The sequence below is a fragment of the Noviherbaspirillum sp. UKPF54 genome (genome assembly GCF_007874125.1).
GTDB lineage: Bacteria > Pseudomonadota > Gammaproteobacteria > Burkholderiales > Burkholderiaceae_D > Noviherbaspirillum.
In genome coordinates this window covers 115,193-172,863 of the sequence record NZ_CP040128.1, presented here as the reverse complement: position 1 = coordinate 172,863, position 57,671 = coordinate 115,193, and the positions used below count along the sequence as shown (strand labels likewise).

The following is a 57,671-nucleotide window of genomic DNA, read 5'->3' as shown; positions in this document are numbered from 1 at the left end:
TGCATCACCAAAATTGCAGTAGAAAAGGCAATGATCGAAGGCGCGCTTGGCCCGCTCATAGTTCACGCAGTCGATGACGACCAGCGTCACATTGGGTAGCTCCAGTTTCTTTACCTTGCCGAACAAGGGAAAGCCAAATTTGAAAATCTTCTTGCGGATTTTTTGCCGTAGCCAGGCGAGCATGTTAGTTACTGTAAATTGACGAAATGTGTCTATCAGTTGCCGCGGCCATTGCTTCAGACCGAAGCCCCGGAGGAAGCGAGCAATCTCTCGCGCTGATAAACGTGGGTAAACAAAATGGCCATGAATATAGTATAAAAATTGTCGCTTGCGCCCCACATGAACATCACGTCCGTCAGCCCAAAGATCAGATAGCCGGTGCAAAGCATCAAGCCCATCGCTGCCGTGGCCTGCAGTTCCTTGTCTTTGTGCCTCAGTTTCCTCGCAAAAAACACTCCTGGTACGAAATACAGTGCCAGCAAGCCGATGAGGCCAAAGCTCCCCAAGGTCGCCATATTGTAGAAAATCTCATTGTGAGAATGAATCTGGCGCGCGATGACCGGGGAGATTTTTCCTTCTTGCCCCAAATGCTGCAAAGTAGGTCGAAAGTTCTGTCTTCCAACGCCAATCAATGGATGTTCGACGAACAGTTCGATGGAGGTCTTCCACAGGCCTAAGCGCGTTCCGACCGATGTGTCGGACGCGGTGTCCTTTGAGTAGATGGTGACGTCTTGCTGCGCGGCCTGGATACGGTTCTGGACTCTCGGACTCAGGAAAAACAGCCCAATCAGCAAAGCGACGGCGAGCAAAGCAACCAGAATCTTCTTCTTGAGTTCGAAACGATCGAATAGGACGATGACCGCGATAGCGGTTAGAAACGGGATCGCCAGCCATGTTCCACGCGTGTCCGAGATGTAAGCTGCGTAAAGCGCCCCGACACTGGCCAGGATCTTGACCGCATTGCCGACCCATCGCACCCGTGCGGTCCCGCTTTCGTATTTGACCGACAGTAGGGAAAAGAAACCCAGCAGCAGCGTCATGTCGGCCAATTCGATGATCGGCATGAAATCCACATATGCCGCTCGGGTAGTCCCTCCGTCGGTGATGATGTACATCTTGATGGTAGCCAGGAGTGCGCCAAGCACATAACTCCATTGAAACCATTTGAACATCTCTGCGGTACACATCAGGCTAGCCCACGCAACCAGGATGAACAGAGCCATACGTGACGGAAGGTCCAATGAATGCGCGTCAAAGTCCTGCGAGATAAGTTGGTTCAGCAGGATGGCGATGAACATTCCGGCCATAGCCAAGTGAAATTTCCAGAACTTGCGTACGAAGACGGGAAAACTGGTCCCGCCATGCTCAATGTGGAAGATGAGGGAAACCAATGCGATGAGGAACAGGTGATAGAACCCAAGGTTGCCGACCTTGCGGACGATCAGTAGCAGGCTCGACGAGGAAAAAAGAATAAGAAATACGAGCCAGCGAAAAGCCAAAATTGGATTCTTCATTTTCGACACCCAGCTCAAAAGGAGTTGAGCGTCTGCTTTCCACCGCTATCCGACGACATGTCGCGTCTCGCTCTGGAAAAATCCATTTTCGCCAGCACAGCCATTACGTCGTCCACGGTGATTTTATCCACCCAGTCATCGCGGTTTCGCACAGTAATCACGGTACTGTTAGCCTGATCGATTGGCGCCCACTCCGGATTTTTCTGGCGCATCAACGCGATCACGGGAACGTGTACCGCGTTTGCCAAATGCATAACAGCTGTTTCGACGGAAACGATCAGGTCACACAGGCTTAATATCGCCGGCAGCTGGAAAAAATTGTCTTCGGCACTGAACAGATGGACCCGAGCCAATGCGTGCCGTGCAAACAGCTTTCTGGCCCTCTCCAGTTCTTCCGGCACGACATTCACGATGAACCCCGTCTCGCGCCATTCGCCATGCCGGCGCAGCGCCTGGACCAGTTCGATCACCCGCTCAAGCGGCCAGCTGCGCTCGAGCGATTTGGAAAATGCGTTGAGAAAGACCGCTTTCCCGGCTTGCCGGCCCGTACCGTCATTCGACGCAAAGCCCCACGCAGCGAACTGCTGCTGCGCGTAGCGCATCCATTTTTCCGGAATATGCACAAACGGGAAACGCGACGCCGGGGGAATCTCAATACCGAACAACTGCGTGAACCAGCCAGCGTAGATGTCGCTGATATGTTGATCAGCATGGGTAGTCGCCGTATACGCTGGGATGAAGGCATCAAGCTTGCGATAGATGAGATGCTTGGGAATATCGTAGGGACGGACACGTTTTTTCTGGCCGACGACAAAACCGCGCGGGCTGATCTTGCGTGCCAGAATCGCGTACTTATGTCTTTCCAGGACACCGAGCGATACGACGATCGGATAATCCTGTTGCTGCGCCTCGTGGATCGATTGCTTGAAAAGTGCAGGGCTGTAAGTCTGGTTGTAGACCTTCTCGATGTACGGGCACTCCGCCAGCCAGTCGTACAGCGAGTACTTCTTCAAATGCTCCCATTCGGAAGCGCGGCTGGTGCGCCTGCGCTCGTCCACCCACAAGTGGATTCTGATATGTGGAAAAGCCCGCGCGAATGCCTGGAAGCAGTTTTGCAAATAGGTGAAGTCTCCCAATGCAAGATGTGCGACAAACAGGATCTTGTTTGACTTTTCAAGCAAATCCGGGGCAATCAACGGTATAGACATGAGTGGCGTGAAGAAAAATTTCCAGCATTGTAACAAGCGTCAAAAACGGAACTTCGCACGCATGTAGTTCCAGTACCACCAAAGACTTGCCGCGACCTCCCTTCGCCTCAAAAGGAAACGAGAGTGCATTCTCATCTCCTTGTAGTTCTTCGGCACTTCGTCCATCGGCATGTCGGCCCAAGGCGACATCGCATGGAATCTAGAAAACAAGTTACGTGAATCGTGCAGCGTCCAGTTGCCCCATGGCTTGACGGCGCCGGCGAAATGAATGAATACCGCGTCGCCCTCCAATTGCAATTTCCTTTGGTCGCGTTCGAGGTCACCAACCAGGCCATACAAGTAATTCCACTTCTTGTCGATGAAGCGGGCGCGCCCTTCCAGCACCACATTCAAGGCGTCCTGATCCGGAAACCGGAATTGATTACCCTGGGTGAGCAAGGCATCGATCGTTCTCTCGGTGATCTTGTTTGCCATCCAAAGATCGACGTTCATGTACATCACGCCGGAGTTGAAGTACTGCTGCTGTTTAAGCTGCAGCTCGGCGCATCGCCTTCTGGTCGTTGCCTCTGCATCGGGAACGACGGCGGCAATCGTGTCGCCGATATCCATCGCCATCAGTTCGGCAATGCTACCAACGCATAGGATGTCGGCATCCAGATAAAGCACGCGATTTGTCTCCTGCCGCACCATGGCTGGAATCAGAAGTCGACTGAAAATGGATGGCGAATAATAGGATGACTGCGTAAAGCGGGAAAATTCCTGGAAAACTGCCGGATCGACAATATGGATTTTCGTGTTGACGCCAAATTTCTCCTCGAGTTCGCGCAGCCGGTGCCGGTGTTCGTCTGCGACAGAAAAAGCGAATATATGGAAGACAAAATGGACATCGCGATTATTCGCAATGAGCGACGTGATGGTCGCTCCCATGCTCCGGAAATAATGGTTATCGACGCAAAAAGCCACATGGAATGAAGGCTTCGCGCTTACCCCGCGCCTTGCAGCGTCATCATCAAGAAGAATGCTCATCGATCGTTCTTATGCCTGTTTATAGGCCGTTATTTGTCTTTCTATCCCTGCCAATGCGGCCCCTCGAAAATTCTCTATGTCGCCGTGCGCGAAGGCTGCCGGTTTCACAGCAACCGCCTTGCACAGTTCGGCACATGGACGAATTTTCAGCTTAAAGCGTCCCCATGACCTGTTCCACCGTAATAGCCTTGACCCAGTCCCTGCGCCTGTTCGTCGTGATTACCGTGCTGTTGTCGCGATCAATCGGTACCCATTCCGGATTTTTCTGGCGCATCAATGCGATTACCGGTACATGCACTGCGTTGGCAAGATGCATGACTGCGGTCTCCACCGAGATGATCAGGTCGCACTCGCTCAATATCGCCGGCAACTGAAAAAAATTATCGCCGGCGCTGAACATGCGCGTGCGCGGCAACGCATACCTGTCGAAGACCTGTTGCGCGGTCGCGACTTCATGCGGCATCGCGTTAATGATGAAGCAGGAGTCTCGCCACTCGGGGCGTGCCGCCATGGCCATAATCAGCTCCGCCACGTGTTCGAGCGGCCAGCAGCGCTTTTTGGTTTTGGCGTAAGGATTGATGAACACGAGCTTCCCGCCACGCCGGTCGAAGCCCCAGTCATGCAAGGTGCGCTGCGCATATTCGTTCCACTGCCGGGGGATCTGAACGAAAGGGAAGCGATCCTGAGACGGAACACGCATACCGAACAACTGGCCGAACCAGTCAGCGTACACGTCGCTGATGTGCTGCGTATTCTCGCGCGATACAGTATAGGGCGCTATCGTTGCATTCAGGCGGCGATATGCGGCAACGCGATGCAGCTTCCAGATGCTCATGCGCTCCTTCATGCCCACCACGAATCCGTGCGGGCTGATCTCTCGCGCCAGACGCGCATACTGATGCGGGCGCAAGGTCGCCAGCGATACAACAACCGGATAATTTTCCTGCTGCGCCTCATGTATCGACTGCTGGAATAGCTCTGGGCTATACGTGCGACTGTACACCTTGCGAAAGAACGGGCATGCCGCCAGCCAGTCATACAGCGAATATTTACTCAGATGCTCCCATTGCGACGAATCGGAAGTGCGCCGCACTTCGTCCACCCACAGGTGAATTTCGATATGCGGGTATGCCTCCGAAAAAGCCTTGAAGCAGTTCTGCAAGTAGGTATAGTCGCCCAACGCCAGATGCGCGACAAACAGAATCTTTTCCGACTTTTTCAACAGGTCGGCGGGAACTAATTGCATTGGCATGAATAGTTCTTTTTATTTCAAAAATAGATGATTTGGACTGCTAAGCTGGAGCCTGTGCCGGTTCGCCCCCTGCCTCCTGAGAAAACTGGAGGCGATACAGATTGGCGTATACGCCTTGCTTTTGAAGCAATTCATTGTGCGTGCCGATTTCGACGATACTGCCGCCGGACAGTACCACGATCCGGCTTGCACGCTCAATGGTGGACAGCCGGTGGGCAATGACGAAGGTGGTACGCCCTTGCATCAGCTGATCCAGCGCGGCTTGCACCGCGCGCTCCGACTCGGTGTCGAGCGCAGAGGTCGCTTCGTCCAGGATCAGCAGCGGCGCGTCCTTGTATATCGCGCGTGCGATCGCTAGGCGCTGGCGCTGGCCGCCCGACAGGCGTGAGCCGTTGTCTCCGATCCTGGTGTTGAAGCCTTCCGGCAAGTTGGCAATCACGTCGCCGAGATGCGCAGCGTGTGCCGCCGCTTCGATTCGCCGGAAATCGGGAGCCTTGTCGCCATAAGCGATATTGGCAGCGATGGTGTCGTCGAACAGTACTACGTTCTGGCTGACCATCGCGATCTGCGCGCGCAGGCTGGCAAGGGAAATTTCTTCGATCGGCTGGCCATCCAGCAGAATCCGGCCGCTGCTTGCCGAATAAAAGCCGGGGATCAGATTGACCAGCGTGGATTTGCCACCGCCTGACATCCCGACGAATGCGATCGTTTCGCCCGGTTGCACATGAAGATTGATGCCACTTAGCGCAAGATGCTGATGGCCGGGATAGGAAAAACCTACATCGACAAAATCGACCCGTCCCGTTGCCCTTCCGCCAAGCTGCTTGCCACCGGTGCGCTCGATCGGCGCATCGATCAAATTGAACACTGCCTCGGCTGCGGCCATCCCGCGCTGCAATGGCCCATTGACCTCAGCAAGCTGCTTGAGCGGCGCCAGCAACATCAGCATCGCGGTCAGGAAGGAAACGAAACCGCCCACCGTGATCTCGCCATGCTCGGACAACACTAGGGCCAGCACGACAACCACTGCCACCGCGCACGCGGTCATCAGCTGGGTAATCGGTACTGTCGCCGCAAACGTGCTCGTCATGCGCATCGTGTAGCGCCGCAGGTTGTCTGCCCGCTCCTCGAAGCGTGTCTTCTCGTAGTCCTGGCCACCGAAAATCTTGATGACCTGCTGCGCCCGCGTGGTTTCCTCGATCACTTGCGTCAGCTGTGCATTGACGGTCAACGACTGCTGGTTCAGCTTCTTCAGGCGCTTGCCTGTAGCGCGCACCACGAGCGTAACGAGAGGCAGCAGCACCAGGGTGACGATCGTCAGCTTCCAGTTCAGATAGAGCAACCAGGCGAGCAAGCCGACCACGGTCAAGGCCGATCGCACGATCGAGGTAAACACTTTCGTGATCATCTCGATAATCTGCTGCACCTCGAACATCATTGAGTTGATAACACGACCAAGCGAATGGGTAGCGTAAAACCCGACAGGCACATCCAGCATCCGGCTGAACATCTGGCGCCGCAATTCGTTCAACAGGCGCGACGACACCCAAGTCATCATATAGGTACTGAGAAAAGTCGAACTGCCGCGAACGACAAAGATGCCGACCACGGCAAGCGGCACCAGCCAGTACGAGAAATTGGCTTTTCCGGTAAAGCCCTTATCCAGCAGGGTCTGGAATATGTAGGGAACAACCGGTTCAGTCGCCGCGGTGACGATCATCCCGAGGAAAGCGAGCGCAAGACGATTCATGTAGGGCCGATGCATCTGGCCCAGTCGTTTGAAGTAGGGTGATATTTTCATGCTTGAGCTGGGCGGAGTCATGCGAGGCCGCCCCATTCCGGGAAATACTATCGTTTTGTCATCCCACGCGTATCAGTTCGGACAAATGCGTGAAATAGCCGCCTATTTTACCGCGCTTATGTTGACGTCTCTCAATGAGATTCTTCGGGCGAACGCACTACTCCTGCGCATCGAGACTGGCGAACAACGCAAGTGGCGCATGTGCACACATGATCTGAAATGAAAATAGGGCAGGTTTGGCCTGCCCTATTTTCATATTCCCGGAATGTTAAAACTTACTTCTTCGCCTTATCCGCCTTCGCTTCAGCTTTGTCTGCCTTGGCATCCGCTGCGGCTGCCGCCTTGTCGGCATTCGCTTCAGCCTTTTCCTTGCTGGCTTCGGACTCGGCCTTCACCTTCTTCTTGCTGGCTTTCGCTTCTGCCTTGGCGGCTTTCTTGTCGGCTTTCGCAGCCTTCTTTTCAGCCTTCGCTTCGGCCTTTTGTTCCTTGCTGTCGGCCTTGTCCGTCACGGTTGCGGTGGATGCCTTGTCGTCATGCGCCGCCGCGGTGGTGCTTGCCGCAAATGCGGAGGAAGCGAAAACGCCGGCGATCAGCATTGCAATCAGTTTCTTCATTTCAGTACCCTTTCTTGAGTGAAAAACGAAACACGATGCGTCTACGTGTATGGTTAGAACGGTTACAGAACGACAAAGCTGACAGATGATAAGAATGGTTACATCTTTAACTATTCGAGACACTCTTAGTATTATTTGGAAACCATAGAGCCGGTTCCAAGAAAATATGCAGGAGTGGTTCCATCAGATCGAGGATGGATTCCCCTGCGAAATATTTATTCGGCAATTGATCGACGCCGGCAAGGTCTGTCCGTGCCGCTCAATACTCCACCATCGCCCCCTGCACGCCCAGCTTCTCGGCCAGCGTCTGCTTCAAGCCGTCGGCCGGCGCCACCCGCCAGTCGTCCGCGAGCCGGATTTCGCAATAGCCGACGCCCTGCTGCAGGTAGCGCATCGTGAGCGGCAAGCCGGTCTCCGAACGATAGGGGGCGAGCACATTCTTCATCTGCAGCGCGTCGAGGCGCGCCTCCAGCGAAAACGCGAACTGCTTGCCGAACGCCACGCGCGCCATCGCGATATCCATCACCTTCTCGGCGCTCACGCGCAGGCCACCGGAAAAGCGGTCCTCCGAGACCTTGCCCTGCACCGCGAGGAATTCGTCTTCCTTGAAGAGATGCCGGTTCGGATCGTACAGCTCGTTGAACACCGTCACGTCGACCGTGGCGGTATTATCGTCCAGCGTCACCACCACCATCTTGCCGCGCTGGGTCATCTGCACCCGCACGGCGGTGATGATCCCCGCCATCAGGCGCGCGTCGCGCGACGGCTCCAGGTTTGCCAGCTTGGTCTTGACGAACTTGCGCACCTCGTCCGCATACGAATTGAAGAGGTGGCCGGACAGGTAAAAGCCGAGCGCGGTCTTTTCTTCGGTCAGGCGCTGCTTGTCGCTCCAAGGCGGCACCTTCAGGTATTCCGGCGGCGTTTCCAGGTCGCTGGCGTCGCCGCCGAACAGGCTGACCTGGTTGGCCGACGCATGCGCCTGTTCCGCGCACTCCATCGCGAAGTTGACCGACGCCAGCAGGATGCCGCGATCGACCTTGAAGCAGTCCATCGCGCCGGCACGGATCAGCGCCTCGATCGTGCGGCGGTTGATCTGGCGCTTGTCGACGCGCTTGACGAAGTCGAACAGGTCCGTAAACGGCCCGCCGGTCTCGCGGGCGGCAATGATCGCCTCGATCGCATTCTGCCCGCTGCCCTTGACGGCACCCAGGCCGTAGCGGATCTGCGTGGCCTTCTTGCCCGGCTCGCCCACCGGCATGAAGCGGTAGTGCGACAGGTTGATATCCGGCGGCAGAATCTGCAATTTGCAGATATCGATCGAGTCCTCGACGAGGATCTTGATCTTGTCGGTGTCATCCATGGCCAGCGACATGTTGGCTGCCATGAACGCGGCGGGATGATGCGCCTTCAGGTAGGCGGTGTGATACGACAGCAATGCATAGGCGGCGGCGTGCGACTTGTTGAAGCCGTAGCCCGCGAACTTCTCCATCAAGTCGAAGATCTCGTCGGCCTTCTCCTGCGTCAGCCCGTTCTTGGCCGCGCCTTCGCGGAAGATCTGGCGATGTTCGGCCATTTCTTCCGCCTTCTTCTTGCCCATCGCGCGGCGCAGCAAGTCTGCGCCGCCGAGCGAGTAGCCGCCGATCACCTGCGCCATCTGCATCACCTGCTCCTGATACACCATGATGCCGTAGGTTTCGGACAGGATGCCCTCGGTACGCGGATCGGGATAGTCGAACTTCTCGCCGTGCTTACGCTTGCAGAAATCCGGAATCAGGTCCATCGGGCCCGGACGGTACAACGCCACCAGCGCGATAATGTCTTCGAAACGGTCGGGACGCGCGTCTTTGAGCATGCCCTGCATGCCGCGGCTTTCAAGCTGGAACACGGCGACCGTTTTGGCCTTGGTGAGCAGCTCGTAGGATGCCCTGTCGTTCAGCGGCAGCTTGGCCAGATCGAAGTCCGCCATCGACGGGTCGAGCATCTTGATGTAGTTCACCGCCCGGTCGAGGATAGTCAGCGTGGTCAGGCCCAGGAAGTCGAACTTCACGAGACCCACCGCTTCCACATCGTCCTTGTCGTACTGCGACACCACGCCGGCGTCGCCGCCCTGCGTGTAGAGCGGACAGAAATCGGTCAGCTTGCCGGGCGCGATCAGCACGCCGCCGGCGTGCATGCCGATTGAGCGCGTGATGCCTTCGACCTGCTGGGCCAAGTCGAGGATCTGCTTGACCTCCTCTTCCTTTTCCATGCGCTCCTTCAGCAGCGGCTCTTCCTCGATCGCGTCGGCAATGGTCACCAGCTTGCCCGGCTTGAACGGGATCAGTTTCGAGATACCGTCGCAGAAGTTGTAGCCCATGTCGAGCACGCGGCCCACGTCGCGCACCGCGCCCTTCGCAGCCATGGTGCCGAAGGTCGCGATCTGCGACACCGCGTCGCGCCCGTAGCGGTCCTTCACGTACTGGATCACGCGGTCGCGGTTTTCCTGGCAAAAGTCGATATCGAAGTCAGGCATCGATACGCGTTCAGGATTCAGGAAACGCTCGAACAGCAGGTTGTAGGCGAGCGGATCGAGGTCGGTGATCTTCAGCGCGTACGCCACCAGCGAACCTGCGCCGGAGCCGCGGCCCGGTCCGACCGGCACACCGTTGTTCTTGCCCCACTGGATGAAGTCCGCCACGATCAGGAAGTAGCCGGGAAACTTCATCTTGATGATGGTGTCGTTCTCGAACTTCAGGCGCTCCTCGTAGCGCGCGCGGTTCGCTTCGCGCTTAGCCTCGTCGGGGAACAATTGGACCAGACGCTCTTCCAGCCCGATCTTGGTCTGCTGCACCAGGAAATCGTCGAGCGACATGCCGTCCGGCGTCGGAAACAGCGGCAGCTTCGGCTTGCCTAGTTCGAGCTGCAGGTTGCAGCGCTTGGCGATCTCGATCGAGTTTTGCAGCGCCGCCGGCAGGTCGGCGAACAGCTCGGCCATCTCGGCCTGGGTCTTGAAGCACTGCTGCTCGTTGAAGCGCTTGACGCGGCGCTGGTTGGCGAGGATTTCGCCCTCCGCGATACAGGTGCGCGCCTCGTGCGCGATGAATTCCTCCGGCGTCAGGAACTGGATCGGATGGGTCGCCACCACCGGCAGCTTCAGGCGCGACGCCAGCGCCACCGCTTGCCGCACATGGTTGTCCATGTTGGGCTGGCCGTAGCGCTGGATCTCGACGTAGAAGCGATTCGGAAAAATGTCCGACCAGCGCTCGGCGCAGCGCTCGGCCACCGCGATGTTGCCGTTGTCGATCGCCATCCCGACATCTCCGGAATGCGCGCCCGATAGCGCGATCAATTCGCTGGACGCGCCGTTTTCCAGCCACTCGGTCCGGATCTCCGCGCGTCCGCGATGCACGTTGGTCAGCCAGGCCTTGCTCAGCAATTCACACAATTGCAAATAGCCGGTGCGATTCTTTACCAGCAACAAAAGACGCGACGGCTTGTCGCGGTCGGCATCGTTGGTGATCCAGACGTCACAGCCGGCGACCGGCTTGACGCCCTTGCCGCGCGCAGCCTTGTAGAACTTGACCATGCCAAACAGATTGGCCAGATCGGAGATCGCGAGCGCCGGCTGGCTGTCTTTTGCTGCGGCTTTGACAACATCGTCGATGCGCACGAGGCCGTCGACGATCGAGTATTCGGAATGGAGGCGAAGATGGATGAATTGCGGTGTGGTCATCGCGCTATTTTACCTCGGCACCTCACTTCCGCTGAGCAATTGCAGCAACCCCGACCGGATGAATTGCAACACCCGGAAACGAATGAAATAGCATTGCCGATACATGTTTATAATGGCTTCAAATCAAAGACTTATCTTCATTTTCCGATGCAGCCCAGCCCTATTTACGTCAACATTGCCGCCTACAAATTCATCACCTTCGACGACACCGTCGAAAAACGTCCGCAATTCCTCGCCCGGTGCGAAGAACTGGGCCTGAAAGGCACCATCCTGCTCAGCCCGGAAGGGATCAACCTGTTCCTTGCCGGATTGCGCGAATCGATCGACGCCTTTCTCGCGTGGCTGCGCGCCGATTCCCGCTTCGCCGACCTGGAAGTCAAGGAAAGCCACTCCGACCGCCAGCCGTTTACCAAGATGCTGGTCAAGCTCAAGCGCGAAATCATCACGATGAAAAATCCGCTGATCAAGCCGGAGGAAGGCCGCGCCCCTGCGGTGGATGCGCAAACCTTGAAGCGCTGGCTCGACCGCGGCCATGACGACGCCGGCAAGCCGGTGGTGATGCTCGACACCCGCAACGCGTTCGAAGTCGATGTCGGCACCTTCGACAACACCGTCGACTATCGCATCGAGAAATTCAGCGAGTTCCCCGAAGTCGTCGCACGGCACAAGGACGATTTCAACGGCAAGACCGTCGTCACCTTTTGCACCGGCGGCATCCGCTGCGAGAAGGCGGCGATCCACATACAGAACGTCGGATTCGACAGCGTGTATCAGCTGGAAGGCGGCATCCTGAAATATTTCGAGGAAGTCGGCGGCGCGCATTACACGGGCGACTGCTTCGTGTTCGATTACCGCACGGCGCTCAATCCGAAACTGGAGGCGACGGACACCAAGCAATGCTTTGCCTGCCGGGCAGTGGTGACGCCGCACGAGCAGTTGTCGCCGTATTACATTCCAGGCAAGTCTTGTCCGCATTGCAGGAAAGAAGCCGCGCCGCAACCGGCCACGACCTGAGCCGGCAAATCACGGCAAATTACGCCAGATCGAACAGCAACACCTCTGCCTCCCGCCCCTCGGCCAACACAACCCGCGGCTCGTCGACCAGCTTGAGCGCGTCGCCCGCCTTCAGGGCAACGCCATTGGCGACGATCTCCCCGCGCGCCACATGCAAGTAGGCGCGGCGCCCAGGCGCAACCGGCAATTCCGCATGCTCGCCATCGCCGAACAGGCCGGCATACAGCTTCATATCCTGGTGCACGACGACCGTGCCATCCTGCCCGTCGCGGCTCGCGATCAGACACAGGCGGCCGCGTTTTTGCGCCTCGTCGAAGCGCTTTTCCTCGTAGCCGGGCGCAAGGCCGAACGTGGCGGGTTCGATCCATATCTGCAGGAAATGCGTGCTGCAGTCCTGCGCATGGTTGTATTCCGAATGCATGACGCCGGTTCCCGCGCTCATGCGCTGCACGTCCCCCGGCCGGATCACGCTGCCGTTGCCCATGTTGTCCTGGTGCGCCAGTTCGCCGTCGAGCACATAACTGATGATTTCCATGTTGCGATGCCCGTGCGCGCCGAAACCGGCGCCGGGCGCGACGCGGTCCTCATTGATCACGCGCAGCGCGCCGAACCCCATGTGCTGGGGATCATAGTAATCGGCGAAGGAAAAACTGTGCCAGGAATCGAACCAGCCGTGATTGGCGTGCCCTCGCGCTTCGCTCTTGCGTACCTCGACCATTGTTCGCCCTTCAGGTAAATTCAACGGTTTCGACTTGAACAACTGCATAGAGTTTTCAGCCCGCCTGCATCGGGCCTGATTTTGGACAAGGCTATCAAGATTTCCTGGAACGACATGAATCCATCGTATATCGGCCGCTTCGCGCCCTCGCCTTCGGGCCCCTTGCACCGTGGATCGCTGGTCGCGGCCCTGGCCAGCTATCTCGACGCCAGGGCGCATGACGGTCAATGGCTGGTGCGCATCGAGGATGTCGACGAGGCGCGCACCGTGCCGGGCGCGGCCGAGGCCATCCTGCAGTGCCTTGGCGCATTCGGGATGCGGTGGGACGGCGAAGTGGTTTGGCAAAGCCGGCGCAAGGCCTTGTACGAAGCGGCGTTCGCGCGCCTGGGCTCGCATGCGTATGCGTGCGGCTGCACCCGACGCGAAATCGCCGACTCCCGCATCGGCATCGCCAGCGACGGCGCGGCCGTATATCCCGGCACCTGCCGGCTGGGACTGGCTGCGGGAAAAACGGCACGCGCCTGGCGGTTGCGCGTTCCGGAACATGCCGATGCCCGTGTGGCATTCGAAGATCGCTGGATGGGAACGGTGGAACAAAACCTGGCGAGCGAAGTCGGTGATTTCGTGCTCAAGCGCGCCGACGGCTTCTGGGCATATCAGCTGGCCGTGGTGGTCGACGACGCGGATCAGGGTGTTACCGACGTGGTGCGCGGCGCGGATTTGCTGGATTCGACGCCGCGCCAGATTTACCTGCAGCGCCTGCTTGGCGTGCCGACGCCGCGCTACCTGCACGTGCCGGTCGTGACCAATGCCCAGGGAGAAAAGCTGTCGAAGCAGACCGGCGCGCTGGCGCTGGATTGGAAGAAGCCGCTGGAGGAGTTGATTGCGGCGGCGCGCTTCCTGCAATTGCCGGTTGAAGGGGTGCGCTCGCTGGAGGAATTCTGGCGCGAGGCGGTCGCGGGGTGGGCGCGGCGGTTCAAGTGACGCCCCTTTCCCGCCCGAGAGAGAGGGAAAACCTCTCTTCGGATTCGCGGCTTACCGCTTCGGCATCCCGCCCAGCAGCGCCGCCACCTTGGCCTTCTGCTTGGCCGCGCCGGGTTGAGCCGCCTTACCCTCTTCCTTCGGCTCGCTTTGCGGCGCCGGCTCGTACGGCTTGAGGAACCAGGGGTCGACCTTTTCCTTGCGCGGCGCATAGTTGCTGCGTCCGTACGAGGAACGCGCCGCGCCGTGGCGCTCCTGGCGCTCTTCGCTGTCTTCATGACGCACGCGGCGGTCGGCCGAACGCGGAGGCACGAAACCGGTCAGCTGCAGGCGCGAGATGGTGTGCTTGATCAGCTTTTCGATGTCGGCGAGCTGCCGCGCATCCTTGTCGGTAAACAGCGAGATCGCGTCGCCGGAAGCGCCGGCGCGGCCGGTACGTCCAATGCGGTGCACGTAGTCCTCGGCGTTGTACGGCAAGTCGAAATTGATCACGCACGGCAGTTCGGCGATATCCAGGCCGCGCGCGGCCACGTCGGTGGCGACCAGCACTTCGATGCCGCCCTGCTTGAAGGCTTCGAGCGCGGCCATCCGTTCGCCCTGGGTCTTGTCGCCATGGATCGCCGCCGCCTTGACGCCTTCCTTTTCCAGATGGCGCGACAGGCGCGATGCGCCGATCTTGGTATTAGAAAAAACGATCACCTGCTTCAGGCCGCGCTCGCGGATGATGTGCGCCACCGCGTCGCGCTTGGCTTCCTCGTCGACCTTGTACAGCACCTGCGTGACGTTGTCGGCGGTAGCGTTGGAGCGCGCCACTTCGATCGTCACCGGGTTCTTCAGGAAGCTGTTCGCCAGCTTCTTGATCTCCGGCGAGAAGGTCGCGGAAAACATCAGGTTCTGGCGCTCTTTCGGCAGCAGGTTGATGATGCGCTGCAGGTCGGGCAAGAAGCCCATGTCGAGCATGCGGTCGGCTTCGTCCATCACCAGGATCTGGGTCTGCGACAGGTTCACGGTCTTTTGCTGCACATGGTCGAGCAGGCGTCCCGGCGTGGCGATCACGATCTCGACGCCGGCGCGCAAGGCAGCGGTCTGCGGCGCCATATCGACGCCGCCGAACACCACGACGGAGCGCAGCGGCGTATGGCGCGAATACGCCTTGACGTTGTCGGCCACCTGGTCGGCCAGTTCCCGCGTCGGCGTCAGGATCAGCGCGCGCACCGGATGGCGCGCGGGCGACGCGCTGGCATTCGCATGCGCGAGCAGCAACTGGATGATGGGCAAGGAGAAACCGGCCGTTTTTCCGGTGCCGGTCTGCGCCGCGCCCATGACGTCGCGGCCTTGCAGGACAACGGGGATCGCCTCGGCCTGGATCGGCGTCGGATGTACATAACCTTGGTCGGCGAGCGCGCGCAAAATGTCGGCGGACAGTCCGAAGTCTTCGAAGCGGACAGCCGGTGCGCCGGTTTGCGGGGTTGCTAACGGGGTGTGGGACATAGGTGATTTCAATAAGCCTGCTGCCAGGCTACGTTAAGCGCGACGTCAATGAACTGTGCCGAAAAACGCCGCCTATTCGGTTACAGATTCCACGCAACGTGACGGTAGTCGACCGCAGCATCGTTACGTAAAACAACCTTTCATTATACGCCTGCACGGAAGCACCGTTCATGATCCGTCGGGCCAGTGGGCCGTGAACGACTGTGGGGCGCTTCGCACGGCGCGCCTATCCTGTGACAGTGGCGATAGGCAAAGATTGCAGGCAAGCGCCGGACAATGCCTCAAAAGCCGCCAATTTCCGAAAATTCCCTGCGATCATTGCGAAATTGTGTAAATAAAGTCCATAAATAGAAATTCAATTGATTAATGTCCATATATAGACTAAAGTATTTACAATCAGGAAGCAAAGCGAGGACATAGATGGGAATGCTTGCCGAAAACGCACAAGCACCAGTCACGGCGCAAGCGATGTCGACTGCGGCGGTACGCGCATTCGGCAATATCGCTCGCCTGTGGGGCCTGGATACCGAGGAACAGCTGGTCCTGCTGGGCAGCCCGCCGCGCTCGACCTTCTACAAATGGAAAAAGCAGCCGGACGCGGCCCATCTTGGGCGCGACACGCTGGAACGCATTTCCTATCTTCTTGGCATCTACAAGGCCTTGCAGATTCTCTTGCCGGATGAAAAGGCCGCCGACAGCTGGATCAGGAAGCCGAATACGGCCACGCCGTTCGGCGGCAAAAGCGCGCTGGACCGCATGTTGTCGGGGAATGTAGCGGACCTGTTCGTCGTGCGCCAGTATCTCGATGCAATGCGCGGCGGCTGGGCGTGACGTCGCCGAAGACGTTCCCGCTGGCGCAGGTCGACTGGCATCCGGCCTGCCGCATCGTCCCGACGCGCTTCCCCGCGATTAACCTGTTCGACCGGGTCGCCTCGCCGGACGATTTCGACGCCTTGTATGCGCTCGAAGCGATGACCAACGACCGCATCCGCGACGAAGTGGGCGCCATCGAACTGGTGCCGCGCGCGGAGCGCCTGTACGGGCCAGGCTGCGGCCCGATCATGGCGGCCTTCACGCACCTGAATCCGGCCGGCAGCCGCTTTTCCGACGGCAGCTTCGGCGTGTTTTATGCGGCCAGGGACAAGCGCACAGCGGTGGCCGAAACCCGCTACCACCAGGCGCGCTTTCTGGCGGCGACCAGCGAGGCGCCGATCCAGCTGCAGATGCGGATGTACCACGTCGAGGTGTCGGGGCCGCTGCACGACTTGCGCGGCATGCCCAAGGACGATCCGGTCTACCACCACGCATCTTATGCGGCGTCGCAGGAACTGGCGCGCCAGCTGAGAACGGAAGGCTCGAACGGCGTGAGTTACCGCAGCGTGCGTCTGGAAGGCGGCGAATGCGTGGCCGCTTTCAGGACTGGCGCATTGTCCAATTGCCGGCATGCGAGCCAGATGCTCTACCAGTGGGACGGCGCGCAGATTTCGGACGTGTACGAGAAGGTGATGTGACGCTCGCGGCGTGCGCGCTTGAGCATCGCTATTTGACCCGCTGCTTCTCCAGCTTGCGCGCCAGCGTGCGGCGGTGCATGCCAAGGCGGCGCGCCGTCTCGGAAATATTGAAGCCGGTTTCCGCCAGCACTTCATGGATGCGCTCCCATTCGAGCGTCTTGATCGAGGTCGAGCGGTTGGTCAGCTCGATGTCCGTGTTGCCGGCGACATGGCCGAACGCCGCCTCGATATCATCGGTGTTGGACGGCTTGGCCAGATACTGGCAGGCGCCGAGCTTGATCGCCTCGACGGCGGTGTTGATGCTGGCAAAGCCAGTCAAGACCACGATCAGCATGTCCGGAGCATGCCGGTGCAGCATTTGCACGCCGGCCAGGCCGGACGAATTGTCGCCCAGCTTGAGGTCGACCACCGCGTGCGACGGCGTATGCTGCTGCAGCAATGCCGCGACCCCGTCGACGTTCGCCGCGTGCAGCACCTGGTAGCCGCGGCGCTCGAACGAGCGGCCGAGCGTGCGCGCAAACGCGGCATCGTCTTCCACGATCAACAGCAGGCGCTCAGACGCCATTTCCCGGCCCCTCCTCCAGCGAAATCGATGCCAGCGGCAGTGTCAGCAGAACTGCGGCGCCGCCTTCGGCGCGGTTGCGCGCGCTGACCGCGCCGCCCAGCTTGCGTGCGACATTCACTACCAGGAACAGCCCCAATCCGCCGCCCGGGCGTCCCTTGCTCGACTGGTAAGGCTTGCCGAACTGCGTCAGCATCTCGGGCGCAAATCCGGGGCCGGCATCGGTGATCAGCAACTTCAAAGCATCGCCCTCGCGCGCAGCCTCCAGGCTGACCCATTGCGGCGAGGCCTCGAAGGCATTATCGAGCACGTTGACGATCATTTGCTTGAGCGCGGTGTCGAACACCACCGGGATGTCCGGCTGGATGCGGTTTTCGTAGCCGAAGGCCGCGACCGGCCGGCTGGCGCACCATTCTTTGACCAGATCGTTCAGGAAAGTGCCGATGGTGGTCCTGGCCGACGATTCGCCGCGCGCTTCGCCTGCCGACAGCAGGATGCCGCTGACGATAGTCTTGCAGCGCTTCAATTGAGCCTGCATTTCGGTAATTTCTTCCAGCAGATCGGGATTCCTGCTGAATTCCGGCATGCGCCGCCAGTCGCCGAGGATCACCGACAGCGTGGCCAGCGGCGTGCCGAGCTCGTGCGCCGCGCCGGACGCCAGCAAGCCCATGCGCACGATATGCTCTTCCTCGGCCGCGCGCTGGCGCAGGCCGGCCACTTTTTCGGCGCTGGCGCGCAGGTTGCGCGTGATGCGCGTGATGAACACCACCAGCAGCGATGCGATGAGGACAAAGCAGATCAGCATGCCTTCCACATACAGCGAGGGGAAGCTGCGGCCCGGCTGGATCGGCAACGCCAGCGGCGTGGAAAACAGCGACAGCCCGGCCAGGCACATGCCGGTAATGACAACGATGGTCCAGGTCGACCAGGCTTCCAGCAACACCGCGCTCAGAATCACTTGCAGCAGATAGAGAAAAGCAAACGGATTGGTGGTGCCGCCGCTGAAATACAGCTGCGCCGTCAGGCTGCCCACGTCGACCAGCAGCGCGAAAAACAGTTCTCCGTTGGAGACGACGCGGCGTTCCTGCCAGCGCAGGTGGCTGGCGATGTTGAACGCGATCAGGCAGGACAGCACCGCGAGCATCTGCGGCAGCGGCAAGTGAATGCCGAGCAGGCCGGCGACGATGGAGATGGTCGTGACCTGCCCGACCACGGCGATCCAGCGCAGCTGGATCAACTGCAGCATGTTGTTGTGGCCGGCGACCTTTTCGACGCGCGCGGCGGCCGCCGATTTTTCCCTTGCCCCGGTCCGGTTCACTGCTGTTCCAGTCTTGCCTGTCATTTCCGCCACATCGATTCCCTCACCCTGCGCGGCGCAGCCGGCGCTCCTCGCGCCAGATCCACAAGCCGGCGGCCGCCGCCATCAAGGCGAGAGCATACCAAGTCAGCGCGTAGACCAAGTGGCTGTTGTGGAAGGATACGACCGTCAGGCCGCCGACCGGGGCGATTCCACCCAGCCTTGCATCCGCGCGCGCCGGCTCGGCGTCCGCATCGATGAAGTATGGCGCAACCCGGCGCAGGCCGCGCGCGGCGGCAATCGCCTGCACGTCGCGCGAATACCAGCGCTCGGCAACGGAATCATTGTGCCGCAGAAAAGCTCCGCCGGGCTCGCTCAGGCGCAGCAACCCGGTAACGGTGGTGGCTTGTTCCTGGCTGATCGGCCGGTCATGGATTGCCTGGCGCACGCCGCCGGCGGCCTCGGAAGGGATGAAGCCGCGATTGACCAGCACGATGGCGCCGTCGCCATCGGCAACGCGCAGCGGCGTGAGCAGCCAGTAGCCGCTGCCCAGCTCGGTGGCGGCCTGGACCAGGGCCGATTTTCCATCCATGAACGTGCCGCTGAGCCGCACATGGCGATACTCGTCGGACTCGGCGCTGATATGCGGCCAGCGCTCGGGGCCGGGCGCCGCGACGGGCGCTGCGTGCACGCGCTGCTCGACGCGCTCGATCAGCGCCAGCTTCCATTGCAGACGCTGCAACTGCCAGGTGCCGAGCGCCGTGAAACCGGCGCATGCCAGCGCCGCGCACACGGCAAGCACCAGCAGCGTTGCAAAAGAGCGCGGGCGCGGCGCGGCTTCCTGCGAAGCCGCGCCGCGCCCTTGCCCTGAACCATCCATCATGGCATGTCGTGCATTTGGTGCGTGGTCCCGGGCGCCATGCCCGGCATCATGTTGTGGTTCAGGTGGTACATCACCCAGATCGAGCCGGACAGCACGATCACCACCAGCACCACGGTGAAGATCAGCGCCAGCATGTTCCAGCCGCCTTCGGACTTGGTGTTCATGTGCAGGAAGTAGATCATGTGGACCACGATCTGCACCGCGGCAAAGCCGAGGATGACCATCGCGGTGGTGCTCGACTTGTCGATCACCTTGCCCATCACCAGCCAGAACGGGATCGCCGTCAGGATCACCGACAGCACGAAGCCGATCGCATAACTTTTCAGGCTGCCGTGGTCGGCGTGGTCATCATGATGACCATGGTCGTGCGTGTGATGTTCGCTCATGGCAGGACTCCCATCAGGTAGACAAAGGTGAAGACGCCGATCCAGATCACGTCCAGGAAGTGCCAGAACATCGACAGGCACATCAGGCGGCGGCGGTTTTCGGGAATGAGGCCGTGACGGTTCAACTGGAACATCAATGTCACCAGCCAGACGATGCCGAAGCTCACGTGCAGGCCGTGCGTGCCGACCAGGCAGAAGAACGCGGTCAGGAACGCGCTGCGCTGCGGGCCGGCGCCTTCATGGATCAGGTGCGCGAACTCAGTTAGTTCCAAGCCGAGGAAGCCGAGGCCGAACAGGCCGGTGATGCCCAGCCACAGCAGCGCGCTGCCCAGTCGCTTGCGCTGCGATTCGAGCATCGCGAAACCGTAGGTGATCGACGACAGCAGCAGCAAGGCCGTATTGGTCGCCACCAGCGGCAGGTCGAACAGTTCGGCGGCGGTCGGGCCGCCCGCGTAGCTGCGCCCCAGCACCGCATAGGCGGCGAACAGACACGCAAAGATCAGGCAGTCGCTCATCAGGTAGATCCAGAAACCGAGCAGGGTGCCGTTTTCCGGATGATGCTCGCGCACGTAAAAGCGCGAGCTCGCGTCGGCGCTCACGGCGCCCATGGAGTTTGCAGTGATCTCAGACATAGCTTTCCAACATGCGGGTGCGAGCATTCTCGGTACGGACGACCTCGTCCGCCGGGATGTGGTAGTCGCGTTTGTAATTGAAGGTGTGGATGATGGTTGCCGTCAACGTTGCGGCGAAGGCAAGGCCAGCCACCAGCCACATCTGCCAGATCAGCGCGAAGCCCATCACCGTGCTGAGCGCTGCGATCACGAATCCGGCTGCCGTATTCTTCGGCATGTGGATCGGGACGAAGCCCTGCAGCGGACGGGCATAGCCGTGCTTCTTCATGTCGGTCCAGGCGTCCTTCTCGAAGACGCGCGGGGTGAACGCGAAGTTGTAGTCCGGCGGCGGCGAAGAGGTAGACCATTCCAGCGTGCGGCCGTTCCATGGGTCGCCCGTGACATCGCGCAATTCGTCACGGCGCTTGAAGCTGACGTAGAACTGCACCAGCATCGAACCGATGCCGAGCGCGATCAGCACGGCACCCAGTGCGGCGATCTGGAACCAGATCTGCAGCGACGGATCGTCGAAATGGCTCATGCGGCGAGTCACGCCCATCAGGCCGAGCACGTACAGCGGCATGAAGGCGAGGTAGAAGCCGACCACCCAGAACCAGAACGAGCACTTGCCCCAGAATACGTCGAGCTTGTAGCCGAAGGCTTTCGGGAACCAGTAGTTAATCGCGGCAAAGATGCCGAACACCACACCGCCGATGATCACGTTATGGAAGTGCGCGATCAGAAACAGGCTGTTATGCAGCACGAAGTCTGCCGGCGGCACCGCCAGCAGCACGCCCGTCATACCACCGATCACGAAGGTGATCATGAAGGCGATGGTCCACATCATCGGCAGCTCGAAGCGGATGCGGCCCCGGTACATGGTAAACAGCCAGTTGAAGATCTTCGCGCCGGTCGGGATCGAGATGATCATCGTCGTGATGCCGAAGAACGAGTTCACGCTCGCGCCCGAGCCCATCGTGAAGAAATGGTGCAGCCAGACGAGGTAGGACAGGATCGTGATCACCGCGGTCGCATACACCATCGAGGTGTAGCCGAACAGGCGCTTGCCGGTGAAGGTTGGAACCACTTCCGAGAAGATGCCGAACACCGGCAGCACCAGGATGTAGACCTCCGGGTGGCCCCAGATCCAGATCAGGTTCACGTACAGCATGGAGTTGCCGCCCAGGTCGTTCGTGAAGAAGTTCAGGCCGAACATGCGATCCACCGACAGCATCGCCAGCACCGCGGTCAGCACCGGGAAGGTGACGACGATCAGCACGTTGGTGCACAGCGCGGTCCAGGTGAATACCGGCATCTTCATCAGGCTCATGCCGGGCGCGCGCATCTTGACGATGGTCGCGATCAGGTTGACACCTGACAGCAAGGTGCCCACGCCCGCGATCTGCAAGGCCCAGATGTAGTAATCGACGCCGACATCCGGGCTGTACAGGATGCCGGACAGCGGCGGATAGGCGAGCCAGCCGGTGCGCGCGAATTCGCCGACGAACAGCGACGCCATCACCAGCACGGCGCCCGACGTGGTCATCCAGAAGCTGAAGTTGTTCAGGAACGGGAAGGCCACGTCGCGCGCGCCGATCTGCAGCGGCACCACGTAGTTCATCAGGCCGGTCACGAACGGCATCGCGACGAAGAAGATCATGATCACGCCGTGGGCGGTGAAGATCTGGTCGTAGTGATGCGGCGGCAAAAAGCCGGCCGTGTCGCCGAAGGCGACCGCCTGCTGCGCGCGCATCATGAGCGCATCGGCAAAGCCGCGCAGCAGCATCACCAGGCCCAGGATCATGTACATGATGCCGATCTTCTTGTGGTCGATGCTGGTGATCCAGTCGCGCCACAGCGTGCCCCACAGGCGGAAATACGTCAGCGCGCCGAAGACGGCCAGGCCGCCGACGGCGACCATGAGGAAGGTGCCGATCAGGATCGGTTCGTGATATGGAATCGCATCCCAGCTCAGCCGGCCGAAGATGAGCTTCGTCAGATCAATGTGGTCTTGCATCGTTACTCTTTATGGATTTTGGAAATCGGGGCGAAGGTATTGGAAGCGGCGGACGATTCGGCGCCGCTCTGTGCGATTTCGCACATTTCATCCTTACGCGCGATGGCGGCTTTGACGCGCTTGCTGTCGGCGGCCATCATCTGGTCCGTGCAGGTCGCACCGGGCGCGACGCAGCGGTTGACGATCGCGTGGTACAGGTCGGCCTCGACCTTGCCATAGCGGCGCACCGGTTCGCGCTCGCTGGGCTTTTCCAGCACCAGGTAGTCGGCGCGCTTGAGTTCGCCGCCGGCAGCCTTGGTCTTCTGCACCCAGCCCTCGAAGTCGGCGGCACTCATGCCGTAGTACTTGAAGCGCATGTGGGAAAACCCTGCGCCGCTGTAGTTGGCCGAAAAGCCTTCGTACTCGCCCGGCTTGTTGATCACGGCGTTCAGGGTCGTGTCCATGCCCGGCATCGCGTAGATCTGGCCGGCCAGCGCGGGGATGTAGAACGAGTTCATCACGTTCGACGCGGTGATCTTGAAGCGCACCGGCACATCGACCGGCGTGGCCAGTTCGTTGACCGTCGCGATGCCCTGCTCCGGATAGATGAAAAGCCATTTCCAGTCGAGCGCGACCACCTGCACCTCCAGCGGCTTGGTATCGGCGGGAATCGGGCGATTGGCGTCGATGCGTTGCAGCGGGCGGTACGGATCCAGCAGGTGGGTGCTGATCCAGGTCAGCAAGCCCAGGGCGATGATGATCAGGAGCGGCGCGCCCCAGATGACCAGTTCCAGCTTGGTGGAGTGATCCCATTCGGGATCGTATTTTGCCGCCGTGTTATTTTTTCGATAGCGCCAGGCGAAAAGCACGATCAATGCGATCACCGGCACGATGATCAGCAACATCAGCAGCGTGGACACAAGGACCAGATTGGCCTGCTGGGCAGCGATGTCGCCGGATGGATTCATCACGACGGTATCGCAGCCAGCCAACAACACCATGGGCGAGAGGCCTAACAGACGACGGGCGTTTATCAGATGCATTCTGGAAAGTAAAGGATGTAGATCAAGATTATGCTAATCTAACCTCACGAGTGGGCGTTGGCGATAGGACATTTTGTCCTCCCCTGCCTAAAAAGACCCGCCGATATCCAATTTGAGGAGCAATGAATGTCCAGTACCAGCATGCATGGCGGGGCTCTTCCCGCCCAGTTACGTTCGGCCTCCGGCGATGCGGACAAAGCCGATCATTCGCACATTGCGCCGGGCGAAATCGCCGTCGGCGTGGTCATCGGCCGTGCCTCCGAATATTTCGATTTCTTTGTCTACGCCATCGCCTCGGTGCTGGTGTTCCCTTCCGTGTTCTTTCCATTCGAGCAGCGACTGGAAGGAACACTCTATGCGTTCACGATCTTTTCTTTTGCATTTATTGCAAGACCGTTCGGCACCGTCGCCTTCATGGCGATCCAGCGCCGCTTCAGCCGCGAACTGAAACTGATGCTCGCGCTCCTGCTGCTGGGCGCATCCACCGCCGGCATCGCCTTCTTGCCGACCTATGCGCACCTGGGAACGGCATCGATCGTGCTGCTGGCGATCCTGCGCATCGGCCAGGGCATCGCGCTGGGTGGCTCATGGGACGGCCTACCCTCGCTGCTGGCGCTGAGCGCGCCGAAGCGCCGCCGCGGCTGGTACGCGATGCTGGGGCAACTGGGCGCGCCGGTCGGCTTCATCGTCGCGGCCGGGCTGTTCTGGTTCCTGCTGTCGGCGCTGTCCGGCGCGGACTTCCTAGAATGGGGCTGGCGCTATCCATTCTATGTCGCGTTCGCCATCAACGTCGTCGCGCTGTTTGCGCGCCTGCGCCTGGTATCGACCGACGAATACGCGCGTCTGCTCGACGAGCGCGAACTGGAACCGACCAACGCCGCTGAAATGGTCCGCTCGCAGGGCCGCAACGTGCTGATCGGCGCGCTCGCGGCGCTGGCCAGCTATGCGCTGTTCCACCTCGTGACAGTGTTCCCGCTATCGTGGATCACCCTGTACTCGTCGCGCTCGATCAGCGACTTCCTGGTGATCCAGATGATCGGTGCGGCGCTGGCGGCGGCCGGCGTGATCGCCTCCGGCCTGATCGCCGACCGCTTCGGCCGCCGCACCACGCTGGGCACCCTTGCCGCACTGATCGCGCTGTTCAGCGGCGTGGTGCCGATGCTCATGGACGGCGGCGACCTCGGCCAGACCGTTTTCATCCTGGTCGGCTTTAGCCTGCTCGGCCTGTCGTACGGCCAGGCTTCCGGCGCAGTGACCGCCAACTTCCTGCGCAAATACCGCTACACCGGCGCGGCCCTGACCTCCGACCTGGCCTGGCTGGTCGGCGCCGGTTTCGCGCCGCTGGTCGCGCTCGGCCTGTCGGCCCATTTCGGCCTGGCCTATGTCGGCCTGTACCTGCTGTCGGGGGCCGTCGGTTCGCTGGCCGCATTGAGCCTGAATCGCGCACTGGAGATCCGCGATTAAGCCAGGAATCCAGAGCGGCACCCGCCGGCGCATCGCTAGCGACGCCAAATGACGAAAGGGGCTGCGAACCTTCATTCGCAGCCCCTTTTTTCCGCATCACGGTTCGCTGTCCTGCCCGGCATCCGGCGCCACCTCGATGCGGCCATACAGCCCCTGCTTTTCATCGCCGGGCCCGGCGGCGAAAAACAGCGTATTGACGGGCTGATTGGCAAAGCCATTGCCGAATGCCAGTCCCCACAGGCCATCGATCTGGATCGGCCGTTTCCCGGCATCCTTCAGCGTGCCTGCGAACTCGCCGGTGGCGGCGTCATAGGCGTGAATCAGGCCATCGCCGAAATTGCCGACCAACAGGCGGCCGCTGAACTGGCCGAAGCCCGCCGGGGCCAGCGTCATGCCCCATGGCGAATTGAGCGCGCCCTGCGATACCACGCGCCGCAGCAGCGTGCCATTGGGATCGTACACATCGATGAAGCCCAGGCCCACGCCGGCCACATCGTCATGCTTTGCCGCGTCCTGCTTGGCATAGGAGACATAGATATCGCCGCCAATGGCCTGGAGCCCGAACGGCGCAAAGCCGGCCGGCAGGTTGGGGTCGGAAAATGCCCCAGCCGGCAGCGTCACCGGCTTGAAGCTGCCGTCGAAGACATCGATCCGGTTGTTGTGGAAGTCGGCCGCGTACAGCAGGCTGCCGCTGCCGCCGGCGCTCAGCGCAAGTCCCTTGTAGACGGCGGCGGTAGCCACCGAATTGTCGATCATCCGAATCGCATGCGTGGCATCGACGTTGGGCGCCCAGGCGGCGATGACGCCATCTTCCGTGGCGAAGATGAACTTGCTTGCTCCCGATGCTCCGCCTTGCGACACCACGAAGCCGGTCGAGCCATTGAACACGATGCCGGTCGGCGTGCCCGGCCCGCTGGCATTGGCCGGCCCCGGGATCTGGACCACGAGCGGCTGCGGCTTGCCATTGCCGTCGTATAGCGTGCTGACGCCGGTGCCGTTATCGGCCACCCAGACCGGTCCGAACGGGTTGAAGGCAATGCCCCAGCTGTTGATCAGATTGGGATCCGTGTTATCCGCAGGATTGGACCCGTCGGAAACCAGATTGTGCTGTTGATAAAAATTGCCGGTTACCTGAGCGCTGGCGCCCTGGTTGCCATTGGCCTGCGCCGATGGCGCCATGATGCAAGCCAGCATGCCCAGTGCGCACAGGTAGCGGACAGCATGGTGATGACAACGAGTATCCATGTCCGATTCTCCAAGGATTGACGGTTGATATCGAGAACAGCGTTCCTGCCAATCAGCTTCTTTCCGCCGCGGTCGCGCCGGCGGGTTCGGCAGCATACGGTGAATACGTCATCCCCGGCGGGCGGTTCACATGCGTCGCTCAATCGCACCGGCCATTTCGGATGTATCAAACCTCTTGCCAGGGTTTAGCATCCTTGGCGCCACTACCTTGATCATTGCGGCCTCGATCGCAGCGGTGCGCGGCATCCGATCCGTCATTTTTTCGTGAACGCCATGCACCAGCCATTCGGGCTGATTACGCCGTCGACGATGCGGCACGCACCAGCGGAATTTGCCGCTTGTGCAGGCAGGAATTCCGCACAATCCATGCATCTCTTGCCTTCGTTCGGAAGATCCTGATAATGAAAATCGGACTTGGACGCCTTGCCGGCAAGTGCGGCATGGCTCAACGTCAGCACTGGAATACCCGCCAGCATGATCATGCCGCGCGCCAGCATCCGGCGGCGTTCTTTCTGCAGCTTATCCATCGCATTGTTTCCTTGGTCAGAACATGAGCCACGCCAGCAGGAACAAGGTGTTGTTGTCCCTGGCATTGCGGCCGAACCCATCGTAATTCGTGCGGGCGCCGTTGAACTTGTTGTAGGCGGTGTATTGCAGGGTGAACCGGATATTCCGCCGGGGCAGGTAGTTCAGCTCCCAGACGAAGCCCGATGTATCCGGGCTGCCTCTGGCGCTGCCCGTGACCGGATTGCCGGTGTTGTAAAGAATTTCGTCCGAGTCGCCGGCCGTTGAAAAGTAGCCGAGGGTGATGCCGTATTTCTTTTGGTAGTAATACGTCGCCTTGGCGCGGAAGGTATGCAGGGTATCGGCCGGATTGCTCTGCGGCGTGCCATCCCAGTGCTGCCTCTCGCGGATATAGTTGAGCTGCAGCGAAACGCGGTGCCGGTCGGTGAGGTACTGGTATTGCGCATCGATGCCGGTATCCGCGAAGCGGTCGACGGGTCCGCTCTGCATCGTATTGTCGGGATAGCGATCGACCGTCAATCCGTAGGCGCCGACCATGGCGGAATGCATGCCATCCTTCCACTCGTGCTGCAGCGCCAGACGCCAGTACGGGTTATATCCCCTGAGGGCGGCATCGCTTGCCGTATCGGTGCCTGCGCGCAGCACGGAAAATGCGCCGTCGGCCGTGCGATAGGCGCTCAGCTCGCCGTACAGCGTGTTGCGCCACAGCCCGTAAACACCCAGCCCCGCCACCTGCTGTCCCAGGCTCTCGATGGCGGTGGCCGCGTTCGGCGTAACCGCCACCGGAGAAGAAGCAAATGGAAAGCCCCAGGCCGGCCCCGTGTTGTAGACATCCTGCACCATGGGATTGTTGTGCAGCGTAAGGCCATAGATTAATTCTCTATCGTTTTCTCCCATGCGATTGGCATAGCGGATATCGACATTGTCGATACTGCTGTGGTGTGCGATGCCATCGTAGGACCATTGCGAGAATGCGCCCGCATGCTCGGCAAATTTTCCCGCCATGAAAATGCTTGCCTGCTGCAACGTGATATCCCTGTCCTTCTGAAAATTATCGGGGTCTCTCGGATCGACGCTGAGCGTCGACGTGCGCGACAGCTGCAGCATGCCGGCAAACGGCAGGCTCAGCTGGTCGCCCAGGGTATAGCCATTCAGCTTGAACTGCCTGCCGGTCGGCGTCAGTTCCGGCCAGCTCACATGGCAAGTCATGCAATTCAAATGAGTCTGGCGCGCAAAGCTGGGCACCGCATGAGCAATGCCCGAGACCAACCACATTCCCAGGCTCACAGCAATGCCGGCCAGGGAAAAAACGATAGGCGATTTGCGCTTTGACATAACGCAGCTCCCTGTGAATGGACGCTTCGCATAATGCAGGACACGGGACGCGAATCGGCGTGCCTCCCTCTGTCCCGGGTACGGCACCTTCTTACGCCGGCTTGCGCCAATACGGCAACTTACGCGGTAAATCCCCCGCACTCTCCGCGCGGTTCAAGTGGATCAACACTCCTCGCGCGGAAAAGCCGCGACGACTGCCGGCGATCTGAACCTTTTGCTGCCGGCAGTGCATTCACCGTGAACGACGGAGGCGCCTGGATGTTAAGGACGGCCAAGGAGCCCGGAGTGGCCCCGCGTACCAGCGACGCGGATGAAGTGCGGCTCATCAAGCGGGTCGCCATGGGGGATCTCGATGCTTTCGAAACGCTTTACCGCAGCTACTTTCCGAAGCTGGCGCGCTTCCTCGATCGCATGACGCGGCAGCCCCATCTGATCGAGGAAATCGTGAACGACACGATGCTGGTGGTGTGGCAAAAAGCGCATACCTTCGATGCAAGCTGCAAGCTGTCAACCTGGATCTTCGCCATCGGCTACCGCAAGGCATTGAAGGCGATCCGGCTGCGGGACGATCCGGTCGAGTGCGACTTCGAAACCTGTCCGGACGAGAGTGCGCACGAGCCGGAGAACGAAGTCCGCCGGCATGAGCTGCAGGCGCTGTGCAAGTGCGCGCTCGATTCGCTCACGCTTGAACAGCGCACGGTGGTGTGCCTGACCTACTTCCACGATCTCGGGTACGCCGAAATCGCCGACATCATGGACTGCCCTGTCAATACGGTCAAAACCCGCATGTTTCATGCGCGGCGCCGGCTGGTGACGCTGCTCGCCGACCGATTGGAGGAAATGAAGTGAATGGACATGTCGTCCATCTCGATACGCTGTCCCATCAGGCCGCGCAGGAATTGCTGCCCTGGTTCGTAACGGGTGCGCTCTGCGCCGACGAGATGGCATTGGTGCGCGAGCATATGCGCACATGCGCGCAATGCCGGATCGACGCCGACTTGCATCGCAAGCTGCGCGCCATGCAGCCTGCGCCCAGCGCGCTGCCGGATGCCGAGCGTGCGTTCGCGCGCCTGCAACCATTCCTCGTCACGGCGCCGCGTCCATCCGCGCATGCGCCGGCGCGACCTGGGCCATCCGCATTCTGGCGCAGGCTGTATGGCACGGGATCGACCTGGACGCGCTGGACGTTGGCCGCCCAGGCCGTCGTCATCGCCCTCCTGCTCATGCGCCCCAATGCCGGCCCCGCGTGGTATCGCGCGCTGGGCACGCCGGCCAATGCCGCCGGCAACGTAGTCGTGATGTTCAAGCCGGACACCACGGAACAGGAGCTGCGACGGATATTGCAGGAAAGCGGCGCACGCCTGGTGGACGGCCCGACGGCGACGGATGCCTATGTGCTGCGCGTGCCGGGCGCGCAGCAGCGGCAAGCCATCGCCATGCTTCGCTCGAAGCCCGCCGTCATCCTGGCCGAACCGCTCGATTCCGGAGGCCGCCGTTGAACAGGCTCGGATTGCTTTTCCTGCTCATCCTCGGCGTTTCGCTTGTCGGCCGGGCCGCCACGCAAGACGACGCCGCCCGGGACAGCGAACGCCGCATTCTGGTGATGCTGCACTTACCGCTGCCGCATTTTCGGCCCGACGCGAATTACGCCGGCGGATATGAAGACGACAGCGGCCACAGCGCGCGCCGGCGCATCGCGACGGACATGGCGCGGGAATACGGCCTGAAGCTGGACAGTGACTGGCCGATGCCGGCGCTGGATGTGCATTGCTTCGTAATGGAGCAAACGACAGACGAGCCGCCCGAGCGCGTGGCGCGTATCCTGTCGCAGGATCCGCGGGTGGAATGGGCGCAGCCGATGCGCCGTTTCCACGCACTTGGAGCGAGCGATCCGCTCTCCCCGCTGCAGCCCGGCGAGCGCCTCTGGCATCTGTCCAGCATGCACACGCTGGCCACCGGCCGCCGCGTGCGCGTGGCAGTCGTCGACAGCGGCATCGAGGCGGACCATCCCGATCTGGCGGGGCAGGTCGAGGCCGAGGAGAACTTTGTCGATGGCGATCGGTACACGGCAGAAACCCATGGCACGGCAGTGGCGGGGATCATCGCAGCGCGCGCCGGCAACGGCATCGGCATTGCCGGCGTGGCGCCCGACGCCCGCTTGCTGGCTTTGCGGGCCTGTTGGGAAGCATCGGCCAACGACACGGAATGCAACAGTTTCACCTTGGGCAAGGCGCTGCATGCCGCTATCCTGCACGAGGTACAGGTCATCAATCTGAGCCTGACCGGGCCGCCGGACCGTCTGTTGCAACGACTGCTGGACGCGGCGCTGGCACGCGGCATCAAGATCGTCGGCGCGATCGACCCGCACAGCGCCGACGGCGGCTTCCCCGCCTCCTACCCTGGCGTGTTCGCCGTCGCCGATCAGCCATACGATGTCGTGCGCCTGCGCAAGGCAGACATACTGATCGCGCCCGGCCGCGACGTCGTGACGACGATGCCAGGCGCGCGCTGGAATTTCGTTTCCGGCCCATCCTTCGCCGCCGCCCATGTCTCTGGCCTGGTGGCATTGCTGACAGAGTTGCGGCCAACGCTCGCCGCATCCCGGATGCGCCGAGAACTGGTGGTCGAATCCGACGATTCCCGCATGGCAGGCACGATCGATGCCTGCGCCACCGTGGCGAACAGCGCGAAAGGCTGTTCCTGCCTATGCGCCGGCTCCGATGCAGTGGCCAACCGCCACCGCTGACGCCCCATGTGCCGTGCGCCTGCTCCGGCCCGCGTTCGCCGGCGCGCTTCTGCTGCTCGCGACCCAGGCTGCGGCGCAGTTCAGCGGCAGCGTATCGGCGGTGTCGGACTACCGGTATCGCGGCGTGTCCCTCAGCGACGGCAGCCCGGTGGCTCAGCTGCGGCTGGACTATGATGGCAAGAGCGGGTGGTATGCGGGCGGCGTGGCTTCCGGCGCGAATCTGAGGGAAGAAGGCCGCAGCCATGCGCAATTGCAGGCGTACGCGGGATATTCTGCGCAGCGCTCCTCCGGCCTTGCCTGGGAGGTTGGCGGCACCGGCGCGATTTTTCCGTGCGCCGCAGCGTACAACTACGCCGAAATTTTTGCCGGATTCGCCGCCGCCGATTTGAGCGGCCGCCTGTATTTCTCTCCCGACTACCTTAGCCTGCGCGCCAAGACCCTCTACGTCGAACTCAACGGCTCACGGGCGTTAGCGGAGCGGCTTCACCTGCTCGGCCATATCGGCTTGCTGCATGCGTTTGATCGGCCGAAAAGGTCGGAAGCCTATGCGACGAGCCAGGCCGATATCAGCATCGGCGCCAGTGCCGACCTGGCGGACTGGAAGATCCGGCTGACGTGGAGCGCCGCCCGGAAAAACGACGAAGACAACCGGCTTTACGAGGGGCGCAGCACCCATGCCTGGGTCCTGAGCGCTTCATATGCGTTTTGATCTACCGGTTTGGGCATCGCTTTCCTTTCAACGCTGGCATAGCGATGGGCAAGAGCGCGGCAAAAAATCAGTCAATTTGCCATGTTCCTTGCGCCACCCGCGGCAGATACCCGAATAACAGCGCCGAAAAGTCCCCCGCCGGCAGCGGACGGCTGAACAAATAGCCTTGCATTCCATCGCAGCCATTCTCCACCAGGAATCGTTGCTGCTCGTCGGTTTCGACGCCTTCGGCAATCACGAGCAGGTTCAGGCTGCGGGCAAGCGCAATAATGGCGCAAGTAATGGCTGTTCCATTACCGGCCGAGCCTATCTCGCGCGTGAACGATTGATCGATCTTCAACTTATCAATCGGGAAGCGGTTCAACTGCGCCAGGCTCGAGTAGCCGGTTCCGAAGTCATCGATGGAAAATTTCACACCGATATTTCGCAGCTCCGAGATCACGCCGACCACGCGCTCTGTCCGCTGCATGATCATGCTTTCGGTGAGCTCCAGCTCCAATCGGTCCGGTGCGAGCCCTGTCTCGTTCAATACTTGCTTGACCTGGGATGCAAAATCTTCGCGGTTCAACTGTTGTGCCGAGACGTTGACCGCGACGCGCAGATCGGGAAACCCGTTGGTGTTCCAGATTCGGTTCTGGGCGCAGGCTTCACGCAGCACCCAGCGGCCGATTTCGATAATTTGCCCGGTTTCTTCAGCAATGGGAATGAAGCGTGCAGGCGAAACCATTCCCATGTGGGGATGCAGCCAACGCACCAAGGCTTCCATTCCGATGATGCGGCCTGTCTCAAGATCGACTTGCGGTTGGTAGTAGACCCGGAGCTCGTTTCGCTGCACCGCCTGATGCAAGCTGCTTTCGATCAGCAGGCGTTCCATCGACGCATGGTTCATCTCTTCGCGGAAGAACTGAAAGCAGCCTCCGCCGGCGCCTTTCGCATGGTGAAGCGCGACGTCTGCGTTTTTCAGCAGCATGTCCGGCGTATTGCCGTCTTCCGGGTAAACGCTGATGCCAATACATGCGCTGATGCTGACTTCATGCCCGTCCAGTACAAACACGCGCGCCAGCTCTGCGCGCAACCGTTCTGCCAAGTCGGCTGCCACCTGCGGCTCCGGAAGCCCTTCCGTGATCACCGCGAACTCGTCCCCGATATGGCGCGACAGCGTATCTACACCGCGCAGCGCGCCCTGCAACCGCTCTCCCACCGCGATCAGCAAACGGTCGCCGATATGGTGTCCCAACGAATCGTTAATATGCGCCAGCCGGTCAATATCGATTGCCAATAACGCGACGCGCCACCGATTTCGCTCCGCATTCGAGATGGCGTGCTGCAGCCGGTCGCGCAGCAGTGCGCGGTTTGGCAAGCCGGTCAGGGCATCGTAGAACGACAGGCGTTCAATCTGGTGTTGCGCATCCTTGAATTGCGAAATGTCGCTGAAAATGCCAATGTAATTGGCGACCGCTCCTTTTGCATTCAGGACCCGGGTGATCGAGAGGTGCTCCGCAAATACCTCGCCCGATTTGCGGCGGTTCCACATCTCCCCGCTCCAGTGGCCGTTTTCATGAATCGCCGACCACATCTTCTGATAGAAGGCATCGTCCTGGCGCCCGGACTGCAGAATAGCCGGCGTCTTTCCAATCACCTCTTGCGGTTCATAACCGGTGATCGCACAGAAACTGCGATTAACCGTCAGGATGCATTTTTCTGCATCGGTAATGATGATTCCCTGTGCACTGTTCTCAAACACAATGCTCGACAGTTTCAAGTCCTCTTCGGCGCGCTTGCGTTCGGTAATGTCGAGCATTACGCCAACCAGCCCGCCAGGGCTGCCGTCCTTTTGCGTATAGGTGGCCTTGTAGAAGGCGACGTCGTGCCTGGAGCCGTCGTGATACCGCACGCCGGCCTCGTATGTCTGCACGCCACGGCTTGCGAATAGGGCTTGATCGGCCGCCTCGTATACTTCGGCCAGGTTGCGCGGCGCAATGTCGTACACTGTTTTTCCGAGCAGCTCATACCGCGCAATCCCGATATAGGCCTCGAATGCCTTGTTACAGCCGCGGTAGCGGCCTTTGGCATCCTTCCAGAAAATGGGGCTGGGAATGGTGTCGCCAAGCTGTTCAAGGAAGTGGGTGTGTTCCGCGGCGGCTTGTTGCGCCAGCTTTTGCTCGCTGATGTCCACCATGATGCCGCACAGTGCGACAGCCTGCCCTTGGCTCATGCGCAGGCTGACCGAATCCTTGAGCCACACCACGCGTCCGTCACGCGTGATCATGCGGTATTCGAACGCATGATCAGCTCCCTCGCGGCTCTGCTGCGCGCAGTAATCGACGGCCCAGGTACGGTCATCGGGATGAATATGCGCCGGCCAGAATCCCTCGGCATACCATTCATCGACCGCGTAGCCAAGGATATGCTCGGCGCGCGCACTGACGAAAGTGAAGCGGAAGGTGGCCGGATCAGCCTCCCAGACGATTCCGTCTATGCTATTGATCAGCTCCGCAAGGCGCCGTTGTGTTGTGGCCAGTTCGCCGTCAGCGGCGTCTTCGACTGGATGGATAAGAGCGTTCATGTATTTTTTGTCCGGTGCCTACACCATACGTCGCGTTAATAAAGGCGGCTGTCTCCTTGGTGCCGCCCCAGGCTCTTTCAATACGATGCTACTCGGCTGTCACTCTTTCCTCATAAGCGGCAGCCGGATCGCCCCGCCATTTTCCGCGAGCCAGGCGGGAGGCGGCTAAAAGCAGCCATTGCGCACCTGGAGGCGCAATGCATACTGGCTGGGAACATATGCTTCAAAACTCTCTCCGCGACGTCGGTACATCCTGTGGCGCTCGTTCATGCACAACGAACAGATTGCTGCACCGTGGAGGCGAGTAAAAACGACGGAAGGCGCGTATGAAACGCGCCTTTCAAGACATAGCGAACCGCTTATTTAGACTGGCCGATCATATAGTCGGCGGCGGCGATCACGTCCGCATCCGACAGGCTGGCGTTCCCCCCCTTGGCCGGCATCACGCCTTTTCCCTTGAGGGCGGAAGCGTGCAATGCACCGGCTCCGGCGGCAATACGTGGAGCCCATGCCGCCTTGTCGCCAAATTTGGGCGCACCGGCAGCCCCCGTTGCGTGGCATGCGGCGCAGGTGGACTCATAGACTGCCTTGCCGTCAGCGGCAGAGGACTGGCCGCCAATCGCTAACAAGCAAGCAGTGACTGCGGCACCAGCAAAACCGAACTTCATAACTTCCCCCTGAATGTTCAATAAACCGTCAAAGCGTGTGCCATTATGGACACTTCATTTCCATAGAGCAATTGGCGTGCCACGCCGCCTCTGTCGGAAGCCGCATCCGATCGTCCGCATCAGATGATCCATATCAATTTGACTCTCGGGGTTGCGAAAGGCCGTGCGTGGTTTCTAGATATGGGAAGCTAGATCATGACGGCGCAGTCAGCCGACGGGGCAGTCGTTGCGCGACTATGCGCTCGGAAGTATGTCGGACCAAGCAAAAGCAACGTGAACTCAAATTACTGAGGCACCTTGAGCATACGTTGAGCAGGAGTGAAAGATCAGAGAAAAAGGGCTAGACGATTTCTCGTCTAACCCTTTGATAGCACTACACAAAATTTGGTGGGCCTCCCGTGAGTCGAACACGGCACCAACGGATTATGAGTGTCATGCACTAATGAACAAATACATGCATTAACACATCAAAAACAGGGCAAAAATGATATAAAACATTGATTTGTTTACGGTTTATACGACAAAAGTTTTGCCCAAATAATTTACCCTGAAGCAACTTTATTATTTCAGCAGGGTAAAAATATACCAAAACCGGCCATTTTTGTTTATACGTTTCAACTATTGGGGCAAAATCGGGGTAAACTATTTTACCCCGGAAAGACGAATTGACGCACTCCGGAAGCCCGCTTAACAAAAAAGGAATGCGCAATGTCTGATGACAAGGTTAGGTTCACGTCACTCGCCTCCATCCTCGCCCTGCCGGTACCCTTAAAAAAGCCCAACGAGGAATACAGGCACATGGAGTACAAAGGGTTTTTTGTTCGGGTAATGCGTGCGCGCAAGGACGGCAAGGTTCGGCGCACGTACATCCATCGGTATAAGAAGAAGGTCTCCGACGGGGCGGGCGGGTATAAACGAGTCAATGAAAACGATATCCTCGGCCTGGTCGAAAAAGTTGACCCGACCGATGTCGCCATTGAATACAAAGAGGCACTAAAACGGTACCTGAATGCCCACACAGCGCTGGAAAACGAGGGCGATGAAGTCGTTGATGACAAAAAAGAACAGCGCTTAACGGTAGCCGGAGCCTGGGCTCAGTACTCAACAGAAAAGCGCGTTAACTCGCCACGAACTATTACTAAGGACACCGAGATTTATAACCGGTACTACAAGCACTTGCAGGATAGATACCTGGACGAATTGACGCACGCATTTTGGAAAGAGTTCGTACTACAGCTCGAAGAAGGCACGCTAGTAGTTGGCACGAATGTGACGGAGAATCGGACAGACCCCATCTTCCGCGGACCGCTGAGCGCCGGTTCAATGCCGGGCGTGGTGAATGTGGGCATCACACTTTATAGCATCGCAGAAACGTATGATGGACTTTATGGCGTAGAGAAGGGTTACTGCCCCCTACGCAAAGTGAAGGCAAAGCAGCTCAAGAAACCCCCGAAGCGCAAGCGGCATATCCCACTTAAACAGTTGGGTCTGGCATGGCGCGCAGCCGAACAACTCATTGCCCCTTGGTGGAAAGATTTGTTTCAACTGTACGTACTGACTGGCCTGCGGCGAAGCCTGATGGTCAATATGCGATTCGATGAAATTGATTGGGAACGTGGTCTGTATATCTTTCCCCCAGATAAAGAAGGAACAAAGCGGCGACATCGCGACATCACAGACGAGTCGGAGCCAATTCGACTTCCGTTCTCTAAAAAAGCCATGGAAATTCTCCGTGCGCGTCGCGAGTTTGCTCCGGATAAAGAAGGTTGGGTATGGTTTTCGCCGAAACCAACCAGAGGCCGCAGGACGAAAAAAGAGCGCGCACGGCTGTCCGACCCACGTGGCGCTTGGACGCTCATCGAGGACGCGCTTGGAGGATTCCACTTCAGTCCCCATGATTTGCGGCGAACATTTGCCACTGCAGGGATGAAGTCAACTGGTCGCGACATGTTCGCGGTCGCACTGCTGATGCTGCACACCTCTACGACACTAGCAAAAGCCGCCGATTTGCCGGAAATCACACTGGATTACATCAATACTGATGAAGCCCAGGACCAGATGCGTAAAGCAGCTAACTGCATCGCTGATTACATAGACAAGCTGGTAACTATGGACGCAGGACAGTCACAGAACATCGAAGACCCTGTGCTGCCAAACTACATCGAAGATGCGCTGAACGTACGAGATGAGACACCCAGCGCCGAGGAGCAAGACGAAGACGACGAGGCACTCAAGGAGGACGCGTAACAGAGCAGCTCTCTAACCGATTATTTTCAAACATGTCCCATGCTGTGGAGCGAGGCACTCCCAGCGTGTACACCACTTCCTGAAACAACGGACTTGGAGCGATAGTCTCTCTTAGCTACAACAACGGCGTGGGGCCCTATTAGACTAAAAATCGACAGCACTGAATCTGCATCACGCCCACACCGTGGCAATGATGATAAATGCGATGAACCAGGAACGTCTGGCGGCGTCTGCGCATCAATTTAAGCGGCTAGCGGCATTTTGGCAGTTGCTATACGCCTTGAGACCCATTCCAAGGGTCGATACAGGCCAATATGAACGCAAACAAAGAATCATCCCCTTACCAGGCTCCCGCCTTATATCTCGGACGCCTGATGTCGCCAAAGGAAGTACTTGCGGCGACGTCGGACCGAACCGGCATTCCCCACAATGTCAGACGCAGCTGGACGCTCTGCGGAGATGTGCCCGAAACATTTTGGGACACGTTGAAGAACGACCCTCGACTAGTTGGGCTGCGCGCAAGCGGTTTTACAACGCCCAGCAATACGGCATATGCCACTTTTACTGTCCAGGTCCGAGACTATCAAACCCGATTCTTACTGCCACTTGGCGACGAGAAGGTCAGCACGTTCATCGAAGACGCGCAAGCCGGCATTTGGCTGTCACTTGGACGAAACGAAGGTAACGACGCCCTGCTTCACCAGTTCGTACTCACGCCAGCCGAGCTTGCACCACTTGCCACCATCTCGAGGCGCTGCCGTCCGCCGCACTGGCAGTACGCGCTAGCCGAGCTTGAACAGGTCACCTGCAAGGCATTGGAACTTGACCTGATTGGGAGCGCCCTGCCCGGCTTCATCGTCAATCACGTCGCTGTCAACCTGGTGCTGTCTGGCGCATAACACTTGGCAAACTAGAACCAATATAAAAACAACAATTAGAAAGAAAACAATGCAGGAACTAAAACCTTTGCAGGAGCGCCGCTTCCTCATTCGAAACAAGAAGACAAATGAAGCACTGGCGATTATCGAAGCGGAGACCCTTGAACAAGCGCTTCAGCGCAGCCGGAAGCTCGTTGATGCCACCACGCTGCTAGGCAACATAACAGAATTTGAGGGCGAGCAAGTGCACATGCCAATGCCATTACCCACATTTCTAGACGGGTATTTTTCCCTTCTCGACCAATAGGCCAATTAACGAGATGAATTCGGCCCGCTTCGCGGGCCATTTTTTCTTCACCCTCAAAACTGGGAAACGCAAAACAATTGTCAGGCCCCACCGAAACGCAAGAGTCCAGCTAACGAAGCAAAAATAAATATGCCGATGTTGAAGAATGTGACGAACCAGTGGGCAAGCCGGAATTCTGTCTTTTTACTCTTATGTCTTAAAAACTGCTGAGCCAGGGTGGCCCCAGGCCATCCCCCGGCCATGGCCACAAAGAGAAGATTCGCTTCAGGTATTCGCCATGCCCCGGCTTCAGCGGCCCCTTTGTCGAGCCAGTACATAAACATGGCCGCAAGACTCAAGCCAAAGTACGCTGCAAGGACGTACCAGCTGACGCCCCATTGCCACGTGGCGAACAGATAGAGCACCGGAAAACCGGCGAGTGTGACAATGCTTAGGACAGGCCAAGGATATGTCTTGTTACCATGGCTCACTCCAGACCGATTCGCGTCCTTGGCACGCAGATACGTCACTGAAGTTGCTCGCTTCTTCCCATCCTTCTCAGCCACCACTTCAAAACTCAACCGCGCCCCGTCAGTCGGTCGGTCATGCCCCTTTGGAAATGATTTGATGTTCACAAAAACATCTTGACGACCACCATCGGGTCGAATGAATCCAAACCCGCGCTCGTCATTCCATTTCGTTAATGTCCCTTGAAATCTCATTCGCCAATCCCCAAAAAATTAACCTAACCAATGGTGACGATGCACGAGACAGAACGGCACGAGCATCGAAGTTGCCTAGTAATGAAATAAATTTGCGCCGCTAATCAGTCGGTTTGTCCTTGTTGACTAGGTCCCTATGGCGCTGCAGATGTTCGGCCATATACCTGCGAAACCTGGCCTCATCCGAAAAGCCAAGGTGACTAGTGTCAAGTTGCATCCCTTCACGCAACCCCAGCTTTGCCACTTCCGCACGAATTCGCGGGTGCAGAACGCTCACGAACATTCCTCGACTTTCCTGAAAACTCATTAGATACCTGTCAAACAGCCTGTCCGCATGAGCTACAAGCAATAATCCGTTCATTGGGTCTAAACGTTCGGCATTGGAGCTCTCGCGCCACGGCTTTATATGTGAAGCAATCAGCATCTCCGGGACGCCAAGTCCTGTTAGAGCGCAGGTCTCGCCCTTACGCCAATATGCAACAAGGTCTGCGCGGAACCGCCCTTGCCCTATCCGGGCTTTTGCCAGCACATCTCGCTCAGTTACGTCGGGGACGTCTAGCTCAAGCTGCTCAAGGTCTTCGATGAGGTCTGCAGCTTCACTCGAGCTGTAGCCTGCCAACAGCTCGTCAAATCGTTCCTTGTAATCAGGGTCAGTAGGCAATGGATTGAAATTCTGACCACTGGAAAAGTAGCGGTGCACATCGTCCCGCGAGTACCAATGAGCCGTGTTCAAGGGAACAGGAGCGTCTGGTCTTCGAAGCGGCTCCATTGAAAGCCGGTACCTGTAATTTTTAATTTCACCTCGAAGATTTTTCAGCGGCCATGGTCCGATATGTCTGCGTCTAATCCTGAAAACACCTTCAAGGAAGTAATCCACTCCGCGCACCTCCGGGTCCTTGTCACCGGAAAGTACGTAGACCAAGTCGCCTTCGGTCGGCTTGTCGCTGTTGGTGTAGTAGCTATCCAAGCCAAACGGGCCGAAGACGTGTGTAAGGTGGTACGCGAAATAGGTTCGACTCAAGATTCTCTCTTACTGGATAAATTACCCTATGAATGTCAATCAGGAGCGGATGCAGAATATCCGTAATGTGCGGTCCATGCGAACGCTGACGACTTCCTTTGGGCCAATGCCACTGAATGCCCATAAGTTGCTTTATGGCAATCAGCTAGCATAACGCAACCATTTTCTTTTTTCTAGAAAGCATCGCAATGCCAGCGAACGACATGAACGATGAACTGGACCGACCTATGCTTTACGTCTATGTCGTCAAAGCGCGCCAATCTACATGTCATTGTCGTTACCGATGTTTTTGGAGAAAGGAGCTTATCCTGCTCGACCAACAGACCAATTGAACATGTGAATTCGGCCCGCTTCAGCGGGCCGAATTCACATGAGGGAAATAGAGACAGTAACCTTCAGCAGGTAATAGTCACCGACTCAGAAAATTTCCGTAATCAGAACTATGCTTCTTCAACGGCTAACCCGACTTCATCAAATTCTTCGGTTGAACACTCAGCCTCCTCCATGTGTAAGCGCGCCTCTTCAGGTGAAATCGGTCGTAATCCACTTCCACTAGTCTTCCCATTCCCCTCAACGCTTTTCGCCCACATAGTAAGCGGCCCACCACATCCAGCCAAAAAGAAACGCCCATTTTTTGTTTGAAACAAATAAGTTTCATGCCAGCGAAAATCTCCTGCATGCGCATTGCACGGCAATTGGCAAATTTCTGATGCCGTTTCAGTATCATAAGTCTTACCGTCAACTACTCGTTTCATTACATCACCCTTTAATAAATTGTTGATTTTTTGATGCTCCAATTTCTATAGGAACTATCTTTATAGCTTCGTCAGTGAGCAAAACCAATCCTAGAATCAGGCACTACGCACGTCATCTTCTCGATTCCCAAATTGGGCGTTTACTCACATTTCTGAAAAATACTGGGCTGGATTGCCACTTGAGCCAACAATTCAGCCCGATTTTCTCCGCCGCTAATCCTCCCAGCGAGAGCGCATCATTTCGATTCTTTCCGGCGGAACGCCGTGGAGATTCGGATAGGTACCTGTCGCGGTAATTTCGCGAACCGGGACACCCTGCTGCTGATAGGGCTGCATCTCCCATTTGCGAACAAAGGTATTAGCCACCACCACGTTGTGCCCGCGTTGCAAGGCCGCTTTTACTTGCTCAAGACACCAGGCATGTGCCTTTTGCACGTCGGCCGGATTGTAGTGATACACCCCGTCTTTTTCGAAATACATGTCGGCTTCCACGTGGATATGCGTGGTCATTTGTTTGGCGAGTGTCGTCTTACCGCTGCCCGGCAACCCGCGAATAAGTACAATTTCTGGCATAGATGAATTCCGTTGAATTTGTTAAGCGCTGAACCATAGGATTGGCCGACCACGCTGTGAACGCATGCATTGGCACGCTTTTCATTGCTGCTCCGTCCACGGTTCTGCGTTGCCAGGGCGGGCGCCCTGGCCTTGTTTGCCCGTTAGGCTTCGATGGTGGATATCCTGGCACTGACCAATTGCTGACCTAGCTTTTGCCAATTCTTGCAACCGATGGGGGCCGATATCCGACGCAAGGCGGTCATGCCTGTCGGTTCGTGCGGAACGGGTACCAGCCACCCCGGATTGGACTCATCCGAGTGAAAGGGCTGCCACTTATTCCCTAGACGGGACGCTGTATCGTAAGTGCGGTGGGTCTGGAGCGTTCGCTCCAGCTCCAGGTTTAATACCTGCCTTCGGGTTTTGACCGTTCCAAGCGCCTGGCGCAGAATTTCGTCTCTCGGGCGAGAAGCGGGAGCCGCGAAGGCTTGGCGAGAATTCCGTTCACCGGTGTAGTTTTCTGAAGTCTCGATGGTCTCGGCTGCCACATGGCAGTTGGAGATGCCATCTATTAGCCACCTCATCTCGCCCAATGTCGGGCCGTCGCTCACGACGCTGAATTCCACATCGACGTCTGGCATGGCGTGTATGACACCATCGAGGTCGATGTTGGACCGAGTCTCTTTCCATTCCATTATCCAGGGGAGAAAAACTGCCCTGATGGCTTGCGTATCGGCGAAGCACTCGGCGCGGAACTTAAAAGTCGGGTTGTGAGAGGTGCTGAATTGTACTGACATGAACGCTCCCGCCCATTGTTGGGCGCTAGAGCGTCAAGGGGCTGGCGTTGCCGGACGCGTAAAAATTGAATTGTGATGGACTTTCGTGCTGCTGTTCAGATTTACCTTGCTTCGCTTTGCCAGCGGTAGGCCTTGATTACCTTACCCAGTCCATAAGTTGAATTATAGCAACATATGTTGCCATATGTCAATACTGCAGCTCCCCTCAAATCACCATCGGGTATCGAATGCGGTGGAATTGGATTCGCGTTCGCAACAATCGTGACAATAGTGCAAATAAATTATTTACTTTCCAGAAATAAAAAGAGAGACTGAAAGTCGATGAGCTTTGCTGCCCGTTAATGTTTTTCGATTGAAGACTGCCAGCCACTTAAAGGCGGCGATTAAGGCAACATGAGACAAACCGATATCAGAAATTAAAGGAGGCATTAAATGGGAAAGTGCAAATACTGTGGCGCGACAGCGAATGCTGGTGGCTCTTGCTCAAAGAGCCCTTCGAAGGGGCATGTTGTATATATCCCGAACAAATGTATTTTTTGCGGGGCAACCGCTAGCGCAGGAGGGTCTTGCTCAAAAAGCCCTTCGAAGGGTCACGTAGTAGATGCCGGAGCTAAAAAATGCATTTACTGCTCTGCCACAGCAAGTGCCGGTGGTTCATGCAGCAAGAGTCCTTCCAAAGGCCATGTTCTCGGTGGTGGAATACTCTGACGCTTACCTCAAACAGAATGGTTAGGGGGAAATTAGCAATTATTCCCCCTTTCCACTTCTGAGCTCAAGCAATCATCGAGCTGGGAAACTATCGCGCAATTAACAGTATTGCTATTCAACTAGCGCTTTTAGCAAAGCATCCCGCGCATCTTGATAAAACTGAATATCGACTTTAGTGGCCATGTCGTCAGAAAGCTCATTGAGTTGACGTCTGCAGCTAACCGGCATTAGCAGAGCTTGCGCTCCCTTCTCAACTGCAATTTCAGCGAGATTGACAGCGTTGTGAATTGGCTCGATAGAACCACCAAGATTTATTTCACCAACAACAACCAAACCGCCGCGGACCGACTTACGAAGCAACGCGCTCGATAATGCTACCAATGCGGGCATCCCCAATTTTGCCCCAGATTTTCCTGCATCGAACGCTCTAAGTTGTACGGAAAATTCATGCGAACGCGGGTCGCGGTCGCCCACAAGTTGTGAAGCTCTAGCATATAAATTTTGCTCTGCATAGCGCAACGACTCTTGAAAAGCTGGGGGTGTCGGTTTGTTCAGAATCCGTACGCCCGAACCCGGCCCTTCATTAACTTCAATTCGGTATAGACCGGGATTATCGTCTTCACCACCGGGACTAATGGTCCATACCTGCCCCGGGTCCAAGGGGTCGCTACCAAGCGTGCTTTCACTTCGCAGCTCCGGCGTAACAACAAATTTCTCGACTCCTTCCGCACCAAATATGTAACTGAAGTGGGTATTCCGAAACTCTGCTGCGCCGATACGCTTCTGTTGTTCCTTTACCCTGCGGCGGACCTCAAGGGCCAAGCGTACGGCCCATTCCAAGTCTTCATCACTAACCTGGGCATTCGCGTCTGGATATAACAATTTGAGCAATCCGCTCACTGTTTTATTGACGCCATTAAGGTCCCGTCCCGATAGCGCACCACCCCAGAAAACTCTACCTTGCAATGTCGAGACTCGACTCTGTCCTCGCAACTGCGTAAAGCATTCGGAAAGAAAATCGCTGACCAAGCCGAAATGTTCGGTGAACAAGGTAGGATTCAATTTCGGCACATCCCATCCCGGCAAGAAGCAATGGATACGGTCCATAAATGCCGTATCGTCACGCATCTCTTGTGGCAATGGCCCGAATAGATGGCCAACGCGTTGCTGATGCTCCACATCGACATCAAAGTTACCTACCAAAACGATGGAGCCATCTGCGCGAATGCTCTCCTTGCCACGAGAGAATTCGCCGCTCTCCATATAGCCCTTCATGATGTTGACGCCGTCCTTCTGGTCAAAGGAGACGCCCGACACCTCGTCAAAGCATACGACGTCGTATTGACACACCAATCCACGCTGTCCACTGGAATTGTTAACGAACATGCGTGCAACGGTCGCCTTACCGCCTGAAATTAGATGGGCGTACGGAGAAACCTGTTGGAATAAGTGCGATTTGCCGGTGCCGCGAGGACCTAACTCAACCAAGTTGTAGTTACGCTCAACGAAAGGCACCATACGCAGCAAGAGTGCATCCTTGGCCCGGCCATTAAGGTCTGCCGGCTCGAAACCGATGCTCCTCAGCAAAAAGTCCCGCCACTCTGCCGTCGTAAAACTCGCACGCCCCTTAGCCAACACATCGAGCACCTCTCGTTTAGAAAGCTGAATAGCGCGTAAGGCGTCTATCCCGAACGGCCGGCCGCCTTTTTCCTGCGCAATCGAGGCGTCGTAGCCTAAAGTGACCTCGGCGTAGAATCCGCCGGTTAGCATGCGCTCGTTGTCCTTCACCATCTCAGGTGTAATGCGTACGTCGTTCAGCCGCAGACTAGGCAAAGACGCCACATAAGAATCGCTCTTGGCATCCAGACGCGCGGTGATGATGTCGATAATCTTTACTGCACCGGATTCACGTGCTCGGGCTTTAAAGAGCTCTTCCTCTCCGGCTTTGACAGTGCGCGAAGCAAGCTGGCGCTGCACGATATCCAGCCCCTCCTGAATCTCAGCCTCATCAGTAGTGGCGCAATAACGGCCCAGGAGAAATTCCACAACATACGTGGGCACTGGAAACTGGCGACTGAAGGTGCGAACGAGGTCTTTGCGCACGACATAGCCTTCAAAGGCTGTCGTTGCTTTCCTGTCCAAGTCGTCAAGTTGCATATTGAATACCTCTTTCTGCGAAATCGATTCACAAATTCTCTTTGTCGTGGTCCTGCCCTAACGGTCGAGAAGAAGATAGAGTCAACGCTATCCACCAACCGTGGTAGCTACCTTCTGCAAGACTTCACCGCTCGGACTCAGCACTACTATCACTGCAGCAGTACCCATGTGCTCGTCGTCGGCCACGGCAAGGTTAGCCTTACCTGCCTCAAGGGTCCTCACGCTCGCAGCCAACGTGCTGGAGGCCAGCGCAGGCTTGGTACGGATATCTACCTTGAGCCCTCCGACTTCAGCAGAGACTTCCACTACGCAGCGCAGACCCTTCCATGTAACGGACCGAATGTTCACGTTCGCAGCCGCGGCCGGTGCGGCCTCAGCTTCGACCACAATGACTGGTACCAAACATTCCTGCAGACTGAGTCCGCCATGAGCATATTCATTGCCAGCGATGAAACAGGAAACGCCTGGGGCATACGCAACCTGCACATCCTTACACCAATCCCAACCAAAGGTAAGCGATGTGCCATGGGCGCTGTCCTTTAAGACGGCGCATCTGCCCCACCTTGTTGCTGCCTGATGCTTTGGCAATTCAGATTTTGGCAGCTCGCCAGGCATTAACAACCAGCCATGGTCAGTGACGATACGAAAACGCTTCCAGCCTGCCAGGTTGAGCTCGGACAGACGTTCCACCACTTGGTTGAGCTGTATGTCTAGGTCACGCGCCAAACGAATGCCATGTTCATGGCCGTAGTGGTCCAGGTCACCACACTCAGTCCATGCTTTTCCGGCGGGGTCTCCTGTCTCGTGTTTGTGCAAAGCCTGAACCCCGTTATCTGTCAGCAGCTTGCGGAAATTGTGGCCCGAAAGCGGCTTGCCGTCGCTGGCCACCCGAGGCTCAAACTCAGTGTCCGACTTGTCACCTGAAACCAGATGCGCCACTGGCGAGCACCACGCCTTGCCTGATGCCGTCACCGAAGGCATGCTCGTCCACCGCGCCTCAAGGCTTGCCTTGCCTAGTCCGACCAATCGGTCCTTGAGTTGAACCGCGACGTCGTAGCGCAACCCATCCACAAATACCGTGCATACCCCGTCAGGCTGCACGTTTGATGGCGGCATATTCTTTGGATGAGGTAGCCCGCCCACAGACTTCACAGCTTCCTGCAAGCGGTTGGCCAATTCGTCCATCCAGGGCATGTAGACCGCTCGTAAGGCGGTCGATATCGCTTCCACATCAGCCTTGGCTTGAACAGCAGCCAGTGCCCGTAACGCGGCCTCGTCCACCTTCCAGCCGACTTGCTGATAACTCTGAGCCAACTGGTCAGGATGCGAGCCCGCCGGGATTTGTGCACTGTTGGTTGCGACATCAGCCAAATATCCCAGAGCGGTCGCCAACGTTGACTGTCCCATTCGCGCCCAGAGCCAGTTGCGTCGTAGGCCATGTTCCTTGTCGGCTGCCAATATGGCGGCTCGAGCTTGGTCGCCCGTCATGGCGCTACAAGTTAACAAGGCATAGCGCAGCGCGGCCTCTTGATGCTCGTTAGCCTGAGGGTAACCAGCCATCTGGGCGAGGTCATCGAACAGGCCCTGCTGTGGCGGCTGTACTTTAGCCAACAGGGCGTACACATTGGCAAAGCTAGTGTAAGAGTCCCGATAGAGTTCTGAAACGGCAGCCCACTTGCCCACTCCCTTGGCTAGCATTTCGGCGGCCACCAGCACACCGTCGGCTATAGGGTCCACGCCAAAGTCAGTCTTACAGCGCTTCGCGAATACGTCCCAGCGCACACCATTCCACTGCTTCCTAGTGGCCTCGGGGTCATTCATCCACACCAGAATGTCGCGTGTAGGGTTTGGGGCAAGAAGGCTGTACAACCACTCGGCATTAATTTGACGCCCCATGAGCTCATCCACTGTGCGCTCTAGAAGCACGCCGGCCGCCAAGGCCTGTGCAAGCGCCTCTTGCGTCGTCTTATCCTGCGCGATATCTAGGCCAAGCCCACCATTCTTAGAGGATAAAAAGGCGTTCAGAGTCCAGTCTTTGCTGTTTGCCTGACTCCAGAAAACACCGCGGTATTGCAGCTCAGCCAGGGGCTGTAGGTCGCGCGGGCAACTTTCGATAGCGCGCAGGTCAGCCCGGCTTATACCCGGCATGTAGATGACCGGCACCACGCTTGGTGGCAAATCGCCAACCGTCTTTGCAATCGCGCATTTCAACCAGATAGCAGGGCCACTACGGGCGTCTGATGCGAAAGTGCCCAAGACCAATAATTGTGGGATGGCTTCGAGCAATCGCGGCAACGCACTTTCCCAAAGACGCTCCTTGTCGGTCCAAAGGATGGCCGCGGCCGGAACGGCAGCATGGCTGTTCCCCGCCGCAGCCTTGTTCAGTGCTTCGGACAAACGCGTCAGCACGGTCCCTGTCATGCTTGCGACCTCATATCGGTATGTGGCGGCCGTTGTGGCGTACTTGCGCAGCGGCATAGCGGGTCGTTGGATGCGCGTCTACAAATGGAACAGGGCTGATAGTAGAGGTGCTCGTCCACCTGTACTTGTGGCGGGCACTGTTCGCGTCGGAAGTAAAACGGGTTGATGCCGTAGAGGACCTCCCCCGGTACAAGGCTCAAGTCCTCCCTGTTCGCCAAGTTTGAGCGGAGCGCTAGGCCGCCTTGCTCGTATTGCGAACCGTCACTGTCGACTGCTTCAAATGTCCTAGCCTTCAACCAACCACCCTTGGTCCCTGGGGTGGCCAAGGCAAATTCCAGGTCGTGGACTTCAGCTGCAGCTCGCCCTTTCTGGTTCAAGGACCAGGCTTCGGCCGTCAAGACTAAATCTTCGCTCATGGTGACCTGCAGCTCCAGGCGTTCGCGGAAGGGCTGAGCTTTGCCATCTACCTTCAGCAACATGTGGCTCAGTGGGCGGCGCGGGTCGTCTGGCAAGACTCGTGGGCCTGGGCGATGAGGACTCACCAGACTGAATTTGCCGAAGCCATCAGAAGGGTCCACGCAGTAGAGCGAGAAGCGCTCTTGTCGGATTTCTCGTTCCAGAGGCATCTCGACCCCAGCGGTAAGCAAAGGAACGTACGCATTCCGCGCCATCACCAATTCAACATTCTTGGCCAAGTGCAATCGTGCCTCATCGTGCGCAACCCATGCCGCGCCTTCAGCAATGGCCGAGGCGCTGCGCTTAGAAACATGTACACGACCAGGGCCGAACAGCTCGTCTAACCGGTTCTTTACCAGGGGCATGTTGACCATGCCACCGGTGGCCAGGCATAACTCAACCGACGCCGTTGAGTATCCCTCACGTTCTAGGAGACGCTCAATGCGAGCGACCCCTTTGCGCACAAGGTGGCCAACGATGCTATCCAGGTCATCTCTTGAGAGCTTCACCTCCAAGTCAGAGTCGCCGTCAACGTCGTAGTAATGCTCGACGTAGACATTCCAGGTACCACGTCCGCTCAAACTAATCTTTGCCTGCTCACAGGCGTGTAGAAGGCGCTTGCGTGCGTCTGGCAGCAACTCAACGTCATCTCCAAAGCCCCGTGCGGCTCTAGAGCGCTTCTCCACCTCATTGCGTAGCTCTTCGTCGAAAACATCACCACCGACATCGTCAGTACCGTCGTTTGCCACCTGGACGAGCAAGCCATCCAGCACACGGCATAGGGTGAGGTCCAGCGTGCCGCCACCCCAGTCGAAAACCAGCAAGAGCTTCCCGTTAAATCGTTTGACCAGGTCATTGCCGTTTTCCGAAGACCTGAGAAATCCGTACAGGGCCGCCAGCGGCTCGTGAACAAACTGGACCACATTCATGCCAGCCTGGCGGAAAGCTTGCCTCAGCAAGGCCCGACGCCGCCCCTCCATGTTGACCGGGATTGTGGCGACCACCCGGTCCATCTTCAAGTCCCGAGCGGCCTTGTTCTGTAACACAAAGCGACGGACGTATTCCAGCACATACTCGACCATCTGGACTGGGTCTCGCCTTACACCGTCGATGATGAGTTCGTCTTTTCCCAGCAGAGATTTGGGTGAGCGCACCGTGCTGCCCTGAACGCCCAGGCCAGCACTCGTCAGCTTGTCGCGCGCCTTGCGTCCCACTTCAACCTTGCCTCCCTCAAAACTCACCACCGAAGGTATCGGCTGGTCATTGTCCAAAAAAGTCAAAACTGTATCGCCAATCACGACAGACGCCAGACTGTTCGTCGTCCCAAAGTCAAAGCCGAAAATTGCCACTTGCTCACCCCTCCTTGAGTTGCTCTTGTTCTTTGCGAAGCGAATCAATGACATGTTCCGCACGTTCATCCATCACTTCGATGCGTGGTGGTTCCTTCCGCAGGGCTGACAGGCCAACGGCCAACATGTCGACGCTTTCACCCAGTCGTCTCGCCAAGCGGCCACGAAGCTGCTCCAATTCATGCACGAGCTGCGTGCGCTCCCCCTCTTGATGCCGTTGCAATGCGGCCAGTTCTGCCGTATATCGCTCGCGCATTGCGGACAACTCTTCCTCCAGAGACTCCGCTCGCTCTTTCGCCAGTTGCAGCTCAACCTCTAGTGTTGAGACCCGGTCACGTAACGTGGTGCATTCTCGTTGCGCCTGGTCGCGAGCCGTGCCAGCCTCATCCATGCGTTGCCTAAGACGTTCGCAGGCAAACCCAACGCCGGCAGGTTGAGTTAGCTCGGTCAGTGCACGCAGTCTCGCTGTGTCGTCTGTGAGCTCTCTTGCAGAGGGCTGCCACACCGATTGCAGCAACAAATTTAACAACTCGTCAAAAGCTATTCCGCGGTGCAGCGCCATCCAAGTCGCCAGCAGGTATACCGCATTGAGCTGCAACTCCTGCAGTTCGCCAGGCTTTGGACCTTTGTCTTGGTTTACCGTCGGCGGTACGTATTTGCGCACTGCTGCAAGCGCCCGAGTTGCGGGAGGTGCATCGGGTTGGTTGAGCATTACTGCTCGAATCTCGCTATCCACAAACACAGGGTTTTGGAGCATCACCTCCTTTACGAAGGATTTGATGGCCTCCCGCAATACAGGTAGGCCATTAATTTCCTTAGCGACCAAGAGCAACTGACGTGGCACAGCCAAGGCAATGTCGGCCGAAGCTAGTGTCGCAAGGCGCGACAGCGCGGCCTCATCCAATCGCGGGTTCTGCGCGATAAGTCTCTCGACCTTCGGCTGCAAAGTTACGCGTTTCCCCTTACGACTGTAGGCATACGCAATAAATTGTTCCAAGGTCTCAATGTCGGCTTTGGCCTTACCTGCCTTAGCATCGCCCTTTCCTACAGCGTTTCTCTCTAGGGGAACGTTTCCGACGTGCGAGCCGACGGACACTGCGCCTCCTGAGTCGTGTGAGGCATCTGCATTGCCGCTAGGTTCAGCAACATTGGGTCTCGTCGAGACATCATCGCCAGGCTGCGGCACCCGGCCTCCAGGTGTCATGTTGGGCTCTTGAGGAATATCCGCCAATGGCTCATCACCCTCAGCGGCTCGCTGCCCGTGTACGGGCACGGGTTCGGACAAACGTGCCTCGCCTGTCTTGGTGTTAAAAATGCGAACTTGTCGCTTCTGGGTTTCGTCAGTCATGATGTTTTCAATCTTTGTAGCATTGCCTCGCCCCAAGCACGAGTTGCAGTTTGGGCGGCCAGGCCGCGCGCGAGGTGGCGGGCGGCAATGTGTGAAGGTTCATCGCCTCGCGCGGCGAGCGCCTCTGCAGTCAGCAGTGCTCGCTTGAGATAGTCGTAGCCCATGGTCGCTCGCTTAAGGCGAGCCTGGAGTTGTTCGGTTATCGCCTTGAGTTCCACCAAACCGTGGCTAGCGTCTGCCAGGATATGAAGTGTCTCCTGGTCCGTTAGCAGGTCCTCCACAGCACTGCCAGACTGCGCGGCAGCGGTAGATACATTGTGCCAGGGCATGCCGAACAGCAGGTTGGCGTAAGCAGATGCCGCATAACGAAGGCATCCCTCAGGCGCCAACACATTGGCTTCATCGAACTGGTTGAAGTGGAAGGCAATTAGCGCCCGGATGCTGCGAGCCAGGGGACGCTCTATGCCGTTCAACTCGTCTCTCGCCCGGTTGTAGCGGTCGACATACTGACTGGCGTGGAGGCCACTATCGGGCGAACGTTCCTTGGCCATCACGCCATACAGGTAGTGACAGATGCCGTCGCAGTATGGCATTGCCGATGGGTACGAACGACAGTCCTGAATGAAGCGGGATACGGCATCCAGCGTCAGGTCACGCTCTCGGGCCATACGCAGGAAGGCTGTCTCGACTCCTGCAAGATGCTCTTCGGCTGCTATGCGAAAGTCCAGAACATGGCGACTGACTACGCGCCCGTTCCGCAGCTCAACCTCAACAAATTCCCGACGCATGGATGCGAGGAGTGGTCCCACATCGCCAATCGTTACTGCCACGCCAGCCACAACGCAGTGCTGCACGTCATCCACGAACACGTCGTCAGCGTGCAGCGCAGTCAGTATCTTGAGCGGTAGCCCACCAACCGCCATTCCTCGAATCATCAACATCGGCTGACGCTGTGGATGCTTCTCGAAACGATGTCGACGCAGCGTTTCAAGTTCTGCGTAACTCCGTGAGCAGTACTCACACGCGTAACGTGTTGGTGACGGCGGACTGTAGACGTAGTCGCCCAGCCCGGTCGGCTCGTGGAACTCCTCATAGCCGGTGTGCCAGAACCCCATGGTCAGCTCCTATCTGCCTTTGCCCGGGCCGCCTGCTTCTCGGCAAGCGTCAGGTGATGGTCATTGATTCGTTCACCCTTAAACGCTTTGAACCACGGCGCGCTTTCTACGTCCTTGCCGCGGTCCTTGTCCCAAGTAATGTTGAGCTTGGGCTTCTTGTTATGACGCAGGACCTCCGCAGTCATGAAGGGGCGGATGTTCAGGCGCACCCCGTCGTTGAGGTCGGGGTTCCAGCCAGTAGGCTGCTCGGCAAGTGACTTCCAGCGCACGAAGATGTCATAGGGTTTCTCGCCTTCGAGGATGAGCTCCAAGCGGCGCTTCAGGTCCTGGGCGGCGGCGAGACGGGGCTGGGCGCCGTCGACGCCATCACGCACGCCGGCTTCCTGCTGGCGTATCCAGTCGCCCAGGTAGGTGTGGATGAGGCGCTCCAGATTCTTGGCGTCGAGCCGATGGTAGTTCACCAGCGCGGCAAATCCGTCCTTTAAGCCGTCCCACACATGCCAGATGAAGGGGCGGTGGTGGAAGCGCTTGGCGTGCTGCTCGAAGAACTTGTCGCGCAGCCAGACGTCCAGGCCCTTGCCAGCGCAGTCGGCATCGGCCAGCAGCTTGTCGAGCACGGCGGGCTTCCAGCTGCCGGACTGCACCGTCTCCGACGCGGTAATCAGCAGCTTGAGCAGACGCTCGTGCGCCGGCGGCTCACCTCGCACCGATGGCAGGCAGACGATACCGTCGTCGTCGGTGTGCTCTGCCAACGCCTCGCAGCGGGCTATCCAGCTGCGGGCCTCTTCGGCCAGCTCCATCGCCGCATCGGTCTCGGCGGGCCAGCTGTAGCCGGCCAAACGGGCGACGGCGACTTGTAGTGGGTCGGTGGAGGGCTGCGGGTGGCCGTGGAACAGCCATTGGGTAGGGTCGTCGGAATAGGGTTTTGGAAGTCCATCGGGATACATCTCAGCGGCGACTTTTTGCCAACGACTCAAATCGAACTCAATTTTGCCAACATATCCGTTATCCACGCTGAGCTTCTGATTTACCGCTCTCAAACCCATTGCGAATTCATCCGATGAGCAAAACACCCAGACAGGCAGTAAATTCTCTGACTTGTGAGGAACAATCACCGGAGTTGTATTGGCAAAAATTTGCCCGCCGTAAATCGTTGCAGGAAGATTGTTCATCTGCCCAATTGCCACACCATTTCTGGCCCAAGCGACCTCCCCACGCACCGCTGAGCCCTCGAAATTCTTGACCGTATTCCATCGCACGCACGCTTGACGCCCCCCATACAAGTTTGTGCCACTGCTCGGCCCCTGAAATAGGAGGTATTCATCTCCAACGGAAACCTCCCAAAAAAATTGAACAAATCGCGAGTTATCACCCGTTGATGTTCCCTGATAACACCCAACCGTGGTGGAAAAGAGCTTGCTGGCATCCACGACCCCGAAGGAAATTGCTGAATCAGGACTGGACTTCATCTTCCTGTGGCTGGCCATTTGCAGCGGACACTCAAGCAACAAAGCTGCTTTGTCAGCCGCTGTTTTTGGTCCGCTCACATTCAGACCATAGGCGAGGAATTCATCAGCAGCCTGGGCACGTGTGAGTGACAGCAATTGAACATTGAAATCCCACATGGGCGTCTGAAAGCACTTAGCACCAAGTAAAGCGATTAGGTTAATTTGCACGCTCCGCAGCAGTACTTCACGCTGTCGTTTATATGTAGCAAGAAACAACCAATTCTGCGGCATGACGATTTGCACTACGCCGGCACCCTGGTCGCAGCTGAGTTCCAGGCAGCGTTCCAGAAAAACGTTGGCCAAGTCATTCTTGGCCTCGGGGTAGTGTGCTTCGCAGTAGTCCTTCAACGTGTCGTTCTGCTTGCCGCGCGCAAGATACGGCACGTTGGTTACCACCAGGTGGTAGCGTGTGTCGAGCAACTGGGCGGCGTCCAGCAGGCCTAGGGCTGTGAGGGCGTTGTCCCAGGTCGCGGAAGTGTCGTCCCACAGCTCGGGCTGATGCTCGGCGCTTAGCGCCTGGTGCAGCAGGCCGGTGAGCAGCGAAAAATCGGCCGCAAACAGGTCGCCGCTGGCCTTGCTAGGGTCCAGCAAGCTGCCCAGCAGCGGGGCTTGTGTAAAGTCGGAGTGCAGGCGTCGCAAGCCTTCGCGCAGGTGCTCTGCGTTCTCCACGTGGTCGGGCACCAAGGCTGCCCAGTCTCCAGGGCTGGCAGCCACCTTCAGGCCGCAACAGGCCACCTGCGGCGCGGGCATGTCGGCGCGCACACCCAACGGGTCACCATTCTCGTCCAGGAAGCGCCAAGCCGCCAAGGCCAGCGCGAAGACGGCGATTTCCACGCAGCGAGCGTCCAGCTCCAGTCCATGCAGGTTGTCGGCCAGCACGGCGTCCACCGCGTCCATCGCGCTCAAGCCCTCGGCCTCTATGCGCATGGGCACCAGCAGCAGGAAGGCCGCCACCAGGAAGTGGCCCGAACCGCAGCAGGGGTCGAGCAGCTTGAAGTCGCTCAGCCGGTCGGGCCAGCCTTCGAACCTACCTGCGGCGGGTGTGCCGTCGTCCAGCGTGCGCAGGTAGGTCAGCGGCACCGGGCAGGTCTTGCCTGGGTGGCGCATCACCCACCAGGCACCGAGCGAGTTGTGGAGCAGAAAGTCCACCATGTAGGGCTCGGTGAAGAGCTGAGTGACGGCGGGCAGCTCGTCCGCGCCAATCTTCACCTCCGAGACGTTGACCTCGTCCTTACGCTTGGCCTGCCAGAACTGGTAGACCCAGCCCAGGCTGTCGCTGGCCTTGAACACTTCGGGCGGCAGGCAGCTGAGCAGGCGCTCCAGCTCGCGCTGGTGCTCGGGCGCGAAGGCCAGCTCAAACACGGGGCTTTGCGGCTTGAACACCTGCGGCAGCATGCGCGCGGCCAGCTTGCCGGCCAGTTCCCAGTGGCTCTTGGCACCCAGAGCCATGTCGGGATGGTTGTCCACCATGTCGCGGCAGTCGTCAAGCGACACCGGCGCGCCGGGCTCCCACAGCAGCAGGCCGTTCTCGGCCAGGAAACGGGCGAAGAGCATGCGGTGCCAGTGCTCGTAGGCCACTTCCCACACTAGATGCTGCAGGCCTTGACTGTCGTCTTTGACCTTCTCGTCGCCCAAGGCCCGGCCGTGGGCACGCAAGCGGCGGCGCAGGGCCTTGAGCTCATTGGTCAGGTAGTCGGGAGCTTTAGGCTCGGCGACAGCAAGTTGGGTTAGCGCAGCGCGAGCAGCGGTTTCAGCTATGTCACGAGCAGCCTTGACAGTATTTTCCAGCTGGGTGCGTAGCGGTTTGGGCAGGGGCTGGTTATTGAGACGTTGAGTCGACATGGTTTTCCGTGTTCTTAGCGACGTAATCCGGGTAACGACGTAACAGCTACCCGGCCTCCTTATTCATGCGTCAGAGCGCAACTGGTCCCCGCCTGAGCTTTTCGACTACTAGCGCTTCCACTTCGGTCAACCAAGCCTTGAGTTCGGCCTCGTCGTTCAGCGTGCGCCGAGGAATCGCAACATGAACTACATTGGGCTTGAGCAACTGCACCGCCGCCAGACGAGCAGCCTCGAAACGGCTAGGCAGCGCCTGAGTCTTGGAAACCCAATGGTCCAGGTCGCAATCATCAAGCGCGTCCTGCAGTTGTTCTGGAGTGGCCAGTTGTACCGGCGCAGGAGGCATGAGATGGTGCGTGGCGGTCAATTCGGCACGTTGTGCGTCTGTGAGTTTGTTCCAATCGGCGTCGGCGTGGAGTTGCGCTCGCTGTTGGTTGAAGGCTGATTGGAACGCATCCAACTTACCGTTGAGCGCCTGGCGCAGCAGGTCCACCGCTTTGTCGAGCAGCGGGCGCACCGGGTCCGGGTCGGCCAGCAGGCTTCGCTGGGTCTCGATAGCATCTGCCTCTGCCTTCAGCGCCACGTAGGGGCCCAGGTCCTTAGCATGGCGCAACAGGGTGGACAGCTGGTGCCATATGGGAAGACGCTTAGCGATGGCGTCGGCCGTCTGGGTCCACGCTTTGAACAAGGCGACGATGTCATCGTGTCGGTTGTATAGCTCCAGCAGCTGAGCATTGCCAGATTGACCAGCGATGTCATCGAGAGCTGTCGGCTTGGGTGGTTCAGGTGCGGGCGCTACCCCACCGGCCGCCTTCGCCTGGTCACGCAACTTGTTCAACAGTGTCGGCACCTTTGCCAATTCCTCCTTTGGCTGGCAGGGCACGCCAACCGTGCTGAACAAAGTGCGAATTTTGATGAGTTGCGGCGGTGTAATATTCACGCTCTCGCGCTGAAAGCTGGCCTGCGTGAGCTTCGCACGGTCGAGGCTCCTGGCATCTACAGGCTTGGATGTGACGTCCTGTGCCTTGATATGGCCGGCTGCCAGCAATGCGTACAAGGCACCGTCGATAGCATCACGCGGCCAGCCGTACGGGGGCACATCGAAATTGTCGCGAATCTCGGAACCTTTCTTGCCCGGGCCGATGTAGGCCAGCAGCTTCTGGCAAACTGGATGCTTATCAGCCTCCTGCGTGTGGCCGACGGCCTTGAGGGCTTCCAGGTTGCCTTTACGTGCTTCGTCGAGCACCTTGCTCCACTGGTCGTGGTCAGCGGCATCGAATTGGCTGTACAGGCGGATAGCCGATGCCTTGGCAGCGCGGTTGATGCGGTCGGTCAGGTCGTTACCGTCGGTAGCTTCCTGGCCGCCGGACTGGAACACGCGCACGCCGCCAAATAGCTGGTCCAGCAGTTCGGCCAGCTCTTTCTCGGCCGTACGCTGGCGACTTTCCATTGAGCGTTGCGCATCCCGGCCTTCCTCCGTGGACGGACTGCCCTTTTTCTGCAGTGTGTTATGCGCAGCTTCTAAAGCCACAATGGCGTTGGCCAGCTCAGTTTTGTGCTGCGCGGGTAAGAAGGCGAACAGCGTGGGGTTATCGGCCGACTTGGCCTTCGCCTCGGCGATGACGGATTTCTCTTCCGTCTGCCAACCGTCCTGAATCCACAGGTAAAGGGTCTTGTCATGGTCCTTGGGCAGCGTGTCGTCAAAGGTGGGTGTGAGCCGGCGCTCCACGTTGTCCTTGCCTTGCACGACGCGAACTTTCTTTAGTACCTCTGCGAAGCGGGTCTTCAACAGGTTGGTGCGCTTTTGCTCGACGAGCTGCGGCGATGCCTTGAGCACGGCTTCCTGGGCGCGGAACTCGTCATACCAGGCGCTGGACTCACGAGTCTGCAGCCGGTATTCGATGCCGCCACTGCCAGCCAGGGCCATGACTAGGCGGTCCTTGTTCTGCAGCTCTTCCAGCAGCGCAGGCAGTTTCTTGCGCAGCTCGGACGAGCCGGCCGACAGGTCAGTCACCAATAGGTCCGCCAGCGCGTCTTCGGTGGCCTTGAGACCAATGTCTAGTGCGGTATCGGCCGGCAGCTTGTTGATGAGGTAGACAAGCTTGAGCAGCCTGGCCTTGAGCTGGGAGTCGACGTCGCCGACCGCAAAACGCTGAACATTCTCGAACACCTCCTTCGGCAACTGGGCAGTAGAGACCAAGTTGGCCGAAATTTGGTCATAGAGGAAGTCTCCAGAGACTACATGGCCCAAGGGCACGTCGGCGGTAGCGAGCACAGCTTCATGTACCACGCGTAGTTGGCTGCGTAGCTGCGAGACGGTGCCTGTAGTGTCGATGGTGCGCAGCACGCGTTCCCAAAAGCGGCGTCGCACAGGCAGCAGCGGGTAATCCGCGGTCATCACGTCCTCATCGTCGGTGACGTGCTCAAGCTTGGTGCCACGCAGCTGACGGGAAATTTCGCCGAGATTGGCGCGGCAGATATGTTCTACCTCGGGCAATGCGGTAGGCTTTTTTGCCAGGATGATTTGGCGGGTGACGTTCTCCACGTCCCAGTCGCCTAGCATCACCTGCACGGGGAAACGTCCCATCAAGCGCTGCAGGTTGGGCATGCCGGACAGAGCCGACTGACCAGTAC

Annotated in this window: 46 protein-coding genes (2 of these 46 running past the window's edge); 12 read left to right on the top strand and 34 right to left on the bottom strand. The window is 58.5% G+C overall.

The window, feature by feature from the left end:
• The 8 genes from FAY22_RS00790 to dnaE form a co-directional block, all read right to left on the bottom strand.
• Positions 1-183, bottom strand: partial view of a DUF5672 family protein gene (locus tag FAY22_RS00790; protein WP_146328468.1) — the beginning only. Its footprint begins 543 nt before the window's first position; 183 of the gene's 726 nt are visible here — the first part of the coding sequence; the start codon lies at positions 181-183; its stop codon lies off the left edge, out of view.
• A gap of 53 nt (positions 184-236) precedes the next feature.
• Entirely contained in the window at positions 237-1,514 is a 1,278-nt protein-coding gene (locus FAY22_RS00785; protein WP_146328467.1) for an O-antigen ligase, read from the bottom strand.
• 14 nt (positions 1,515-1,528) lie between these two features.
• The gene (locus FAY22_RS00780) at positions 1,529-2,722 is read right to left on the bottom strand and encodes a glycosyltransferase family 9 protein (protein ID WP_146328466.1); all 1,194 of its coding nucleotides are present in this window, start codon (positions 2,720-2,722) and stop codon (positions 1,529-1,531) included.
• A gap of 39 nt (positions 2,723-2,761) precedes the next feature.
• Positions 2,762-3,748: a glycosyltransferase family 8 protein gene (locus FAY22_RS00775; RefSeq protein ID WP_146328465.1), complete on the bottom strand. Its 987-nt coding sequence runs from the start codon at positions 3,746-3,748 to the stop codon at positions 2,762-2,764.
• 151 nt (positions 3,749-3,899) lie between these two features.
• The gene (locus FAY22_RS00770; protein WP_146328464.1) at positions 3,900-5,000 is read right to left on the bottom strand and encodes a glycosyltransferase family 9 protein; all 1,101 of its coding nucleotides are present in this window, start codon (positions 4,998-5,000) and stop codon (positions 3,900-3,902) included.
• 40 nt (positions 5,001-5,040) lie between these two features.
• Complete coding sequence (gene msbA, locus FAY22_RS00765; protein ID WP_146328463.1) at positions 5,041-6,801, bottom strand: lipid A export permease/ATP-binding protein MsbA; 1,761 nt, start codon at positions 6,799-6,801, stop codon at positions 5,041-5,043.
• A 275-nt stretch (positions 6,802-7,076) separates the two neighbouring features.
• Entirely contained in the window at positions 7,077-7,415 is a 339-nt protein-coding gene (locus FAY22_RS00760) for a hypothetical protein (RefSeq protein WP_146328462.1), read from the bottom strand.
• Positions 7,416-7,674: 259 nt separating this feature from the next.
• Entirely contained in the window at positions 7,675-11,127 is a 3,453-nt protein-coding gene (dnaE, locus tag FAY22_RS00755; protein ID WP_146328461.1) for a DNA polymerase III subunit alpha, read from the bottom strand.
• A 147-nt stretch (positions 11,128-11,274) separates the two neighbouring features.
• Here dnaE and FAY22_RS00750 point away from each other — a divergent pair, with 147 nt between their 5' ends.
• Positions 11,275-12,141 (top strand): sulfurtransferase, encoded by an 867-nt coding sequence (locus FAY22_RS00750; protein WP_146328460.1) that lies wholly within the window; start codon positions 11,275-11,277, stop codon positions 12,139-12,141.
• 19 nt (positions 12,142-12,160) lie between these two features.
• Here the strand turns inward: FAY22_RS00750 and FAY22_RS00745 are convergent, their stop codons facing one another.
• On the bottom strand, positions 12,161-12,859 hold the full coding sequence (locus FAY22_RS00745; RefSeq protein ID WP_146328459.1) for a pirin family protein: 699 nt from the start codon (positions 12,857-12,859) through the stop codon (positions 12,161-12,163).
• A gap of 114 nt (positions 12,860-12,973) precedes the next feature.
• Between FAY22_RS00745 and gluQRS the strand changes: the two genes are divergently transcribed.
• Positions 12,974-13,843, top strand: a complete 870-nt coding sequence (gene gluQRS / locus FAY22_RS00740; RefSeq protein ID WP_146328458.1) for a tRNA glutamyl-Q(34) synthetase GluQRS — start codon at positions 12,974-12,976, stop codon at positions 13,841-13,843.
• 51 nt (positions 13,844-13,894) lie between these two features.
• Here gluQRS and FAY22_RS00735 read toward each other — a convergent pair whose 3' ends face one another.
• Complete coding sequence (locus tag FAY22_RS00735) at positions 13,895-15,331, bottom strand: DEAD/DEAH box helicase (RefSeq protein WP_146328457.1); 1,437 nt, start codon at positions 15,329-15,331, stop codon at positions 13,895-13,897.
• 420 nt (positions 15,332-15,751) lie between these two features.
• Here FAY22_RS00735 and FAY22_RS00730 point away from each other — a divergent pair, with 420 nt between their 5' ends.
• Positions 15,752-16,162 carry an MbcA/ParS/Xre antitoxin family protein gene (locus FAY22_RS00730; RefSeq protein ID WP_246860610.1) on the top strand — a complete coding sequence of 137 codons (411 nt, stop codon included), beginning with the start codon at positions 15,752-15,754 and terminating at the stop codon, positions 16,160-16,162.
• On the top strand, positions 16,153-16,842 hold the full coding sequence (locus FAY22_RS00725) for an RES family NAD+ phosphorylase (RefSeq protein ID WP_371417406.1): 690 nt from the start codon (positions 16,153-16,155) through the stop codon (positions 16,840-16,842). Before FAY22_RS00730 ends, FAY22_RS00725 begins: the two co-directional genes overlap by 10 nt.
• A 28-nt stretch (positions 16,843-16,870) precedes the next feature.
• On the opposite strand, the gene FAY22_RS00720 is transcribed toward FAY22_RS00725, so the two are convergent.
• Genes FAY22_RS00720 through cyoA form a run of 7 tightly spaced genes read right to left on the bottom strand, consistent with a single transcriptional unit; the run spans position 16,871 to position 23,620 of the window.
• Complete coding sequence (locus FAY22_RS00720; protein ID WP_146328455.1) at positions 16,871-17,407, bottom strand: response regulator transcription factor; 537 nt, start codon at positions 17,405-17,407, stop codon at positions 16,871-16,873.
• Positions 17,397-18,746 (bottom strand): ATP-binding protein, encoded by a 1,350-nt coding sequence (locus FAY22_RS00715; protein WP_146333094.1) that lies wholly within the window; start codon positions 18,744-18,746, stop codon positions 17,397-17,399. The genes FAY22_RS00720 and FAY22_RS00715 overlap by 11 nt, the downstream gene beginning before the upstream one ends.
• A gap of 19 nt (positions 18,747-18,765) precedes the next feature.
• On the bottom strand, positions 18,766-19,584 hold the full coding sequence (locus tag FAY22_RS00710) for an SURF1 family protein (protein WP_146328454.1): 819 nt from the start codon (positions 19,582-19,584) through the stop codon (positions 18,766-18,768).
• Positions 19,581-19,970: a cytochrome o ubiquinol oxidase subunit IV gene (gene cyoD / locus FAY22_RS00705; RefSeq protein WP_146328453.1), complete on the bottom strand. Its 390-nt coding sequence runs from the start codon at positions 19,968-19,970 to the stop codon at positions 19,581-19,583. Before cyoD ends, FAY22_RS00710 begins: the two co-directional genes overlap by 4 nt.
• Positions 19,967-20,602, bottom strand: a complete 636-nt coding sequence (cyoC, locus tag FAY22_RS00700) for a cytochrome o ubiquinol oxidase subunit III (RefSeq protein WP_146328452.1) — start codon at positions 20,600-20,602, stop codon at positions 19,967-19,969. The genes cyoD and cyoC overlap by 4 nt, the downstream gene beginning before the upstream one ends.
• Positions 20,595-22,598, bottom strand: coding sequence for a cytochrome o ubiquinol oxidase subunit I (cyoB, locus tag FAY22_RS00695; protein ID WP_146328451.1), 2,004 nt, complete (start codon positions 22,596-22,598; stop codon positions 20,595-20,597). The genes cyoC and cyoB overlap by 8 nt, the downstream gene beginning before the upstream one ends.
• 2 nt (positions 22,599-22,600) lie before the next feature.
• Positions 22,601-23,620 (bottom strand): ubiquinol oxidase subunit II, encoded by a 1,020-nt coding sequence (gene cyoA, locus FAY22_RS00690; protein WP_146328450.1) that lies wholly within the window; start codon positions 23,618-23,620, stop codon positions 22,601-22,603.
• A gap of 126 nt (positions 23,621-23,746) precedes the next feature.
• Between cyoA and FAY22_RS00685 the strand changes: the two genes are divergently transcribed.
• Positions 23,747-25,084, top strand: coding sequence for an MFS transporter (locus FAY22_RS00685; RefSeq protein WP_146328449.1), 1,338 nt, complete (start codon positions 23,747-23,749; stop codon positions 25,082-25,084).
• 96 nt (positions 25,085-25,180) lie between these two features.
• Here FAY22_RS00685 and FAY22_RS00680 read toward each other — a convergent pair whose 3' ends face one another.
• The 3 genes from FAY22_RS00680 to FAY22_RS00670 form a co-directional block, all read right to left on the bottom strand.
• Positions 25,181-26,329 (bottom strand): TIGR03118 family protein, encoded by a 1,149-nt coding sequence (locus FAY22_RS00680; RefSeq protein ID WP_246860608.1) that lies wholly within the window; start codon positions 26,327-26,329, stop codon positions 25,181-25,183.
• Between the two features lie 254 nt (positions 26,330-26,583).
• Complete coding sequence (locus FAY22_RS00675; RefSeq protein ID WP_168204723.1) at positions 26,584-26,856, bottom strand: high-potential iron-sulfur protein; 273 nt, start codon at positions 26,854-26,856, stop codon at positions 26,584-26,586.
• A 16-nt stretch (positions 26,857-26,872) separates the two neighbouring features.
• Complete coding sequence (locus FAY22_RS00670) at positions 26,873-28,051, bottom strand: cytochrome C (protein ID WP_146328447.1); 1,179 nt, start codon at positions 28,049-28,051, stop codon at positions 26,873-26,875.
• A gap of 423 nt (positions 28,052-28,474) precedes the next feature.
• Here FAY22_RS00670 and FAY22_RS00665 point away from each other — a divergent pair, with 423 nt between their 5' ends.
• From FAY22_RS00665 to FAY22_RS00650, 4 genes are read left to right on the top strand one after another with little or no spacing between them, the layout of a single operon-like run.
• Positions 28,475-29,038: an RNA polymerase sigma factor gene (locus FAY22_RS00665; protein ID WP_246860607.1), complete on the top strand. Its 564-nt coding sequence runs from the start codon at positions 28,475-28,477 to the stop codon at positions 29,036-29,038.
• A complete protein-coding gene (locus tag FAY22_RS00660) occupies positions 29,035-29,688 on the top strand; it encodes a zf-HC2 domain-containing protein (RefSeq protein WP_146328445.1) in 654 nt (217 codons plus the stop codon). The genes FAY22_RS00665 and FAY22_RS00660 overlap by 4 nt, the downstream gene beginning before the upstream one ends.
• Positions 29,685-30,935 (top strand): S8 family serine peptidase, encoded by a 1,251-nt coding sequence (locus tag FAY22_RS00655; protein WP_146328444.1) that lies wholly within the window; start codon positions 29,685-29,687, stop codon positions 30,933-30,935. Before FAY22_RS00660 ends, FAY22_RS00655 begins: the two co-directional genes overlap by 4 nt.
• Positions 30,910-31,644: a TorF family putative porin gene (locus tag FAY22_RS00650; protein WP_168204722.1), complete on the top strand. Its 735-nt coding sequence runs from the start codon at positions 30,910-30,912 to the stop codon at positions 31,642-31,644. Before FAY22_RS00655 ends, FAY22_RS00650 begins: the two co-directional genes overlap by 26 nt.
• Before the next feature lie 67 nt (positions 31,645-31,711).
• Here FAY22_RS00650 and FAY22_RS00645 read toward each other — a convergent pair whose 3' ends face one another.
• Positions 31,712-34,210, bottom strand: a complete 2,499-nt coding sequence (locus FAY22_RS00645) for an EAL domain-containing protein (RefSeq protein ID WP_146328442.1) — start codon at positions 34,208-34,210, stop codon at positions 31,712-31,714.
• Between the two features lie 359 nt (positions 34,211-34,569).
• Positions 34,570-34,878 (bottom strand): cytochrome c5 family protein, encoded by a 309-nt coding sequence (locus FAY22_RS00640; protein WP_146328441.1) that lies wholly within the window; start codon positions 34,876-34,878, stop codon positions 34,570-34,572.
• 708 nt (positions 34,879-35,586) lie between these two features.
• Between FAY22_RS00640 and FAY22_RS00635 the strand changes: the two genes are divergently transcribed.
• The 3 genes from FAY22_RS00635 to FAY22_RS00625 all read left to right on the top strand — a co-directional run bounded on the left by FAY22_RS00635 (position 35,587) and on the right by FAY22_RS00625 (position 38,310).
• Entirely contained in the window at positions 35,587-37,125 is a 1,539-nt protein-coding gene (locus FAY22_RS00635; RefSeq protein WP_146328440.1) for a tyrosine-type recombinase/integrase, read from the top strand.
• 314 nt (positions 37,126-37,439) lie between these two features.
• Positions 37,440-38,024 (top strand): hypothetical protein, encoded by a 585-nt coding sequence (locus FAY22_RS00630; RefSeq protein ID WP_146328439.1) that lies wholly within the window; start codon positions 37,440-37,442, stop codon positions 38,022-38,024.
• Between the two features lie 49 nt (positions 38,025-38,073).
• The gene (locus tag FAY22_RS00625) at positions 38,074-38,310 is read left to right on the top strand and encodes a hypothetical protein (RefSeq protein ID WP_146328438.1); all 237 of its coding nucleotides are present in this window, start codon (positions 38,074-38,076) and stop codon (positions 38,308-38,310) included.
• An 80-nt stretch (positions 38,311-38,390) separates the two neighbouring features.
• Here the strand turns inward: FAY22_RS00625 and FAY22_RS00620 are convergent, their stop codons facing one another.
• From FAY22_RS00620 to brxC, 12 genes are all read right to left on the bottom strand, one after another.
• A complete protein-coding gene (locus FAY22_RS00620) occupies positions 38,391-39,011 on the bottom strand; it encodes a cold shock and DUF1294 domain-containing protein (protein ID WP_146328437.1) in 621 nt (206 codons plus the stop codon).
• A gap of 100 nt (positions 39,012-39,111) precedes the next feature.
• Complete coding sequence (locus tag FAY22_RS00615) at positions 39,112-39,978, bottom strand: HNH endonuclease (RefSeq protein WP_210411867.1); 867 nt, start codon at positions 39,976-39,978, stop codon at positions 39,112-39,114.
• A gap of 494 nt (positions 39,979-40,472) precedes the next feature.
• Complete coding sequence (locus FAY22_RS00610) at positions 40,473-40,787, bottom strand: hypothetical protein (RefSeq protein ID WP_146328436.1); 315 nt, start codon at positions 40,785-40,787, stop codon at positions 40,473-40,475.
• A 213-nt stretch (positions 40,788-41,000) separates the two neighbouring features.
• Complete coding sequence (locus FAY22_RS00605; protein WP_146328435.1) at positions 41,001-41,360, bottom strand: AAA family ATPase; 360 nt, start codon at positions 41,358-41,360, stop codon at positions 41,001-41,003.
• 143 nt (positions 41,361-41,503) lie between these two features.
• Positions 41,504-42,136, bottom strand: a complete 633-nt coding sequence (locus tag FAY22_RS00600; RefSeq protein WP_146328434.1) for a hypothetical protein — start codon at positions 42,134-42,136, stop codon at positions 41,504-41,506.
• Between the two features lie 819 nt (positions 42,137-42,955).
• Entirely contained in the window at positions 42,956-45,001 is a 2,046-nt protein-coding gene (brxL, locus tag FAY22_RS00595) for a protease Lon-related BREX system protein BrxL (RefSeq protein ID WP_146328433.1), read from the bottom strand.
• Between the two features lie 87 nt (positions 45,002-45,088).
• A complete protein-coding gene (gene pglZ / locus FAY22_RS00590) occupies positions 45,089-47,422 on the bottom strand; it encodes a BREX-1 system phosphatase PglZ type B (protein WP_146328432.1) in 2,334 nt (777 codons plus the stop codon).
• Positions 47,419-49,281, bottom strand: a complete 1,863-nt coding sequence (locus FAY22_RS00585) for an Hsp70 family protein (RefSeq protein WP_168204721.1) — start codon at positions 49,279-49,281, stop codon at positions 47,419-47,421. Before FAY22_RS00585 ends, pglZ begins: the two co-directional genes overlap by 4 nt.
• Positions 49,232-50,575, bottom strand: coding sequence for a hypothetical protein (locus tag FAY22_RS00580; RefSeq protein ID WP_146328430.1), 1,344 nt, complete (start codon positions 50,573-50,575; stop codon positions 49,232-49,234). The genes FAY22_RS00585 and FAY22_RS00580 overlap by 50 nt, the downstream gene beginning before the upstream one ends.
• On the bottom strand, positions 50,572-51,690 hold the full coding sequence (locus FAY22_RS00575) for a hypothetical protein (protein ID WP_146328429.1): 1,119 nt from the start codon (positions 51,688-51,690) through the stop codon (positions 50,572-50,574). The genes FAY22_RS00580 and FAY22_RS00575 overlap by 4 nt, the downstream gene beginning before the upstream one ends.
• 2 nt (positions 51,691-51,692) lie before the next feature.
• On the bottom strand, positions 51,693-55,040 hold the full coding sequence (locus FAY22_RS00570; RefSeq protein ID WP_146328428.1) for an Eco57I restriction-modification methylase domain-containing protein: 3,348 nt from the start codon (positions 55,038-55,040) through the stop codon (positions 51,693-51,695).
• A gap of 70 nt (positions 55,041-55,110) precedes the next feature.
• Positions 55,111-57,671 carry the 3' portion of a BREX system P-loop protein BrxC gene (gene brxC / locus FAY22_RS00565; RefSeq protein ID WP_146328427.1) on the bottom strand. Its footprint extends 901 nt past the window's final position, so 2,561 of the gene's 3,462 nt are visible here — the last part of the coding sequence; its start codon lies beyond the right edge, outside the window — the gene reads right to left on this strand; its stop codon occupies positions 55,111-55,113.

Bases quoted from the DNA above. Each gene is read 5' to 3' on its own strand.
- FAY22_RS00620 (WP_146328437.1), bottom strand. From the start codon at position 39,011: ATGAGATTTCAAGGGACATTAACGAAATGGAATGACGAGCGCGGGTTT.
- FAY22_RS00780 (WP_146328466.1), bottom strand. From the start codon at position 2,722: ATGTCTATACCGTTGATTGCCCCGGATTTGCTTGAAAAGTCAAACAAG.
- FAY22_RS00645 (WP_146328442.1), bottom strand. From the start codon at position 34,210: ATGAACGCTCTTATCCATCCAGTCGAAGACGCCGCTGACGGCGAACTG.
- cyoB (WP_146328451.1), bottom strand. From the start codon at position 22,598: ATGCAAGACCACATTGATCTGACGAAGCTCATCTTCGGCCGGCTGAGC.
- FAY22_RS00775 (WP_146328465.1), bottom strand. From the start codon at position 3,748: ATGAGCATTCTTCTTGATGATGACGCTGCAAGGCGCGGGGTAAGCGCG.
- cyoA (WP_146328450.1), bottom strand. From the start codon at position 23,620: ATGCATCTGATAAACGCCCGTCGTCTGTTAGGCCTCTCGCCCATGGTG.
- msbA (WP_146328463.1), bottom strand. From the start codon at position 6,801: ATGAAAATATCACCCTACTTCAAACGACTGGGCCAGATGCATCGGCCC.
- FAY22_RS00745 (WP_146328459.1), bottom strand. From the start codon at position 12,859: ATGGTCGAGGTACGCAAGAGCGAAGCGCGAGGGCACGCCAATCACGGC.
- gluQRS (WP_146328458.1), top strand. From the start codon at position 12,974: ATGAATCCATCGTATATCGGCCGCTTCGCGCCCTCGCCTTCGGGCCCC.
- FAY22_RS00640 (WP_146328441.1), bottom strand. From the start codon at position 34,878: ATGAAGTTCGGTTTTGCTGGTGCCGCAGTCACTGCTTGCTTGTTAGCG.
- cyoD (WP_146328453.1), bottom strand. From the start codon at position 19,970: ATGAGCGAACATCACACGCACGACCATGGTCATCATGATGACCACGCC.
- FAY22_RS00680 (WP_246860608.1), bottom strand. From the start codon at position 26,329: ATGGATACTCGTTGTCATCACCATGCTGTCCGCTACCTGTGCGCACTG.
- FAY22_RS00675 (WP_168204723.1), bottom strand. From the start codon at position 26,856: ATGGATAAGCTGCAGAAAGAACGCCGCCGGATGCTGGCGCGCGGCATG.
- FAY22_RS00630 (WP_146328439.1), top strand. From the start codon at position 37,440: ATGAACGCAAACAAAGAATCATCCCCTTACCAGGCTCCCGCCTTATAT.
- FAY22_RS00730 (WP_246860610.1), top strand. From the start codon at position 15,752: ATGGGAATGCTTGCCGAAAACGCACAAGCACCAGTCACGGCGCAAGCG.
- FAY22_RS00760 (WP_146328462.1), bottom strand. From the start codon at position 7,415: ATGAAGAAACTGATTGCAATGCTGATCGCCGGCGTTTTCGCTTCCTCC.
- FAY22_RS00575 (WP_146328429.1), bottom strand. From the start codon at position 51,690: ATGGGGTTCTGGCACACCGGCTATGAGGAGTTCCACGAGCCGACCGGG.
- cyoC (WP_146328452.1), bottom strand. From the start codon at position 20,602: ATGTCTGAGATCACTGCAAACTCCATGGGCGCCGTGAGCGCCGACGCG.
- FAY22_RS00715 (WP_146333094.1), bottom strand. From the start codon at position 18,746: ATGACAGGCAAGACTGGAACAGCAGTGAACCGGACCGGGGCAAGGGAA.
- pglZ (WP_146328432.1), bottom strand. From the start codon at position 47,422: ATGACAGGGACCGTGCTGACGCGTTTGTCCGAAGCACTGAACAAGGCT.
- FAY22_RS00735 (WP_146328457.1), bottom strand. From the start codon at position 15,331: ATGTCCCACACCCCGTTAGCAACCCCGCAAACCGGCGCACCGGCTGTC.
- FAY22_RS00785 (WP_146328467.1), bottom strand. From the start codon at position 1,514: ATGAAGAATCCAATTTTGGCTTTTCGCTGGCTCGTATTTCTTATTCTT.
- FAY22_RS00600 (WP_146328434.1), bottom strand. From the start codon at position 42,136: ATGTCAGTACAATTCAGCACCTCTCACAACCCGACTTTTAAGTTCCGC.
- FAY22_RS00750 (WP_146328460.1), top strand. From the start codon at position 11,275: ATGCAGCCCAGCCCTATTTACGTCAACATTGCCGCCTACAAATTCATC.
- FAY22_RS00585 (WP_168204721.1), bottom strand. From the start codon at position 49,281: ATGTCATTGATTCGCTTCGCAAAGAACAAGAGCAACTCAAGGAGGGGT.
- FAY22_RS00570 (WP_146328428.1), bottom strand. From the start codon at position 55,040: ATGTCGACTCAACGTCTCAATAACCAGCCCCTGCCCAAACCGCTACGC.
- FAY22_RS00720 (WP_146328455.1), bottom strand. From the start codon at position 17,407: ATGGCGTCTGAGCGCCTGCTGTTGATCGTGGAAGACGATGCCGCGTTT.
- dnaE (WP_146328461.1), bottom strand. From the start codon at position 11,127: ATGACCACACCGCAATTCATCCATCTTCGCCTCCATTCCGAATACTCG.
- FAY22_RS00770 (WP_146328464.1), bottom strand. From the start codon at position 5,000: ATGCCAATGCAATTAGTTCCCGCCGACCTGTTGAAAAAGTCGGAAAAG.
- FAY22_RS00650 (WP_168204722.1), top strand. From the start codon at position 30,910: ATGCAGTGGCCAACCGCCACCGCTGACGCCCCATGTGCCGTGCGCCTG.
- FAY22_RS00710 (WP_146328454.1), bottom strand. From the start codon at position 19,584: ATGATGGATGGTTCAGGGCAAGGGCGCGGCGCGGCTTCGCAGGAAGCC.
- FAY22_RS00625 (WP_146328438.1), top strand. From the start codon at position 38,074: ATGCAGGAACTAAAACCTTTGCAGGAGCGCCGCTTCCTCATTCGAAAC.
- FAY22_RS00685 (WP_146328449.1), top strand. From the start codon at position 23,747: ATGTCCAGTACCAGCATGCATGGCGGGGCTCTTCCCGCCCAGTTACGT.
- FAY22_RS00605 (WP_146328435.1), bottom strand. From the start codon at position 41,360: ATGCCAGAAATTGTACTTATTCGCGGGTTGCCGGGCAGCGGTAAGACG.
- FAY22_RS00635 (WP_146328440.1), top strand. From the start codon at position 35,587: ATGTCTGATGACAAGGTTAGGTTCACGTCACTCGCCTCCATCCTCGCC.
- FAY22_RS00580 (WP_146328430.1), bottom strand. From the start codon at position 50,575: ATGACTGACGAAACCCAGAAGCGACAAGTTCGCATTTTTAACACCAAG.
- FAY22_RS00610 (WP_146328436.1), bottom strand. From the start codon at position 40,787: ATGAAACGAGTAGTTGACGGTAAGACTTATGATACTGAAACGGCATCA.
- brxL (WP_146328433.1), bottom strand. From the start codon at position 45,001: ATGCAACTTGACGACTTGGACAGGAAAGCAACGACAGCCTTTGAAGGC.